Annotated in this window: 49 protein-coding genes (1 of these 49 running past the window's edge); 26 read left to right on the top strand and 23 right to left on the bottom strand. The window is 70.1% G+C overall.

Annotation, left to right across the window (positions count from 1 at the left end; genetic code table 11):
• The 3 genes in view from allB to NS283_RS08750 are tightly spaced (at most 51 nt apart) and all read right to left on the bottom strand, a layout consistent with a single transcriptional unit that may run on beyond the window.
• Positions 1-622, bottom strand: partial view of an allantoinase AllB gene (gene allB / locus NS283_RS08760; RefSeq protein ID WP_058596481.1) — the 5' end (the start) only. Its footprint begins 713 nt before the window's first position; 622 of the gene's 1,335 nt are visible here — the first part of the coding sequence; the start codon lies at positions 620-622; its stop codon lies off the left edge, out of view.
• 51 nt (positions 623-673) lie between these two features.
• Positions 674-1,426 (bottom strand): aspartate/glutamate racemase family protein, encoded by a 753-nt coding sequence (locus NS283_RS08755; RefSeq protein WP_058596480.1) that lies wholly within the window; start codon positions 1,424-1,426, stop codon positions 674-676.
• Positions 1,423-3,189, bottom strand: a complete 1,767-nt coding sequence (locus tag NS283_RS08750) for an NCS1 family nucleobase:cation symporter-1 (protein ID WP_058596479.1) — start codon at positions 3,187-3,189, stop codon at positions 1,423-1,425. Before NS283_RS08750 ends, NS283_RS08755 begins: the two co-directional genes overlap by 4 nt.
• A gap of 160 nt (positions 3,190-3,349) precedes the next feature.
• Here NS283_RS08750 and NS283_RS08745 point away from each other — a divergent pair, with 160 nt between their 5' ends.
• Complete coding sequence (locus NS283_RS08745) at positions 3,350-3,955, top strand: helix-turn-helix domain-containing protein (RefSeq protein WP_058596478.1); 606 nt, start codon at positions 3,350-3,352, stop codon at positions 3,953-3,955.
• An 88-nt stretch (positions 3,956-4,043) separates the two neighbouring features.
• Here the strand turns inward: NS283_RS08745 and NS283_RS08740 are convergent, their stop codons facing one another.
• Positions 4,044-7,379, bottom strand: a complete 3,336-nt coding sequence (locus NS283_RS08740; protein WP_058596477.1) for a metallophosphoesterase — start codon at positions 7,377-7,379, stop codon at positions 4,044-4,046.
• Positions 7,380-7,417: 38 nt separating this feature from the next.
• Positions 7,418-8,992: an RICIN domain-containing protein gene (locus tag NS283_RS08735; RefSeq protein WP_058596476.1), complete on the bottom strand. Its 1,575-nt coding sequence runs from the start codon at positions 8,990-8,992 to the stop codon at positions 7,418-7,420.
• A gap of 241 nt (positions 8,993-9,233) precedes the next feature.
• Between NS283_RS08735 and uraD the strand changes: the two genes are divergently transcribed.
• From uraD to hpxO, 3 genes are read left to right on the top strand one after another with little or no spacing between them, the layout of a single operon-like run.
• The gene (gene uraD, locus NS283_RS08730) at positions 9,234-9,761 is read left to right on the top strand and encodes a 2-oxo-4-hydroxy-4-carboxy-5-ureidoimidazoline decarboxylase (protein WP_058596475.1); all 528 of its coding nucleotides are present in this window, start codon (positions 9,234-9,236) and stop codon (positions 9,759-9,761) included.
• Positions 9,758-10,078 carry a hydroxyisourate hydrolase gene (gene uraH, locus NS283_RS08725; protein ID WP_058596474.1) on the top strand — a complete coding sequence of 107 codons (321 nt, stop codon included), beginning with the start codon at positions 9,758-9,760 and terminating at the stop codon, positions 10,076-10,078. Before uraD ends, uraH begins: the two co-directional genes overlap by 4 nt.
• A gap of 8 nt (positions 10,079-10,086) precedes the next feature.
• Complete coding sequence (hpxO, locus tag NS283_RS08720; RefSeq protein ID WP_058596473.1) at positions 10,087-11,271, top strand: FAD-dependent urate hydroxylase HpxO; 1,185 nt, start codon at positions 10,087-10,089, stop codon at positions 11,269-11,271.
• A gap of 143 nt (positions 11,272-11,414) precedes the next feature.
• On the opposite strand, the gene NS283_RS08715 is transcribed toward hpxO, so the two are convergent.
• On the bottom strand, positions 11,415-13,043 hold the full coding sequence (locus NS283_RS08715; RefSeq protein WP_058596472.1) for an amidohydrolase: 1,629 nt from the start codon (positions 13,041-13,043) through the stop codon (positions 11,415-11,417).
• Positions 13,044-13,093: 50 nt separating this feature from the next.
• Positions 13,094-14,509, bottom strand: coding sequence for an APC family permease (locus tag NS283_RS08710; RefSeq protein ID WP_058596471.1), 1,416 nt, complete (start codon positions 14,507-14,509; stop codon positions 13,094-13,096).
• A gap of 123 nt (positions 14,510-14,632) precedes the next feature.
• On the opposite strand from NS283_RS08710, the gene NS283_RS08705 reads away from it, so the two are divergent.
• Positions 14,633-15,322 (top strand): TetR/AcrR family transcriptional regulator C-terminal domain-containing protein, encoded by a 690-nt coding sequence (locus NS283_RS08705; RefSeq protein WP_241492217.1) that lies wholly within the window; start codon positions 14,633-14,635, stop codon positions 15,320-15,322.
• Positions 15,323-15,479: 157 nt separating this feature from the next.
• Here NS283_RS08705 and NS283_RS08700 read toward each other — a convergent pair whose 3' ends face one another.
• Positions 15,480-16,004, bottom strand: coding sequence for an adenine phosphoribosyltransferase (locus NS283_RS08700; protein ID WP_058596469.1), 525 nt, complete (start codon positions 16,002-16,004; stop codon positions 15,480-15,482).
• 188 nt (positions 16,005-16,192) lie between these two features.
• On the opposite strand from NS283_RS08700, the gene NS283_RS08695 reads away from it, so the two are divergent.
• Both NS283_RS08695 and NS283_RS08690 read left to right on the top strand, forming a co-directional pair.
• On the top strand, positions 16,193-17,872 hold the full coding sequence (locus NS283_RS08695; protein WP_058596468.1) for a glycoside hydrolase family 13 protein: 1,680 nt from the start codon (positions 16,193-16,195) through the stop codon (positions 17,870-17,872).
• 26 nt (positions 17,873-17,898) lie between these two features.
• Entirely contained in the window at positions 17,899-18,906 is a 1,008-nt protein-coding gene (locus tag NS283_RS08690) for a LacI family DNA-binding transcriptional regulator (RefSeq protein WP_058596467.1), read from the top strand.
• 82 nt (positions 18,907-18,988) lie between these two features.
• Here the strand turns inward: NS283_RS08690 and NS283_RS08685 are convergent, their stop codons facing one another.
• From NS283_RS08685 to NS283_RS08675, 3 genes are all read right to left on the bottom strand, one after another.
• On the bottom strand, positions 18,989-19,381 hold the full coding sequence (locus NS283_RS08685) for a hypothetical protein (RefSeq protein WP_058596466.1): 393 nt from the start codon (positions 19,379-19,381) through the stop codon (positions 18,989-18,991).
• Positions 19,382-19,470: 89 nt separating this feature from the next.
• Entirely contained in the window at positions 19,471-20,658 is a 1,188-nt protein-coding gene (locus tag NS283_RS08680) for a DUF4190 domain-containing protein (RefSeq protein ID WP_153003316.1), read from the bottom strand.
• A 112-nt stretch (positions 20,659-20,770) separates the two neighbouring features.
• Positions 20,771-21,964, bottom strand: coding sequence for an NAD(P)/FAD-dependent oxidoreductase (locus tag NS283_RS08675; protein ID WP_058596464.1), 1,194 nt, complete (start codon positions 21,962-21,964; stop codon positions 20,771-20,773).
• A 225-nt stretch (positions 21,965-22,189) separates the two neighbouring features.
• Between NS283_RS08675 and NS283_RS08670 the strand changes: the two genes are divergently transcribed.
• Entirely contained in the window at positions 22,190-23,404 is a 1,215-nt protein-coding gene (locus NS283_RS08670; RefSeq protein ID WP_058596463.1) for an amidohydrolase, read from the top strand.
• Positions 23,405-23,468: 64 nt separating this feature from the next.
• Here the strand turns inward: NS283_RS08670 and NS283_RS08665 are convergent, their stop codons facing one another.
• Positions 23,469-26,180: a hypothetical protein gene (locus NS283_RS08665; RefSeq protein ID WP_058596462.1), complete on the bottom strand. Its 2,712-nt coding sequence runs from the start codon at positions 26,178-26,180 to the stop codon at positions 23,469-23,471.
• Between the two features lie 143 nt (positions 26,181-26,323).
• Here NS283_RS08665 and NS283_RS08660 point away from each other — a divergent pair, with 143 nt between their 5' ends.
• The 7 genes from NS283_RS08660 to ypfJ all read left to right on the top strand — a co-directional run bounded on the left by NS283_RS08660 (position 26,324) and on the right by ypfJ (position 34,256).
• Complete coding sequence (locus NS283_RS08660) at positions 26,324-28,480, top strand: glycoside hydrolase family 36 protein (RefSeq protein ID WP_058596461.1); 2,157 nt, start codon at positions 26,324-26,326, stop codon at positions 28,478-28,480.
• A 23-nt stretch (positions 28,481-28,503) separates the two neighbouring features.
• Positions 28,504-29,820 carry an ABC transporter substrate-binding protein gene (locus NS283_RS08655; protein WP_058596460.1) on the top strand — a complete coding sequence of 439 codons (1,317 nt, stop codon included), beginning with the start codon at positions 28,504-28,506 and terminating at the stop codon, positions 29,818-29,820.
• 56 nt (positions 29,821-29,876) lie between these two features.
• Positions 29,877-30,815, top strand: a complete 939-nt coding sequence (locus NS283_RS08650; RefSeq protein WP_241490333.1) for a carbohydrate ABC transporter permease — start codon at positions 29,877-29,879, stop codon at positions 30,813-30,815.
• A complete protein-coding gene (locus NS283_RS08645) occupies positions 30,812-31,687 on the top strand; it encodes a carbohydrate ABC transporter permease (protein WP_241490334.1) in 876 nt (291 codons plus the stop codon). The genes NS283_RS08650 and NS283_RS08645 overlap by 4 nt, the downstream gene beginning before the upstream one ends.
• A gap of 29 nt (positions 31,688-31,716) precedes the next feature.
• Complete coding sequence (locus NS283_RS08640; protein ID WP_058596459.1) at positions 31,717-32,751, top strand: LacI family DNA-binding transcriptional regulator; 1,035 nt, start codon at positions 31,717-31,719, stop codon at positions 32,749-32,751.
• Between the two features lie 46 nt (positions 32,752-32,797).
• Positions 32,798-33,319: a hypothetical protein gene (locus tag NS283_RS08635; RefSeq protein WP_058596458.1), complete on the top strand. Its 522-nt coding sequence runs from the start codon at positions 32,798-32,800 to the stop codon at positions 33,317-33,319.
• Positions 33,320-33,383: 64 nt separating this feature from the next.
• Positions 33,384-34,256 (top strand): KPN_02809 family neutral zinc metallopeptidase, encoded by an 873-nt coding sequence (gene ypfJ, locus NS283_RS08630; protein ID WP_058596484.1) that lies wholly within the window; start codon positions 33,384-33,386, stop codon positions 34,254-34,256.
• Between the two features lie 435 nt (positions 34,257-34,691).
• On the opposite strand, the gene NS283_RS08625 is transcribed toward ypfJ, so the two are convergent.
• The 5 genes from NS283_RS08625 to NS283_RS08605 form a co-directional block, all read right to left on the bottom strand.
• Positions 34,692-35,264, bottom strand: coding sequence for a copper resistance CopC family protein (locus tag NS283_RS08625; protein ID WP_193751254.1), 573 nt, complete (start codon positions 35,262-35,264; stop codon positions 34,692-34,694).
• Positions 35,265-35,272: 8 nt separating this feature from the next.
• Complete coding sequence (locus tag NS283_RS08620) at positions 35,273-36,016, bottom strand: YcnI family copper-binding membrane protein (protein ID WP_058596483.1); 744 nt, start codon at positions 36,014-36,016, stop codon at positions 35,273-35,275.
• Positions 36,017-36,081: 65 nt separating this feature from the next.
• On the bottom strand, positions 36,082-36,684 hold the full coding sequence (locus NS283_RS08615; RefSeq protein WP_058596456.1) for a hypothetical protein: 603 nt from the start codon (positions 36,682-36,684) through the stop codon (positions 36,082-36,084).
• Positions 36,685-36,922: 238 nt separating this feature from the next.
• Positions 36,923-38,167: a wax ester/triacylglycerol synthase domain-containing protein gene (locus tag NS283_RS08610; RefSeq protein ID WP_058596455.1), complete on the bottom strand. Its 1,245-nt coding sequence runs from the start codon at positions 38,165-38,167 to the stop codon at positions 36,923-36,925.
• Between the two features lie 75 nt (positions 38,168-38,242).
• A complete protein-coding gene (locus NS283_RS08605) occupies positions 38,243-39,844 on the bottom strand; it encodes an OmpL47-type beta-barrel domain-containing protein (RefSeq protein WP_058596454.1) in 1,602 nt (533 codons plus the stop codon).
• A gap of 208 nt (positions 39,845-40,052) precedes the next feature.
• Between NS283_RS08605 and NS283_RS08600 the strand changes: the two genes are divergently transcribed.
• Entirely contained in the window at positions 40,053-40,898 is an 846-nt protein-coding gene (locus tag NS283_RS08600) for a serine hydrolase domain-containing protein (protein ID WP_058596453.1), read from the top strand.
• Positions 40,899-40,958: 60 nt separating this feature from the next.
• Here the strand turns inward: NS283_RS08600 and NS283_RS08595 are convergent, their stop codons facing one another.
• Genes NS283_RS08595 through NS283_RS08580 form a run of 4 tightly spaced genes read right to left on the bottom strand, consistent with a single transcriptional unit; the run spans position 40,959 to position 45,163 of the window.
• Positions 40,959-41,582 (bottom strand): KpsF/GutQ family sugar-phosphate isomerase, encoded by a 624-nt coding sequence (locus tag NS283_RS08595; protein WP_058596452.1) that lies wholly within the window; start codon positions 41,580-41,582, stop codon positions 40,959-40,961.
• Positions 41,583-41,594: 12 nt separating this feature from the next.
• Positions 41,595-43,121 carry a sugar ABC transporter ATP-binding protein gene (locus NS283_RS08590; protein WP_058596451.1) on the bottom strand — a complete coding sequence of 509 codons (1,527 nt, stop codon included), beginning with the start codon at positions 43,119-43,121 and terminating at the stop codon, positions 41,595-41,597.
• A gap of 1 nt (position 43,122) precedes the next feature.
• Positions 43,123-44,124: a substrate-binding domain-containing protein gene (locus tag NS283_RS08585; RefSeq protein ID WP_058596450.1), complete on the bottom strand. Its 1,002-nt coding sequence runs from the start codon at positions 44,122-44,124 to the stop codon at positions 43,123-43,125.
• 43 nt (positions 44,125-44,167) lie between these two features.
• A complete protein-coding gene (locus tag NS283_RS08580; protein ID WP_058596449.1) occupies positions 44,168-45,163 on the bottom strand; it encodes an ABC transporter permease in 996 nt (331 codons plus the stop codon).
• A 102-nt stretch (positions 45,164-45,265) separates the two neighbouring features.
• On the opposite strand from NS283_RS08580, the gene NS283_RS08575 reads away from it, so the two are divergent.
• The gene (locus NS283_RS08575; RefSeq protein ID WP_058596448.1) at positions 45,266-46,240 is read left to right on the top strand and encodes a sugar-binding transcriptional regulator; all 975 of its coding nucleotides are present in this window, start codon (positions 45,266-45,268) and stop codon (positions 46,238-46,240) included.
• On the opposite strand, the gene NS283_RS08570 is transcribed toward NS283_RS08575, so the two are convergent.
• Positions 46,223-46,840, bottom strand: a complete 618-nt coding sequence (locus NS283_RS08570; RefSeq protein WP_058596447.1) for a hypothetical protein — start codon at positions 46,838-46,840, stop codon at positions 46,223-46,225. The two genes, NS283_RS08575 and NS283_RS08570, sit on opposite strands and share 18 nt — an antisense overlap.
• 125 nt (positions 46,841-46,965) lie before the next feature.
• Between NS283_RS08570 and xylB the strand changes: the two genes are divergently transcribed.
• From xylB to NS283_RS08550, 4 genes are all read left to right on the top strand, one after another.
• Positions 46,966-48,426 (top strand): xylulokinase, encoded by a 1,461-nt coding sequence (gene xylB, locus NS283_RS08565; protein ID WP_058596446.1) that lies wholly within the window; start codon positions 46,966-46,968, stop codon positions 48,424-48,426.
• A gap of 12 nt (positions 48,427-48,438) precedes the next feature.
• Positions 48,439-49,065, top strand: coding sequence for a transaldolase family protein (locus NS283_RS08560; protein ID WP_058596445.1), 627 nt, complete (start codon positions 48,439-48,441; stop codon positions 49,063-49,065).
• Between the two features lie 212 nt (positions 49,066-49,277).
• The gene (locus NS283_RS08555) at positions 49,278-51,371 is read left to right on the top strand and encodes an APC family permease (RefSeq protein WP_058596444.1); all 2,094 of its coding nucleotides are present in this window, start codon (positions 49,278-49,280) and stop codon (positions 51,369-51,371) included.
• Between the two features lie 206 nt (positions 51,372-51,577).
• Positions 51,578-51,964 carry a PLD nuclease N-terminal domain-containing protein gene (locus NS283_RS08550; RefSeq protein WP_058596443.1) on the top strand — a complete coding sequence of 129 codons (387 nt, stop codon included), beginning with the start codon at positions 51,578-51,580 and terminating at the stop codon, positions 51,962-51,964.
• A 181-nt stretch (positions 51,965-52,145) separates the two neighbouring features.
• On the opposite strand, the gene arfB is transcribed toward NS283_RS08550, so the two are convergent.
• The gene (gene arfB / locus NS283_RS08545) at positions 52,146-52,583 is read right to left on the bottom strand and encodes an alternative ribosome rescue aminoacyl-tRNA hydrolase ArfB (protein ID WP_058596442.1); all 438 of its coding nucleotides are present in this window, start codon (positions 52,581-52,583) and stop codon (positions 52,146-52,148) included.
• A 192-nt stretch (positions 52,584-52,775) separates the two neighbouring features.
• Here arfB and NS283_RS18390 point away from each other — a divergent pair, with 192 nt between their 5' ends.
• The 5 genes from NS283_RS18390 to kdpC are packed head-to-tail and all read left to right on the top strand — an operon-like array spanning position 52,776 to position 57,447.
• Positions 52,776-52,955, top strand: a complete 180-nt coding sequence (locus NS283_RS18390) for a hypothetical protein (RefSeq protein ID WP_058596441.1) — start codon at positions 52,776-52,778, stop codon at positions 52,953-52,955.
• Positions 52,952-53,041, top strand: a complete 90-nt coding sequence (kdpF, locus tag NS283_RS18640) for a K(+)-transporting ATPase subunit F (RefSeq protein ID WP_074696280.1) — start codon at positions 52,952-52,954, stop codon at positions 53,039-53,041. The genes NS283_RS18390 and kdpF overlap by 4 nt, the downstream gene beginning before the upstream one ends.
• A gap of 1 nt (position 53,042) precedes the next feature.
• Positions 53,043-54,710 carry a potassium-transporting ATPase subunit KdpA gene (gene kdpA / locus NS283_RS08535; RefSeq protein ID WP_058596440.1) on the top strand — a complete coding sequence of 556 codons (1,668 nt, stop codon included), beginning with the start codon at positions 53,043-53,045 and terminating at the stop codon, positions 54,708-54,710.
• On the top strand, positions 54,710-56,851 hold the full coding sequence (gene kdpB / locus NS283_RS08530; protein ID WP_058596439.1) for a potassium-transporting ATPase subunit KdpB: 2,142 nt from the start codon (positions 54,710-54,712) through the stop codon (positions 56,849-56,851). Before kdpA ends, kdpB begins: the two co-directional genes overlap by 1 nt.
• 11 nt (positions 56,852-56,862) lie before the next feature.
• A complete protein-coding gene (gene kdpC / locus NS283_RS08525; RefSeq protein WP_058596438.1) occupies positions 56,863-57,447 on the top strand; it encodes a potassium-transporting ATPase subunit KdpC in 585 nt (194 codons plus the stop codon).
• Positions 57,448-57,671 lie beyond the last annotated feature (224 nt).

Here is a 57,671-nt window from a genome sequence, read left to right as displayed (position 1 = left end):
CGCTCAGGGGCGGACGGCTGGCCTCGAAATCGCGGTAGCGCGGACCGAGCGCGCCGTCGGCGTGCAGGTGCGCGGGGTCTTCGGCGTGGACGATCAGCAGTCCGTCGAAGGTGGCGAGCTCGGCGAGGCAGCGCTCGAGCTGCTCGGCATCGAGATGTCCGAACTCGTCGATGCCGCTCGGCGACAGGAAGCACTTGAAACCCACGACCCCGGCGTCGGCGAGCTCGCGCAAGGATCCGAGATTCTCGGGCACCGCGCCACCCCAGTAGGCGACGTCGACCGCGAGCTTTCCCGCGGCGGCCGCGCGCTTGGCATCCAGAGCATCCGTCGTGGTTGTGACAGGGAGGCTGTTCAGCGGCATGTCGACGATGGTCGTCACGCCGCCGGCGGCGGCTGCGGCGGTGCCGGTCGCGAAGCCCTCCCACTCGGTGCGGCCCGGTTCGTCGAGGTGCACGTGCGAGTCGACGAGGCCCGGCAGGAGCACGGAATCGCCCGGCAGCACCGTCTCGGCCGCGGCGTCGAACGGCTCGACCGCGGTGATGACCCCGCCCTCGCTCACGACTGTCGCGGGGCGGAACTCCCCGTCGAGATAGACCCGTCGTGCGGCGATCCGTGTGCTCATACCGGCCACGCTAAGCGCCCCGCGTTTCGCAGATGTAACCGTGATCAACATTCATGCAAACACCTCGAGATTCGCCGCCTGGGGAGGAAGGGTGGGCGCAGCTGCCCCACGAGCCGGAAGCGCGTACTCGTCGCGCTTGCTCGTCCCGAGTCCCATGCGGACCATCCCGGATGCCATCCCCACCGCCGCCGCGACCCCGTCCACGACCGGGACACCGACGCGTGCCGTCAGCTCGGCGCAGAGGTCGGCCATGCCGGCGCAGCCGAGCACGATGACGTCGGCTCCGCCCGCGGCGGCGTCGGCGCTGTGACTCGCGATGGTCTCGACCGCGAGCGACCCGGTCTCCTCGAGGTCGAGCACGGGGATCCCGGTCGCGGCGAGCGACACGCACGCCCGTTCCATGCCGTACCGCGCGACGAGGTCGTGGGCACGGCCGAGAGTGCGGCTGAGTGTCGTGACGACCCCGAAGTGCCGACCCGACACCGCGGCCAGGTGCATCGCGGCCTCGGCGATCCCGACGACGGGAGCGTCGACCAGCTCGCGCGCCGCGTCGAGTCCAGGGTCGCCGAAGCACGCGATCACGTAGGCATCGGCGGGGCTCGCGCCGTCGCGGTCGGCCGCGACCAGCTCGACGACCGCGGCCGCCGCGGCGACCTCGTCGACGTGGCTCTCGATCGCGGACGCCCCGACCGCGGGACAGACCGCGTCGACGACCACGTCGGGTCCCGCCACCCCCCGGGCGGCGTCCGCGATCTTCGCGGTCATCGCCCGGGAGGTGTTGGGGTTGATGAGCAGGATCCTCACGCGAGCGCCTCGCGCGGGCCGGCGGCGGTCGGGCGCCCGGGCGCTGCTGTCCCGCGCTCCGGAACGACGGCATCCTGAACCGTCTGCGCGAGCACCGCGGGCGCAGCGGGCGCCGCGGCTCCGGAGCCCGGCACCGGGGTCCCGGCATCCGCGGCCGTCTGCGCCAGCACCAGCGCCTCGGCCCCGGCCTCGGCGGGGGTCTCCACGGCATCCGCGGTGCCGTCCGAGATGCCCTCGGTCTCGCCCTCGAACGTCGGCACCCGCGGGTCGAGACGCTCGAAGAGCAGGAAGAGCACGTAGCCGAGGCCGCAGCCGATGAACCAGCTGTAGTCGCTGATCCACGAGACGTTGAAGAGTCCCAGATCGGCGAACAGCTTCGGGAAGACGGCGATCGCCACGGTCGGAACACCCGCCACGATGACGGCCTTGACCGCGTTCGGGTTGAAGCCGTTGCGGTACCAGTAGGGCCCCTTGGCATCCATCGTGAACATCGCGTCGACCTTCACGCGCTGGCGGGCGGCGATGTAGTAGCCGGCGATCAGGATGCCGAAGAGGGGCCCGATCAGCGCGCCGAGGACGCCGAGCGAGTAGTGGATCGCGTCGCTGTTGGAGTACCAGTTCCACGGCATGAGGAAGGTCGAGCCGACCGCGGCGATCATTCCGCCCGCGCGCCACGAGATCTTCTTCGGGGCGACGTTGGAGAAGTCGAAGGCGGGCGAGATGAAGTTCGCGACGATGTTGATGCCGACCGTGGCGGTCACGAACGTGAGGCCGCCGAGAAGGATCGCGAAGGGCGTGTCGATCTGCTCGACCGTCTTGATCGGGTCGGTGATGAGCGAGCCGAACACCGGCACGGTCGCCGACGCCGTGATGACCGTCAGCAGCGAGAAGAACACGAAGTTGACGGGCAGGCCCCAGAAGTTGCCCTTCTTCACGGCGGCGAAGCTCTTGCCGTACCGGGCGAAGTCGCCGAAGTTCAGCATCGGACCCGAGAAGTACGAGACGACCAGCGCGATCGCACCGAACATCACGGGGATCGAGGCCCAGAAGTCGAGCTGGTTCGTCGACAGGGTGAACGAGATGTTCTGGATGCCGGCCTGCGACACGAGGTACACCGCGAGCACGATCATCACGACGTAGACGGCGGGGCCCGCCCAGTCGATGAAGCGGCGGATGACCTCCATCCCGTTCCAGAACAGCAGGAACTGCGCGGTCCACAGGATCGCGTACGAGATCCACCCGAGCGCCGACAGACCCGCGAACGAGACGTCGAGCAGCGCCGCGGATCCCGGCACGAACTTCAGGAAGATGATGTTCAGCGACTCCGCGGCGAGGAACGTCTGCACGCCGTACCAGGCGATCGCGATGAGCCCGCGGATGATCGCGGGGATGTTCGCACCCCGGATGCCGAACACCACACGGTTGATCACCGGGTACGGGACACCCGTCTTCTGGCTGGGCTTGGCGACCATGTTCGCGAAGACCTGCACGATGACGATGCCGGCGATGAGGGCGACGAGCACCTGCCACGACTGCAGACCGAGGGCGAACAGCGAACCGGCGGTGACGTAGCCGCCGACCGAGTGCACGTCGCTCATCCAGAAGGCGAAGATGTTGTAGCTCGACCACTTCTGCTTGCGCAGCGGCGCGAGGTCTTCGTTGGCGAGACGGTCGTCGTAGTGGGGCTTCATGTTGCCGCCCCCGTGGGGGTGGCCGGCGGCCTCCACGAGATCGTGGGGGCCGGTGAGCGGTGTGGAAGTCATGTCATTCCTCTCAGGACGATGGATGCCACGACGTGGAGTCCGCGGCCGGAGTGGAGCTCTGATGTGAAGTTATGGGTTCACACAACCCCGCTGGTTTCGCTCATGTAACGAGCGTGTGAAGTCGCTCCTTCACACGCCCCGGCTCCCTAGACTCAGGGGCATGACGCAGCCCGCCACCGTTGAGGAGACCGCCGTCCCCGCCGGCGGCGTCGGCGAGCGCATCCGCGCGCTGCGCACCGCGCGGGGGATCTCCGCCCGCGCGCTCGCCGCGAAGCTCGGCATCTCCCCCAGCGCCGTCTCGCAGATCGAGCGCGGGGTCATGCAGCCGAGCGTCTCGCGGCTCATCGCGATCACCGACGCTCTCGGCGTCCCGCTCGTCGCGGCCTTCGATCCGGCATCCGACCGTCCCGTCGAACCCGCCGGCCCCTCGGGCTTCACCCTTCAGCGCGCGGGGCAGTCGCCCGACATCGTGCTCGACAGCGGCGTCTCGTTCCGCCGACTGACCCCCGGGTCGTCGCCCGGCGTCGACTACTTCGAGTCGATCTACCCGCCCGGGGCGTCCGCCCACGGCGCCGACGGCCTCTTCCATCACGAGGGCTACGAGGTCGGCACGGTCGTCGCGGGTGAGCTCACGATCGACTTCGAAGCGGAGCGCGTGATCCTGCGAGCGGGGGATGCCATCAGCTACCCCTGCTCGGTCCCCCACCGCCTGCACAACACCGGTGAGACGGATGCCGTCGCGCACTGGTTGATCGTGCACGCCTGACCGGGGCGCGACCGCGCGGACCTGCGAAGACCTCACGGCACGGCAGAGCCCCCGCCGACCCGAAGGTCGACGGGGGCTCCTCCGTGCTCTACTTCGCGACGAGCGTCAGCGTCAGCGTCGAGTGGTAGACACCGACGGGCGCATCCTTGGGCGGTGTGAAGTCCAGGCCGGCGTCGAAGCGCGCGCCGCCGACCCCCGTGGACACGCCGGCCGCGCCCGTGGCGATGACCCCTCCGCCCGTGCCGACGGCGAGACCCGGCAGCAGGACCTCGCCCGCGAACGACATGGGTCGGATGCCGAGCGCGTCCGCCGGGGCGGAGTAGCTGCCGCTGGTGAAAGGCGTGGCCGTCGCGGTGAGCGTCCACCCCGTCAGCGCGGCACGATCATCCACGACGGTGACCTTGCCGAGGTTCGCCGTCGCACGCGTCCCCCGCTCGACCGAGCCGAAGTCCACCGAGGACTTCTGCGCATCGAGAGACCACAGATCGCTCGCGGTCACCGTGGTGCGCAGCTCCGCGTTGTCGCGCAGCGTGGTCGGGTGCACCGGGATCTCGAACGTGCCCCAGGCGAGGACGGTCGGATCGTTCGGCTGCGTGAGCGCGACGGTGTGGCGGCCCGCTTCGAGCGCGGAGACGTCGACGATCGCGTCGCCCGCGGCATCCGTCGTCACCTGTCCGAGGTCCGTCGGCGAGGACCACGCCCACGCCCGCAGAGTCTGACCCTTATGCGCCGCGCCCGCGTGCACCGTAACGGTGGTCCCCCCGTCGAGAGGACCCGTGACGTCCACGGGAGCCAGGTCCGACGAGGACGGCACCGACGGGGTCGGATCGATGACGGTGAGGGTCGCCGCCGCCGACACGGTCTTGCCGCCCTCGACGTTGGAGGCCACGGCGCGGAACTTCCGGCCGTTCATCGCGGTCGTGGCATCCTTCACCGTCAGGGTCGACGAGGTGGCATCCGCGACATCCGCCCAGGTCGATCCGTCTGCCGACGACTGCCAGGCGACGGTCGGAGCGGGCGATCCCCCCGCGATCACCGAGAACGTCGCCGTTCCCCCCACCAGCACGCGCTGGTCCGACGGGTCGGTGAGCGTCGGTACCGGTGCCGAGATGGTCACCGTCGCCTCGAGCGGCTTCCCGTCGCGGCTGCCCAGCGACTGCACGAAGCTCAGCGGGTGAGCACCGGCGCCCGAGACGGGGGTGTCGAGGGCGATGTGCCAGGTGCCGTCCGCGGCGACCGCTGCCCGACCGATCGTGCGGCCCTGGTCGACGACGCGCACGTCGGCGCCGGCGAGCCCGGTGCCCTCGAACGACGCGAGAGACGTCCCCGCTGGCTGCGCCGACGACACGTCCGCCGCCAGGGCGAACTGCGGTCCGCCGGCATCGATGTTCTGGCGCTGGTACAGGAACTGGTCGGTGGTCAGGGCGTGGTCGACGAGACGCGTCTCACCGACGCAGCCGTACCAGCCGTGCTCCGGCTCGGTGTTCCACATCGAGGCGCCGATGATCCACGGCATGAAGTCCGCGGCCATCATCCCGCCGACCTGCGAGGCATTGCGCAGCACCGGCACGCCGTCGACGTACATGATGACCGTCCCCGCGGCCGGGTTGTTCACGATCGCGACGTGGTGCCACGCCCCGGGCATGATCTCGCCCGACCAGAGGGTGTACGAGTTCTTCGAGCGCGGATCCGCTGCCGAGTACTGGTACTCGCGGAGGTTGGAGATGCCCAGCCAGGCGGCACCGGCACCGGGGTCGGAGGAGTCGTTGATCCCCATCCACTGCCGGGCACCGCCGCGCGTGATGGCTGCTCCCCAGCGGTTGGCGGCCTCGGTCCAGTTGGTGTCCATCTGAAGGAACGTCTCGAGCGTGTAACCGGTGCTCGCGTCGAGGTGCGCGAAGGTGGCCGGGGCTCCGTACTCGGTGGTGATGTAGCCGAGGTTGTCGCGCGCGCCCGCATTACGGTGGACGTCGGTGAAGCACACCGCGCCCTTGTCGGCCGAGTACACCGGCACGTTGGCGTGCGAGATCGAGACGTCGTCGCTCGTGTCGGGCGCGTCGGTGTCGTCCACGGGGTTGCGGTACATCGGGCTCGACCCGGCGATGTCGGGGATCTCGGTCGTGTCCGTCATGTCGCCCCCGGCGACGCCGCCGAACCGCCAGTGCGCGATCGTCCCGTCGACGCGCACGTAGTCGCTGTCGTTCCCGGCGACGGCGAGCTGCTGCTCCTTCCCCTGTCCGGTCCATCCCGCCGACACGATCTGCTTGGCTCGCTCCGACAGATCGACGTTGTCGGCCTGCGCCGCGGTGGGGGCCGACCAACCGAAGCGGGCGCCGAAGTCGATCGGGAGGCTGAACTGCTGCCACTTCCCGTCGAGCACGGGGGTGTCCGTCGACGTGAGTGCATCGGCGTGCTTCTTCGACACCCAGGGCGAGACGGTGTCGACGTCGATGCTGTTGTTCGTGAGGTCGAACTCGAACAGCGTCATGATGCCGTTACCGCCGTCCGCGGCCATCTGGTAGTCCGTCAGCACCTCGAACACGGGGTGTCCGAAGTCATTGGTCAGCGTTCGTTGGGTCGCCCCGTGGAAGTGACCGTTCAGGGTCAGGACGATCTGGTCGTTCTTGCGGATGAGCTTGTCCCACAGCAGGTCGCCGTACCACCAGCTCGTGGGCGAGATCTGGTCCTGGTCGATGCCGATGATCGCGTGCGAGTTCAAGATCACGGGGACACCGGGGTGGGCATCGAGGATGCCCTGTGCCCACGCGAACGTGTCGTCGGAGGCGTTCCAGCCGAGCGAGAGGACGATCCAGTCGTGTCCCTCCGCCTGGAAGTCGTACGCCGAGGAGTACCCGTTCTGGAAGGTTCCGAGCAGCGTTCCTCCGGCCTGCCGTTTCAGCGTCGTCGCCCCGAAGTTCGTCAGGTAGTTCGCCGCGTTGGCCTCCGACGAGCGTGCGCCCTGGTCGGCCACGTCGTGGTTGCCTGGGATGATCGAGTACGGCACGCCCCCGTCCTCGAGGATCCGCATGGCCTTCGACGCGGCGGTCCACTGATCGCCCACCCACTGCTGGTCGACGACGTCGCCGAGCTGCACGGCGAACGGGATGTTCAAATCGTTCTTGTGGTCGACGACCCACTGCGTCTGCGCCTCGAACGGGTTCGTTCCGTACTGGGGGTAGAACTGCGACGCGCTGTAGCGCGAGTAGAACTGCGTGTCGGGGAGGACGGGCAGGAGGAAGCTGGATCGGTCCGCGGTGGCGGGCGCGTCGGCCGATGCGGCGGCGGACGGGGCCGACGAGGGGGTGTTCCCGTCAGCCGCGAGCGCGACGGAGGCATTGCCGAGGACGAGGGTGGACAGGGCGAACGCCGTCACGGCGGCGACCACGGAACGTGCGCGCGAGGCGCGACGAGGCTGGATGGACATCTCTCTTCTCATCAGATGCGGGAAAGCGGAACGGCGAGTCAGGAAGCGGGGGTGCGGGGCCCGTAGGCCTCGACCTCCGAGAGGGTCATCCACGTGCCGGACGACTTGTTGCCGACGATCACGCGCAGGCCGGTGGCGAGCACGGGGGTGGAGGTGACCTCGAGGGAGAGGTTGGCGGTCGCGTTGGTGACGGGCCAGCCCGACGCGGTCGGCAGGTTCTTCCACCCGCCGAGCAGGGTGCGGTACTGGACGGTCACGGTGCCGATGTTCTGCTTCCCGCCGATGTCGTAGACGTTCACCCCGGTGATCTGGCGAGGCTGATCGAACGAGAACGACACCCGGTTGGGGTTGACCCGGTTGGCGGCTCCACCGCTGCGCCAGTCGGCGAAACCGACGGCGTTGCGGTTGCCATCGGTGAGGGCGAACGTCGTGCCGTCCTTGAACGTCCAGTCCGGACGCACGCCGTTCTGCCGCAGCAGGTTCACGCGCTCGGGTGCGACGAGCGTGATGATCAGTCGCGCGCTGAAGCCCGATCCGGCGACCGCCTCGACCGTGACGGTTCCGGGCTGCGCGAGCGCGGCATCCGTGAGAGCCGACCAGTCCCACGACACCGGGGAGGTCACGGTCGCCGCCGTTCCACTGACCTTGCGCACGACCGTGCGCGGGGCGAGCATCCGCAGTTCCTTCACGCTCACACCCGCGTAGGACTTCAGCGCCGAATCGTCCGCCTGACCGGGCGAACCGACGGAGAAGTGCGCCGTGACCGCGACCGCCTCACCGAAGAAACCGGATGCCGTTCCGGTCACGTCGACCTCGCCGCTGCTGTTCCAGACCGATCGATCGGGCATGCGCCAGGCGATCGACGTCAGGGGAACCGATCCTCCCCAGCCGTATCGGGCAGCAAGGCTCGTCGGCATCGACGGCGCCGACCCCGCGGGGACCACCGCGCTGGGGACCGCCACGGTGGCCTGCAGCGTGTGCATCCGCCACTTCTGCACGGCGGCACCCGTGTTGAGCGTGTACGTCTGCACCTCCGAGCCGTCGGTGGTCTTCCAGTTGTACAGATCGAGCGCGGCGGATTGCGACGACGGATCCGGCTGCACGTTCACGAGGTTGACGGTGCCGTCGCCGGCGTCGCGCGCCTCCCACTGGGCGTAGGGATCTGACGCGGAGTCCGCGACATCGGCAAGCTGGAGGTAGCGGAAGGCCGTGTCGTTGTTGCGGGAACGAACGAGGACCCGGTCCTGCTGATCGGCGATCAGGTAGGTGTTGGCCGATCCCGTGACGGGATAGAAGCGCAACGCCTGCGCCTTCAGCGACGCTGCGTTGCCGGTCCTCATGGTCTCGATCGCGGCGGCGGCGCGGTCCGTCGCGCCGGGCGCCGATGACACCTGCGCGTTCGTGTCGCCGATCTGCAGGACCTTTCCTGCCGCGTTCACGCTCTCCAGCAGCAGGAGCGTGGGAGCCCCGACCCCCGAGGGGAGGGCGGAGGTGGATGCCTGGACGCGGTCGATCGGCGCGGCTGAAGCCGGTGCGGCGACCATCAGCCCGACGAGTGAGACGGCGACGGCGGCGAGAAGTCGCAGGGACCGTCTCGGAGACGTGGGGGGCATGGGAAACGGGGTCCTCTCGCGGATGGGGCGCCCTTTCCGGGCGTCGGCCCTCGGGCGGGCCGGACAGAAGCTATCCACGCGATCTGCCCGGCAACTCTCACGGGCGGTATCTAGAGATGAACGGCGGGTTCTCGCCGCGTGGACGGGCCCGGCCGGTCGCCGCACACGAATGTTCCCCACAGCAACATCGCCGACACATCCCGCCACAGCCCCGTAACGCGGCGCGCCTAGCCTGACCGGCATGCACTTGCACCACTTCAACGCGGCCTCGACGGCGGATGCCACGGCCGTCGTCCGCGTCTGGGCCGACATCCCGGGCTGGGTCGATGCCGTCGTCGCGGGTCGCCCCTACGCCGACGTCGACGCCCTCGCCGCGTACGCCGGAGACCTCGCCGCCGTCTGGTCGCCGGACGACCTCGAGGCGGCGCTGCACGCGCACCCCCGCATCGGCGCGAAGGTCGCGGGCGACGGCGCCGAGGCCGCGGCATCCCGTCGCGAACAGGGCTCCATGGCCTCCGCCGCCGACGACGACGTCGCCGCGATCGCCGCCGGGAACGCGGCATACGAGGAGCGGTTCGGCCGCGTCTTCCTCATCCGCGCGGCCGGACGCACGCCGAGCGAGATGCGCGCCGAGCTCGAACGTCGCCTCGGCAACGACCCCGATACCGAGACGGTGGAAGCCACCCGCCAGCTCGCCGAGATCGCCCTGCTGCGCCTGCGGACGACGTTCGCCGACGAGGCGCCGGCCGACCCCGAGGACGCCGAATGACCCACCTCACCACCCACATCCTGGATGCCACGGCGGGCACGCCCGCGACCGGCGTCGCCGTCGCGCTGGCCCGACTCGACGGCACCCCCGTCGCCGAGGGCATGACCGACGCCGACGGGCGCCTCGCCCTCGGCCCCGAACGACTCGACGACGGTGACTACGCGCTGACCTTCGCCACCGGTGCGTATTTCCGCGCGCGCGGGGTCGCGTCGTTCCACCCGATCGCGACGGTCGCGTTCACCGTGAGCGGCGAGGCGCATCTGCACGTGCCGCTGCTGCTGAGCCCGTTCGCCTACTCGACCTACCGCGGCAGCTGAGGAGAGGCATGAGAGTCATCGTGATCGGTGCGGGAGTCGGCGGAACCTCCGCCGCCCTCGCCCTGCAGAAGCTCGGCCACGAGGTCGTCGTGTACGACCGCATGCGCGAGAACCGTCCGGTGGGCGCCGCCCTGTCGCTGTGGTCGAACGGCGTGAAGGTGCTCAACTGGCTCGGCCTCGGCCCCGAGGTCGCCGCCCTCGGCGGGCGCATGGACGACATGGCCTACTACGACGGCCACACCGGCGACGAGCTCTGCCGCTTCAGCCTCGCCCCGGTGACCGAACAGACCGGTCAACGCCCGTATCCGGTCGCCCGGGCAGACCTTCAGCAGCTGATGATGGATGCCGTCGGCTCCGCGCATATCCACCTCGGCAAGCAGCTGACCGGTGTCTCCGAGGCCGACGGCGTCGTCACCGCCACCTTCGCCGACGGTTCGACCGACACCGCCGACCTGCTGATCGGCGCCGACGGGGCGCGCTCGCTCGTGCGCGACTACGTCACCGAGCCCGCCGGCATCCGTCCCGAGAGGTCGTACTCGGGCTACGTGAACTACAACGGTCTCGTACGCGCCGACGAGCGGATCGGACCGCTCGATCAGTGGACGACCTACGTCGGCGACGGCAAGCGCTGCGCGGTCATGCCTGTCGCGGGCGACCGGTTCTACTTCTTCGTCGACGTCCCCGGGCCGTCGGGAGTGGTCGAGGATCGCATGGCCGCCCTCGAGCAGGCCTTCGGCGAGTGGGGCGCGCCCGGGGTGCGGGCGCTGCTGGACGGGATCGACCCCGACGAGTCGCTCAACCGCGTCGAGATCTGGGACATCGACCCCTTCGACACGTGGGTGCGCGGGCGCGTCGCGATCCTCGGCGACGCCGCCCACAACACCGCGCCGGACATCGGCCAGGGCGCGTGCTCGGCCCTCGAGGACAGTTTCGCACTCGGCATCGTGTTCGCCACGACGACGCTCGGCGTCGAGGACTCGCTGAAGCGCTACGAGCGCATCCGCACGGAGCGGGCCGGCGACCTCGTGCTGCGTGCCCGCAAGCGCGCGCACGAGACGCACGCCTTCGACATCGCCGCGACGCAGGCTTGGTACGACGGCCTGCGCCGCGAGGACGGGACGGGGGTCATCCGCGGGATCGTGGGCAACATCGAGGGCAGCCCCGTGGAGCTGGGCGCGAGCGTGATGCGCTGAGCCGTCGGGCGCGGCCGGCGCGCGCGCGAAACTCCTGAGAAACGGATGCCGAGCACCCAGAGGGCGCGGGAAAGCACGGCATCCCACCCCGAAAGGTCCGAAAACTCAGGAGTTCGGCGCACCGTCGCCGCGGGACGGACGCGTCACCCCCGCGCGGTCACCGCCGTCCGGTCGACCTCCACGTCACCGCCGACGACCGTCAACAGCACGTCGGCCGTCGCGAAGGCGTCGGGATCCGCGGTCAGCGGGTTGGCGGAGAACGCCGTGAGGTAGGCCGGCATCCCCTCCTCGATGGTCCCGCCGGCCTCGCCGACCGAACGCCACCATCCGCGCGTGTGCGCGTCGAGGGCGACCGGGGCGTCGAGGGCCTGATCGGGCAGGACGGGCGTGACATCCACGCGACCTGCCGGGCGGCGGAGCATCGCCGCGGCGAGGGTGGCCCGTGCGTCGTACGGCGCCACCGGCCAGTCCGACCCGAGAGCCACGACCACGCCCATGTCGTGCAGGTCGCGCGTGCGCCACGCGCGGTCGGCGCGCTCGTCGCCGAGGCGGCGCGACCAGTTGTCGGTGTGGTCCGCGCGCGTGAAGTGCGTGCAGTGCGTGGGCTGCATGCTGACCGAGACTCCGGCTTCGACGATGAGATCCAGCACGTCGTCGGGCAGCGTCTCGATGTGCTCCATGCGGTGCGGGACACCGGTGCGCTCGAGGCCGTTCAACGTCGCGGCCACGAACTCGATGCCGCGATCGCCGATCGCGTGGGTCGTCGTCGGGATGCCGCGGGCGTGGAAGTACTCGACGGCGGCGGCGTATTCCGGCGGGCTGAGCCAGAGCGACTCGGTCGACTCGCCCAGAGTGTCGGGCTCTCGCAACCACGCGGTGCCGTTGTCGATGGTGCCGTCGATCATGAGCTTGATGCCGCGCACTTCCCACCGGCGGCCGTGCCGGCCCTGCAGGTCGGCGAGCTGCGCCCAGTCCGCTTCGGTGGAACCGGGAACGGCCATCGGCGAGACGCGAAGACGGATCGGCAGCTCGCCCTCCGCCTCGATCGCATCGAAGAGGTCGAAGGCGTCGGGGTCCGACGAGTCGAGCATCTGCCCGATCGTCACGCCCGTCTCGGCCATGCCACGCAGGATGGCCACGAGGGCATCACGCCGCTCCTCGAAAGTCAGGGCGGGGACGATGCGTGTGACGCGCCCCATGGCGCGGTGCTCGAGGAGATAGCCCGTCGGCGTGCCCTCGGCGTCGACGGCGATCGACGAGGCGTCGTCGAAGGTCTCGGCACCCGTGACACCCGCGCGAGCCAGCGCCGCCCCGGACGCGACGGCCGAGTGCGCATCGAACAGCTGCACGAACGCGAGGCGGTCCTGCGGCAGCCGGTCGAAGAGTCGCATCGACGGTGCCGCCACACCGAAGACGATGGGATTGAGGCCCCACCCGAACACCCATTCGCCCGCGTCGGCGGACTCCGCGGCCAGCGCCTGCTGGGCGTCCTCGAGGGTCTCCGCCTCGCTCAGATCGACGCCTCTCGTCATCCCGATCCCGGCGACGGGATGGATGTGCGCATCGACGACACCGGCGGTGAGCGTCGCATCACCCAGGTCGACGACGCGCTGAGCGCGCGGTATCCACGAGTCAGCGGCATCCGGAGTCCCCACCCCCACGATCACGCCGTCGCGGATCGCCACGAACCCGGCCTCCGCGGGCGCTCCGGCGAGGGCCGTCGGCGTCAGGATCGCTCCCGCGAGGACCAGCAGGTCGGTGTTCTCGGGCATGGCTGCCTCCCTTCTCAGTGAGCGACGGGTGTCGCTTCGATCGGATGCCGTCACTTCTGCCCCAGGAACGACTCGCGCGGCAGCTGGTCGATCGCCTCGGTGGTGGGTTCGACCTCCGAGAAGTCGAGCTTCGGAACCGGGCGCCGGAACATCCCCGTCTTGATCGCGAGGATCACCACGCCCAGCAGTGCCCAGATGCCGCCGATGACCCACGTCCCGCCCTCGAGCGAGCTCAACAGCCAGAGCGTGAGCGCGAAGCCGATCGCGGGGACGATCCCGTACCGCATGAGGCGTCCCGCGGTGAGCGCGCGACGCTCCGCGCGCGGCGGGAAGAGATAGGTGCGGATGACCGAGAGATTCACCATCGCGAAGGCGACGAGCGCGCCGAAGCTGATCATGAACGCGGCCTGGGCGAGCGTCACGAACAGCCCCGCGAGGGCCACGACCGACACGAGGGCCGTCGCGACCACCGGGGTGCCGTACTTCTTCGACAGGCCGCCGAGCGGACGCGGAAGGATGCCGTCTCGACCCATCGAGAACAGGATGCGAGACACCGCCGCCTGTCCCGCGAGCCCGGCGCCGAGGGTGCCGATGACGGTGATGAAGACGAAGGTGCCGGCGAGGATCGGTCCCCCGACGTGGTCGAAGAGCACCGCACCCGCGGCATCCAGGAGCGCCTGCGGCGCGGTGCTCCAGTCGGACAGGTGGTAGGCGAGAGCGCCCACCCAGGCGACCGCGATGAAGAGGAGTCCGCCGACGATCGTGGTGACCATGATCGCGATCGGGATGTCGCGCCGGGGGCGCTTCGCCTCCTCGGAGAGGGTCGACACGGCGTCGAAGCCCAGGAACGACAGCGAGAGCACCGCGGCACCCGTCAGAACCGGGCTGAACTGTGCGCTGCCCGGCAGGAACGGCTCGAAGACGCCGGGGGCGTCGGGGTCTCCGATCGCGGTCTTGATGGCGAAGAAGGCGAAGACCACGACCGCGGCGAACGAGATCAGGACGACCGCGGTGTTGACCTTGCTCACCAGCGAGATGCCGAGGACGTTCAGGATGAGCGCGACGATGATCGCGCCGAGGGTGAACACCCAGACGGGCACGTCGGGGAACTGGGTGTTGGCGTACAGCCCGAGGATGAGGAAGTTGATCATCGGGATGAACAGGTAGTCCAGCAGCAGGATCCACCCGGTGAGGAAGCCGACGCCCCCGCCGAACGACTGCTGTGCGTAGGTGTACGCCGAACCGGCGACCGGGTAGCGGCGGACCATCGCGGCGTAGCTCGAGGCGGTGAACAGCATGACGATCAGGGCGACGGCGTAGGACGCCACGAGGTGCCCCTCGGTCAGCTGGTTCACGATGCCGTACGTGGTGAAGACCGTGCCGATCGCCATGTACGAGATGCCGAAGAGGGTGAGGCCGACGACGCCCATCGAGCGGGGAAGGGAGGTGCGGGAACGCTGAGACATGAGCGAACTCCTTGGATGAGGTGCGATCACCTGCGATCGCGTAAAACGAACATAGTTCGATTTACGCGCACGTACAATGTTTCTCCGACTCGGATTTCTCCGGCTCGACGGCGAGGAAACAGCGTGAGTGCAGTAGCGAAGACAGCGTCCGAGGCCGCCGGACGACCCCGCCCGGTGGGGCGTCCGCGGGTCGGAGTGCTCTCTCGCCGCCTCATCGGCGAGACCGCCCTACGCCTGCTCGACGACGATCGCGACACCGGGTTCCGCATGAGCGATCTGGCGCGAGCGCTCGGCGTGCGCGTGTCGTCGCTGTACAACCACGTCGAGAACAAGACGGCGGTGTTCGCGGAGATCCGAGAGATCCTCGCCGAACGCATCGACGCCGACGCAGCTCCCGATCCCCGATGGGACCACGCTCTCCGCAACTGGGCGCACGCCTATCGCGCGGCCTTCGCCGCCCACCCCTCGACGGTCGCGTACCTGTCGGCGCTCCCCCTGGACGCGACCTCGACCGTCGGCAGATCGTACGACCACCTGGCATCCCAGCTTCAGGATGCGGGCTGGTCAGCCGCAGAATCGATGAGCGTCATCGTGGCCGTGGAGTCCTTCGTGCTGGGTTCGGCGCTCGACGCCTCCGCCCCGCAGGACATGCTCGATCCGGGGGATCGGGCCGACGTCCCCACGTTCGCCGCGGCCTACCACGCGCGCCGGGAACTCGCCGAGGTTCAGGGCGCCACCCCCGCCGACCTCGCGTTCACCCTCGGCCTCGACGCCCTGCTCGAGGGCCTCCGGCTGCGCCTGGGTCGCGGGTAGCGGGGCGCGCCCGGCGTCGGGCGCGGCGCACCCCTCTCACGTTGAGTGTCCAAGACACGCCGTAATGGGCGACCCCGTTACGGCGTGTCTTGGACACTCAACGCGGGGGCTTGGACGGCGCGGGACGCGGCGGCGCCGCAGGGAGGCGGGAGCCGCGTCAGACGTGGAAGATCGCGTGCACGTCGCCGCCGAGAGCCTCGCGGCCGCCGAGGCCGTCGATCTCGAGCAGCGTCGCGATGCCGATGACCTCGCTGCCCACCGCCTCGAGCAGCTCACGACCGGCGGCGAGCGTGCCGCCCGTCGCCAGCACGTCGTCGAGCAGCAGGACGCGCGCACCGGCGGCGTTGTCGTCGTGCATCTCGATCGTGGCCGAGCCGTACTCGAGGTCGTACTCGACCGCGGCGGCGGGTCGGGGCAGCTTCCCGGCCTTGCGGATCGGCATCAGCCCCACGTTCGCGGCGATGGCCGCGGCTCCCGCGAGGAGGAAGCCGCGCGCTTCGACTCCCGCAACGGCATCGAACCGGCCCGCGAAGGGCTCGACGAGCGCCTCGACGACGGTGCGCAGGGCCGTGGCATCCGTCAGCAGGGGCGTGATGTCGCGGAACATGATCCCGGGCTTGGGGTAGTCGGGGATGCTCGTGATGAGCGATTCGGCACGGGCGAGGGCGGAGGCGTCGGGCACCGCCCCAGCCTAATCGCGCCCTCGCGCCCGCGTCCCCGGCGCCTCGACTCTCACGCCTTTCCCCGTTGAGTGTCCAGAACACCCGGGCGAATCTCGGAACCGTCCGGGTGTTCTGGACACTCAGGTGCGGGAGCCGGGTGCAGGGACGCGCTTGACGCCGATGTAAGCGCTTGCACTAACGTAGCCGCATGACTTTCACGCAGCAGGACTCGCGACCCGAACTCGCGTCCGCACCCGGCTCGGAGTGGTGGCGCACCGCCGTCATCTACCAGATCTACCCGCGCTCCTTCGCCGACGCCTCGGGCGACGGCCTGGGCGACCTGCCCGGCGTCACCGCTCACCTCGACGACCTGAAGCAGCTGGGGGTGGATGCCATCTGGCTCAGCCCCTTCCAGCGGTCGCCGCAGAAGGACGCGGGCTACGACGTCGCCGACTACCGCGACGTCGACCCGATCTTCGGCACCCTGGCCGACTTCGACGCGATGCTCGCGGGCGCGCACGAGCGCGGCATCCGGGTCATCGTCGACCTCGTGCCGAACCACTCGAGCGATCAGCACGTGTGGTTCCAGGAGGCTCTGAAGGCCGCGCCCGGCAGCCCGGAGCGGGCGCGGTACATCTTCCGCGACGGCAAGGGCGAGAACGGCGAGCTGCCCCCGAACAACTGGGAGAGCGTGTTCGGCGGCGGCATGTGGAAGCGCGTGACCGAGGCCGACGGTACGCCCGGCCAGTGGTACCTGCACATCTTCGACGAGAGCCAGCCCGACTTCGACTGGACCAACCCCGAGGTGCGCGCGGAGTTCCGCGACATCCTGCGCTTCTGGCTCGATCGCGGGGTCGACGGCTTCCGCGTCGACGTCGCGCACGGCCTCATCAAGGCCGAGGGCCTGCCCGACTTCACGCCCGACCCGGACGGCGGCTCCATGGGCGGCGACGCCGAAGAGGTGCCGTACTGGGGTCAGCCCGGCGTCCACGAGGTGTGGCGCGAGTGGCACGAGGTGCTCGCGGAGTACGACGGCGACCGGGCTCTGTGCGCCGAGGCGTGGCTCCCCACCGTCGCGCAGACCGCGCTGTGGGTGCGGCCCGACGAGATGCACCAGGCGTTCAACTTCCACTACCTCGAGACGAAGTGGGATGCCGAGGCTCTCCGCGACGTGATCTCGGAGTCGCTCGAGGAGTACGCCGCCGTCGGTGCGCCCAGCACCTGGGTGCTGTCGAACCACGACGTCGTGCGCCACGCCTCGCGCCTCGCGCTGACGGCGGAGAACCCGCAGGGCGCGGGCATCGGCCCGAAGTCGCCCGGCCAGCCCGACCCCGTGAAGGGCCTGCAGCGCGCCCGCGCCGCGACCTCGCTCATGCTCGCGCTCCCCGGTTCGTCGTACCTCTACCAGGGCGAAGAGCTCGGCCTCCCCGAGGTCATCGACCTGCCCGATGACGCCCGCCAGGACCCGACGTGGTTCCGCACGAACGGCGAGCGCTACGGCCGCGACGGCTGCCGCGTCCCGATCCCGTGGACCGCCGACGGCCCCGCCTACGGCTTCAACACCACGGGTGAGTCGTGGCTCCCCCAGCCCGCGGAGTGGGCCGCGCTCGCGCGGGACGTGCAGGTCGACGACCCCGCCTCGACCCTGTCGCTGTACCGCTCGCTGCTCGGCGAGCGTCGCGCGCGCAACCTCGGCGCCGGGGCGCTCGACTGGCTCGACGGGTACGGTGACGACGTCGTGGCCTTCCGCAACGGATCGCTCACCGTCATCGCCAACCTCGGCGACGAGTCGGTCGAGCTCCCCGCGGGTGAGGTCCTCGTGGCGAGCGGCCCCCTCGACGGCGACGCCCTGCCGACCGACACCACCGTCTGGATCGCGGCGGCGTAAGCCGCGGCATCCGGAATCGCGAGACCGTGGCCGGTATCGACGACGTCGCCCGCCGGGCGGGAGTGTCGACGGCCACGGTCTCGCGCGCCTTGAGCGGACGCGGTCCGGTGTCGACCGCGACGCGCGATCGCGTGCTCGCTGCCGCCGAGGAACTCGGGTACGTCGTCTCGGCGGCAGCGTCGAGCCTCGCGACCGGGCGGGCCCGGGCGGTCGGCGTCGTCGTGCCGTTCCTCGACCGGTGGTTCTTCAGCACCGTTCTCGCGGGGATCTCCGACGCACTCGTCCGCGAGGGCTACGACATCACGCTCTACAGCGTGAGCGCCGACCCGGCCGAGCGCCGCCGCGTCTTCGAGGACCACCTGCGCCGGCGTCGCATCGACGCCGTCGTCACGATCGCGATCGAGATGGATGCCGCCGAGTCGGCGCTGCTCCGCAGCCTCGGCGTGCCGGTGGTCTCGATCGGCGGCCCGAACCCGCTGCTGACGACGCTCACGGTCGACGACCGGGCAGTCGGACGCCTCGCGACCGAGCACCTCATCGCGCTCGGGCACCGCCGCGTCACCCACATCGGCGCCGACACGACGACCAACGCGGCATCGTCGGTTCCCGCACTCCGCCGGCTCGGTTTCACCGAGACGATGGATGCCATCGGCGCCGACGCCGTGTTCGAGCCGGCCGACTTCACCATCGAGGGCGGTTCCGCAGCCGCGACCCGCACGCTGAGCGGCGACGTCCCGCCCACCGCGATCTTCGCGGCATCCGACGAGATGGCCATCGGCGCGATCCTCGCCGCGCGCGAGCTCGGCCTGCGGGTTCCCGCCGACGTGTCGATCATCGGCGTCGACGGGCACGAGCTCGGCCGCTGGTTCGGCCTCACGACCGTCGACCAGTTCGCGCGCGGCCAGGGAGAGCGCGCGGCGGAAGCGGCACTCGCCGAGCTCGACGGCGCCGACCCGGCGCCGGGGCTCGGCACCCTCCCCTTCGAGCTGGTCGACCGCGGCTCGACCGGGCCGGTCGACGTCTCGCGACGCTGACGGGCGCGGCTATGGCGCCGGGGCTCGGCATCCCTCCGCTCCTACCAAGCGAGCGACCGGGAGTCCGCGGCCGTGGTTCACATCAGTCTTCGACCGTGACATGTAAGGCGACCCCCGCGCCGGCGAGGAGGACCTCCGCGGGCTGCCAGATCGGCGAGCGATAGACGATCCGCCAGGGATGTTCCGATCCGCCGGCCTCGCTGGTCACACTGTGCCGCGGTGCCATGCCGTCGAGCCCGCGAAGAGTGACGCCCGTCATCATGGCCTCTGCCCCCGTCAGGGGGAATGTCATGCCGAAGTGTTCCCCGCGCTCCGCTGACAGCAGATAGTCGTCGAGGTCAGCGCGGAAGACACGGTCGTAGTCCCGCGTCAGCTCGCTCGGCTCGGCCCAGAGAACCACCCGGATGCCGGAGCCCTCGCGCCTCGCGACCGCCTGCACCTCGAGTCCGTTGACGAGCGTTCCCCGTTCGGTCACGCGCCTCCCCTGATCTACTTCGGGATCCTGCCGTTATGCATGAAGGACCAACGTCCTCCACGTCGTCGCCGAGCCCGCCAGCACCGACGTCAGCGCGCAGCCCCCTGCAGCGTTCCCGTGGTCTCGCCGGAGGGGTCGGTCACCAGGCACGAGATCTCGCGGTCGCCCTGCGCCCACGTGTCGCTCGTCGGGCTGACGTAGCTGTAGTCGAGGGTCGAGTCGTTGTACGAGACGCCGATGTACGCCTCGAAGGCGGCGTTGCACTGCTCCTGCGCGGAGGCCGTGATCGCGTCGTCGCCGGGGAAGGTGCCGTCGGGCACGGTGAAGTCGCCGAAGACCTCGTAGGTGTGCGGCAGGTCGCAGTCGACCAGGTTGTCGGTCGTGAGGACACCCGAAGCGACATCGTCGAGGCACTCCCCGACCGTCAGCGTCATCAGCTGGCTCGAGTCGCCGCCCTGACCCGGGTCGGAGTAGCCACCGTCTCCCGACGACTGAGCCTCCGACGCGGCGGCGCCGATGGTGAGGAACACGAAGAAGAGGACGACGCCGATGATGCCCAGGAGGGTCATCACCGAACCGACGATGATGCCGGCGATCGCGAGACCGCGGCCCTTCTCGCCGGTGCGCTTGACCTGCGAGAGGCCGATCGCTCCGGCGATGATGCCGCCGATCGGCACGACGAAGCCGAGCACGAGCGCGAAGATCGACACGACGTTGGTGCGGTTCGCGTAGTCCACGGGCGGGGGGATGGATGCCGAGCCGGCGTACGCCGGAACCCCGCCCGGCTGCGCCCCGGCGTACGGCGGGGCGGCCGGAGCCGCGCCCTCGGGAGCCGGAGCACCCGCGGAGGCCGGAGCGCCCTCGGGCGCGGGAGCACCCGCCGCCGCGTCGGGGGCCGGAGGGACGGGAACCGCGCCCTGGACGAGTCCCTGCTCGGCGAGCCGGACGCCGGTCCGGTGCGCCGCTTCACGAACGACGTCACCCGCTTTGACCGCGCCGACCGCACCGCCCTTGAAGAAGCCACCGGCCGCGGAGTGGACGAACTCGACCACGGATCCGTCCGGCTCGTCACGCACGTGCACGTCGAATCGCACGTGCATGTCCTGCCCGGCGAAGGCCCCGGCGACGAGCGTCGTGCCGAGGCTCCCGCGCGAGACGTCGAGCGATCCCGTGGCGGTGGGCTGCACCGTGAACCCCTGCTCGGCCAGAGAAGCCCCGACCGCGTCGCGCGCCGGGCCCGCCGGAAGCGTCAGGTGCATCAGAATGGGCTCAGGCATAGGAACTCCCCAGGATTCTCCGCGGCGGCGTCGAGCAACGCACGAGAATCATAGCGACGGCCTCCGCACCCCGCTGTGACGGGCGAGGGCGTGACAAGAGCCGCTCGAGGCGCTAGCGGATAGGACCGGGGAGGTCGTCGCGCGACAGCCGATCGGCCTCGGCCAGCACCTTCCGCGCCGCGTCCCGCGCGTCTTCGACGTTCCACAGCAGCACACCGACGACACGGTCGTCGTCGAGGTAGTAGACGACACCGCGCTCGGGATCGATCCAGTCCTCGACGGTGTCGAGAGCGGCATCCAGGGTCCCGACCGCCTCGTACCGGATGCCGAATACCGCCGAGTAGTAGTACGGCGTGTGCGTGTACGGCTCGGCGGCACCCGCGAGATTGCGGCCCGCGGCCCGACCCTGCTCGTTCGCGTTGTCGACGTGCTCGACACGGCGGCGACCGAGGATCCGGTCGGGGTAGCTCGCGACGTCTCCCGCCGCCCAGACCCCGTCGGTCGAGGTGCGCAGCTGCGCGTCGACGACGATGCCGTCATCGACGGTGAGTCCGGCCCCCTCGGCCAGGTCGGTCGCGACCTCGATCCCGAGACCGCTGACCACCGCATCCGCCCGGACCACGTCGCCGTTCTCGAGCTCGAGGCGCGCGCCCGTGGCATCCGCGTCTCCCCCGGCGACCTTCGACCCGGCGACGATCTCGACACCGGCATCACGGAAGAGCTTCTCGAACCTCTCCGCGAGCGCGGCGGGGAACACGGCGTCGCCGAGGACGGCCCCGGTGTGGATGAGCACGGTGTCGACGCCGTTCTGCACGAGAGCCGCGGCGAGTTCCGAGCCGATGTAGCCGCCCCCGACGACCGCGATCCGGTCGACCTCGTCCGCGAGCGACCGCAGACGGCGGTAGTCCTCAGCGGTACGGAAGGTCAGCGCCCGCTCACCGTTCGACCGATCCTCGATCGGCAGGGCGACGGGCTTCCCACCCGTGGCGAGCAGGAGGGTTCCGTACGAGAACGTCTGGCCGTCGGCATCCACCTCCCGCTCCTCGGGGCGGATCGCCGTGACCCGCGTGCGCAGGCGGATGTCGGCGCCGGTGTCGTCCGCGGTGCCGAGCGGCACCTTGTCCCACGTGAACTCGTCGTCGGTCCACAGCTTCTTGCTGAGCGCGGGGCGCGTGTAGGGCGCGTCGACGTCATCGCTCAGGATGCCGATCGAGCCGTTGGCATCGATCTCACGGATGCCGCGCGCCGCCGTGTCCGCGACCATGCCGCCGCCGACGATGAGGTGATCGAAGTGAGTCGTGGTCATGCGGCCAGCCTCGCCGTCGCGCCGGGGTGCCCGGGACGGGTTGCGGGGCGAGGCGGCATCCGGTAGCGGACGTGGATGACCCCCGCGCGGGGCCGGCCGGCCAGGTTGAGTGTCCAAAACACCCGGACGATTTTTTGAGGGTTCCGGGTGTCTTGGACACTCAATGCCCAGGCCGCGCGGCGGCGGGGAGGGTCGCGGCGCGGCACGGCGAACTAGGCTCGGGGCATGAGCGTCGACCTCGAGAACCTGTACATCGACCTGCACGCCCACCCCGAGCTGTCGTTCCAGGAGACGCGCACGGCGGGCGTGATCGCACGGCACCTGACCGACCTCGGTCTCGAGTTCGAAGAGGGGGTCGGCCGCACGGGCATCGTCACGCGGATCGACAACGGCGACGGTCCGGTCGTGTGGCTGCGCGCCGACACCGACGGACTCCCCGTCGAGGAGCAGACGGGCCTCGCGTACGCCAGCACCGCCCGCGGCACCGACCCGGCGGGCAACGCCGTTCCCGTCATGCACGCGTGCGGGCACGACATGCACATCACCGCCATGATCGGCGCGCTCGAGCGGCTCGTGGCGACGACCGACGAGTGGTCGGGCACCGTCATCGCGGTGTTCCAGCCCGCCGAGGAGTACGGCGCCGGGGCTCGCGCGATGCTCGACGACGGCATCCTGGACCGCTATCCGAAGCCCGACATCGTGCTCGGTCAGCACGTGACGCCTCTCCCCGCGGGCACGATCGGCGTGCGCCCAGGCACCCAGATGGCGGCATCCGACGGACTCACCGTGGTGCTGCACGGTCGCGGCGGACACGGCTCGCGCCCGCACTCCACGATCGACCCGGTCGTCATGGCCGCGGCGACGGTCATGCGGCTGCAGACGATCGTGTCGCGCGAGGTCGACCCGCGCGACGTCGCCGTCGTGACCGTCGGCTCGATCCACGCGGGCCTGAAGAACAACATCATCCCCGCCGAGGCGAAGCTCGAGCTGAGCCTGCGCTACCCCGACGACGCCGCGCGCGACCGCGTGCTCGAGAAGGTCGAACGTATCGTCCGCGCCGAGGCGCAGGCCTCCGGAGCCGAGCAGACCCCGACCATCACGACCGACCACACGCTGCCGCCGACGATCAACGATCCGGATGCCACGGCCCGCCTGACCGCGGCCTTCCGTCGGGCGTTCGGCGAGACGAGCGTCGTCGACCCGGGCATGTTCACCGGCAGCGAAGACGTGTCGTGGTTCGCACGCGACGCGGGCGTGCCGCTCGTCTACTGGTTCTGGGGCGGAGTGGACCCGCAGAAGTTCTCGGATGCCTTGGCCGGCGGCACGATCGAGCGTGACATCCCGACGAACCACTCGCCGTTCTTCGCCCCGGTGATGCAGCCGACGATCGACCGAGGCGTCGAAAACCTCGTGGTGGCGGCGCGGGAGTTCTTGGACTGACATCCGGATCGCACGTGAGAGGTGCCCGCGTCCGTGAGGACGTGGGCACCTCTCGTGTGCGCGATCAGCCGATTTTGACGGTCGACGGCTGCCCGACGCGCACGGGAGCGACGACCACGTAGTCGACATCGGGTGCCCACGGGCCGTCGTTGCCCAGCACGATCGCCCCGTTCGTCGTCGACAGCGTGACCGGGATCGTGCGCTCCCAGAAGCTGTTCCACGCATAGGTGTAGCGGAAGTAGCCCTCGCCCACGCGCCCCACGCCCGCCTCGGTCACCTGCAGGCGACGGTCGACGACCTGGGGGTTGTAGTCGTGTCGACCCGAGACCTCCGCGTTGGCGTACTTCACGACGATGTCGTAGTCACCGGCGGTGGTGAAGCCGACCGCCCTCGGGATCGTGAGCGTGTTGCCCGTCCCGTTACCCAGGTTGCCAACGAACTTCCCGCCCGAGACGTTCGAGCCGGACGCAGCGTCGTACGTCCCCACGCGCGCCCCGCCGTTGCGGGTGCCGGACTCCGCCTCGACCTTGATGGCGGCGGAGTCGGCCGAGGCGACACGCGTGGTGGTCACCGCCGTGAGCGCCACACCCGCCTGCGAGCGCACCTCGATCTCGTTGATGCCCTCCGACAGGTGCAGACGAGCGGTCGTCGACCAGGTGCCCGCCCCGTTGGCGGTCCCCGACGCCACGCGGCGCCCGTTCAGGTCGACGGCGACGTCGGACGCTCCGGTCGTGCGGTAGTCGACCTTGACGTCGTAGTACCCGGACTGGAAGGCCGTGGCGTAGACGTCGGCCCGACCATCGGCCCCGATCTTGGCAGCTCCGCGGCTTCCGGACACGTCGTACGTGAGCGCCGCAGCGCCCGCGAGCCGGATCGTGGATGCCGGATACACGGTCGCCTCTCCGTCGGTGACGTCGGTGAGCACGAACTTGTCGAGAGTGATGTCGGCGTTCGGCAGCACCGTCGACCCGTCGGCGCTCGCGCGCAGCGACAGCGTGTGCGTGCCCTTCTTCAGGGCGATCTGCACCTCGGCACTGCCGCGGTACTTCCACTTGCTGTTGTCGTTCAGCGCAAGGTCGGCGGTGTACTGCACCGTCGTGGGGTTGGCGTTGTCGACAAATAGCGCGTGGCGGCCCGGCGTGCCGGGGGTCGCGCCGATGACCTGGAAGCGGTAGGTGCCGTCCCGCGGAACGGTCACGCTCCAATCGGCCTTCGCCGAGGCGTTGTTGAACGATCCGACATCGCGACCGTGCGAGGCGAGGAACATCCATCCGCCGTTCCCCGTGGGCGACTGGTCGTAGACGCGGGCACCGGTGATCGTCGTGTCCTCCGCTTCCACGGACGTCGACCAGACCTGAGCCGTGGAGGGCACGGCATCCCGCTGCGGGGTGACGACGACCTGGTAGCCGGCGTACCGGTCGTAGTTCGGCACGTTCACCTGAAGGGCGCCGTTAGTCACGGCCACGCCCGAGAGAGAGGTCACGACGCGCGGCGTGGCGGCGAGCCCCTCGGCACCCGAGAGCGGAGCCTCGCGCACCTCGACGTCGACGCGCGAGCCGAACACACTCGAGCTCAGACCGGTGAGCGCGAGCGACACCGTGTCGGCGCCCGACCCTCCGTACAGAACTGTCGCCTTCTTGTCGGCGGTGTCGATCGAGCCGATTCCCTGAAGGGTGTCGGCGACGTTCAGCTTCGGCGGGGTGACCTTCACCGTCTGGCTCCCGGCCAGGTCGCCGTACCACTTGAACATCCACCACCCCGCGTTGGCGCCGTTGGGCCGCGCGGAGTTGTCGGAGAAGTTGCCCGCGTAGTTCCAGTAGGCGGTCTGCGCGTCGACCTTCGTGTCCTCGAACATCGAGAACCACTGGATCAGCTGCCCCGGGACCCCCATGTCACGCAGGAGGCCGTACTCGGTGATGTTGATCTGGCGCGGGCTGATGCCACGGTCGGCCTCCAGCTTGCGGTACTCGGCGTAGTGCGAGCGGTAGGTCGCGAGATTGTCGATGCCGAGCTCGTGCCAGATCATGAACTGCGGCAGAGTGTTCGTCTGCTTCGCGTAGTCGAGCCAGGTGGCCGTGCGGTCGGCATGCCAGGAGGCATCACCCGGGCCGCCGATGACCGGGTCGCCCAGGCCGTGCCGGGCGTACACCGCGCGGATCTTCTCGACCGCCGCCTTCCAGTCCGGCAGGAACTGCTGCGCGAAGAACGTGTTGTCGGCGTACCAGTTTCCCCCGTCCGGCTCGTTGAACGGGATGAAGACGTAATCCTTCGGGTGCGCCGACTTCGTGGCGACCGCTTCGGTGACGAACTCCACGACCTCGAGGTAGTCCCAGATGCCGTTGGACTGGTTCGTGTACGTGCCGTCCGCCTGGTTGTAGGTCCGGTCGTCGCCCGGACGCTTCCCTCCGTTGTAGGCCCAGTCGGGGTAGTAGTCCTGGATGTAGATGTCGAGCTGCGTGCCGTTCTTGGCGAAGAATCCCTTCTCGACCTTCAGCGCGTCGCCGCTGGGGTGCTGCGTGCCGAACGGCGCCTTCTGCGAGGTGTTGGTGACGTGGGCGCCGTTGATCAGCGCCTGGGTCGGCGCACCGTCGTCGCCGAGGCCGTACAGGGTGCCCGACGCCCCGCCGCGGAAGTCGCCGGTGGTGGCGGCGAAGTCAACGGACAGGGTGTCGGTGGTGGCGGCTGTCGCGGGGGTCGCGGCGGGAACGAAAGTGGCGAGCGTACCGAGCACGACGGCTCCGATCGCGCTCGCGGCGATCCATCGGGGGTGTCTCATCGGGGGTGTCTCCATCGATCAGAGGACGCGGCGTTGCGCCCGAAGGAAATGTAACCAGATTTGATAGCGGTTTCAAGATCGTGCTTGATAACGCTTTCAACGTCGGCTAGCGTCCTCTTCAGTTCGACACGACGGAGAGACGAATGACGACGACGCAACCCGCAGCCACCGGCGCGAAGCCCACCCTGGCGTGGGGCAACGACCGGGTGACGCTGACGTTCGACTGGGATGCCGAGTCGCCCGTCACGTGCTCCGCCGTCGCCGTCGCCGGCCGCACCTTGCCCGTCCACCGCGTCCCCGCGGTCGAGATCCTCACCGCCGACGCCGGGCATCGCCCCGCCTCCGGTCGCCTCGCCCACACGGAGCACGGCGCACGACTGCGGTACGTCGACCACCACGAGATCGACGAAGGCGGCGTCCGCCGACTCGTGATCCGGGAACGCTCGGGCGATCTCGAGGTGCGCCTCGAACTGACCGCGCGCGACGGAGTCGCCGCCGTCACCAGCCGCGTGATCGCCAGCAACGTCGGCGACGGTCGCATCGTGCTGCGCGCCGTCGCGTCGTGGGTGGCCGGATTCACCGCTCGGGACCACTCCGGAGACGCGCTCGCCGGATGGGAGCGCCTCACGGGCACCAATGACTGGCTCGGCGAGGGTCGGTGGACGCGCACTCCCCTGCGCGGCCCCGACTTCGTTCCCCTCGCCGAGCACCTCACCGGTCACAATCCGCGCGGCTCGCTGTCAGCCGTCTCCACGGGAACCTGGTCGACCGCGCACCAGCTGCCGACCGGCATCCTGGAATCCCGCGAGGCATCCCTCGCGCTCGCCTGGCAGATCGAGCACAACGGGGCGTGGCGATGGGAGATCGGCGAGGACACCGCCGGCGCCTACCTCGCGCTCTCCGGACCCACGGACGCCGACTCCGGGTGGAGTCGCGTCCTCACCCCGGCAGAGAGCTTCGAGAGCGTGCCGGTGACGCTCGCTCTCGGTGTCGACGCCGTGTCCGCGATCGGAGCCCTGACCGACCACCGCCGGGCCACACGCCGCACGCACCCGGACAACACCGCGATGCCGGTGATCTTCAACGACTACATGAACACCCTCGACGGCGACCCCACCACCGAGAAGCTCCTTCCCCTCATCCGCGCCGCGGCCGAGGTGGGTGCCGAGGTGTTCTGCATCGACGCCGGCTGGTACGACGACTCGGGCTACTGGTGGGACTCCGTGGGCACCTGGATGCCGTCGACCACCCGGTTCCCGGGCGGACTCGGCGAAGTGGTCGACGCGATCCACGCCGAGGGGATGATCGCCGGGCTCTGGCTCGAGCCCGAGGTGGTCGGCATCCAGAGTCCGATCGCCGATGCACTCCCCGTTGAAGCGTTCCTCCAGCGGAACGGCGAACGCGTCGTGGAGCACGACCGGTTCCATCTCGATCTGCGCCACCCCACCGCTCGCGCACACCTCGACGCCGTCGTCGACCGCCTCGTCGCGGACTTCGGCATCGGGTTCTTCAAGATCGACTACAACATCAACCCCGGACCCGGGACCGACCGCGACGCCGACAGCGTCGGCGACGGACTCCTCCGTCACAATCGCGCGCACCTGGACTGGATCGACGGCGTGCTGGATCGGCATCCGGATCTCATCGTCGAGAACTGCAGCTCCGGCGCGATGCGCATGGACTACGCGATGCTCTCGCGCCTGGCGATGCAGTCGACCTCGGACCAGCAGGACTTCCGCAAGTACCCGCCGATCGCCGCGAGCGCGCCGATCTCGATCCTCCCCGAGCAGGCCGCGAGCTGGGCCTATCCCCAGCCCGAGATGGATGCCGAGGAGTCCTCGTTCTGCCTCGTCACGGGGCTGCTGGGTCGGTTCTACGTCTCGGGTCACCTCAACCGCATGAACGACGAGCAGCGCTCGCGCGTCGCGACCGCGATCGCCGTCGCGAAGGACCTGCGCGGCGAGATCGCGACCGCGCACCCGCACTGGCCGCTCGGACTCCCCCGCTGGGACGACGCGTGGCTCGCGCTCGGTCTGCGCGGCGCGAAGAGCGACCTCGTCTCGATCTGGCGGCGAGGTGGCGCGAACGCGACCACCCTGTCGTTCCCCCACCTCGTCGGTCACGACGTCGAGGTGACCCCGGTCTTCCCCCTGGACCTCCCCGCCTGGCACACCGACTGGGATGCCACGACGGGAACCCTCCACGTGCGTGGCACCGATACCCGTCTCGCCGCGCGCACCCTGCGTCTGTCACATCGACCCACCGAGGTCGACGACGACGCCCGCACCGGATCACACTGATCACACCAACAAGGAGCAATTCAATGAAGAAGCGGTTCTTCGCTGCGACGGTCGTCGCCGCTGTCGCAGCACTCGCCCTGGCCGGCTGCTCGGACCCGGGCGCCGGTGGCGGCAACGCGGCCCCCGCGGACTGGCCCGCACAGGACACCAAGCTCGACGGCACGACCCTCACCATCTGGGCCGCGCAGAACTCGAACAAGGTCCCCGACAGCGTGATCAAGGGCTTCGAGGCGGCCACCGGCGCGACGGTGAACGTCGTGACGATCCCCGACCCGTACGAGCAGAGCGTGCAGACCAAGGTGGCGACGGGCGACAAGCCCGACCTCGCGTTCTGGCAGCCCACGGCCTCGCAGCTGACGGCGCTCAACGCCTCGACGAACCTGCAGTCGCTCGACGGAGCGCCGTTCATCGACAAGTACACGCCGGAGCTGAAGGACATCACCGGCATCCTGAACGGCACGCGCTACGCGGCCCTCATCACGACCCCGGCCGTCGAGGGCGTGTACTACAACAAGGACGTCTTCGCGAAGGCCGGCATCACCAAGACCCCCGGCAACTGGGACGAGTTCCTCGCCGACGCGCGCCAGCTCAAGGCCGCCGGCGTGACCCCGTTCTTCGACTTCGGCGGCGGTACACCGTGGGCCACGCAGTGGTGGGTCTCGGTCCAGTTGGCGGACGCCGCCAAGGACGGCCTGTGGGAGCGCGTGAACGAGAACAAGGAGAAGTTCACCGACCCGACCATCCAGGGTGCGATCGACACCTATCAGGGCCTGATCCAGGAGGGTCTGTTCAACGCCAACCTGAAGACCGCGACCTTCGACGACCAGGGCCCGGCGCTGCTGTCGGGCGAGGCCGCCATGGCCGTGCAGGTGAACTCGTTCTTCGGGCAGCTGCAGTCCCTCGCCGACACCGCCGAGCTGAACGAGAAGATCGGCTTCTTCCCGATCTCGCCCTCGGGCAACGTCGGCACTTTCATCCCCGACCAGTCGAACGCCCTCGTGGCCTTCAAGACCGGGGATGCCAAGCGCGAGGCCGCCGCGCGTCAGCTGCTGTCGTACTGGCTCGGCGACGGCTACAGCGACTTCGTCCAGGCGCAGAAGACGGTCTCGCTGCAGTCGGATGTCGAGTCGTCTTCGGACGTGCCGCAGGCGCTGCTGGACGTCAGCAAGTCCCTGGGCGACTCGGTCGGCTCGATGCAGGCGCTCGCCGTGGCCAACCCCGACCTGTACCTCAACCTCGGCGACATGATCCAGGGCACCAAGACCCCGGAACAGGTCGCGGAGGCCACGCAGTCGCAGTTCGCCGAACTGGCCAAGGCCATCGGCGCCTCCGGCTTCTGAACCGCACGGGGCGCCGGACTCCGGTCCGGCGCCCCCTTTCCGGGAGGAACACCCCCATGACTTCGACCCTTGAGCGGCCTCGAACGGTCACGCCGCCGCCGCGGTCGGCGCGACCCACCCCGCGCGGTCGGCACGCGAAGGACCACCCCCTGTGGTTCCTCATCCCCGCGCTGGCGGTGCTGGTGGTGTTCTTCGCCGTCCCCACCGTCTTCAACTTCGTCTACGCGTTCACGAACTGGTCGAGCTTCAAGAGCTCGATCGACTTCATCGGCACCGACAACTTCGTCTCGCTGTTCTCGAACGGCTCGCTCGTGAACGCGCTCACTGTGACGCTCGTCTACGCCGTGCTCGTGGCGATCTTCCAGAACCTCTTCGGCCTCGCGCTCGCGCTCCTGCTCGAGCGCGACACCCGCACGAACCGCGCGTTGCGGGTGGCGTTCTTCGTCCCGGTGATCATGTCAGCCCTCGCCGTCGGCTACATCTTCCAGGCGATGCTCAAGCCCGACGGCGCGCTCAACGGCATCCTGAGCGCCGTGACCGGGCAGAACATCGACATCGCCTGGCTCGGCAGCACCACCTGGACGATCGTGGTGGTCGCCCTCATCCACGCGTGGAAGTGGATGGGCCTGTCGATGCTCATCTACCTCGCCGGCCTCAAGACCATCAACGACGACGTACTCGAAGCTGCCCGCCTCGACGGCGCCGGATGGTGGACGACGTTCCGCTCCATCCGGTTCCCCCTGCTCGCCCCGGCGGTCACGTTCAACGTCGCCACCGCCCTGCTCGGGTCGATGAACGGTTTCGACATCGTGCAGGCCACGACGGCCGGTGGCCCGGGCGGCACGACCGAGCTGCTCAACATCTTCATCTTCCGGACATTCGGCCAGGGCCTGTTCGCCCAGGCCACGACGATGAGCCTCGTGCTGTTCCTCGTGGTCGCGATCCTGGCATTCCCCGTCATCCGGATTCTGCGCAAGCGGGAGGACGTGCTGTGACCGAGACCATGACCCTGACCACCGGCCGCGCCCAGCGGATCCCCCGGCGGCGTTCGCCGCTCGGCCGCTTCGTGCAACCGGTGGCGGCGATCCTCGTCGCGGTGGTGCTCCTCGGCATCCCGTTCCTGCTCACCGTGCTCACCGCGTCGAAGACGCAGGCGGAGGCATTCGTCCCCTCGCTCGCCCTCCCGTCGGAGTGGCACCTGCTCGACAACTTCGCGACCGTGATCGGAGACGGGCGTATGCTCGCCGCCTTCGGAGGAAGCGTCCTGGTGATGGTGCCGGCGGTGCTGGGCGTGCTGGTCCTTGGATCCATGGCCGCCTGGATCCTCGGACGCCGTCGCTCGAAGGGTCTGGCCTTCGTCTACGCCGTCGCGATCAGCGGCATCGTCTTGCCCCCGGCCGTCGTCACGATCGTGCTGCTGCTGCGTCAGCTGGGGCTGGCGGGCACCCCCGTCGGCATGATCGGGGTGTACATGGGCATGTACATGTCGACCGTGATCTTCTTCGTCACGGGCTTCGTCCGCACGATCCCCGTCGAGCTGGAGGAAGCGGCGCGCGTGGACGGCGCCTCGCCGGTGCGGGTCTTCGTGAAGATCATCCTGCCGCTGCTCATGCCGGTGCTCGCGACCGCGACAATCCTCATCTGCCTGTACATCTGGAACGACGTCTTCTACGCGCTGTTCGTCGTCGGCGGTCGCCTCGACACCCTCCCGCTGAACCTGTACCAGGTGGCGAGTGCCGGACTGTACCTTCAGAATTGGCATCTGATCTTCGCGTACATCATTCTGATGAGCCTGCCCCTGCTCATCACGTTCATGGTGGCGCAGCGCAAGATCATCTCGGGCATCACCAGCGGCGCCGTCAAATGAGGGCGGGTGCCGCGCACAGACGGAGCGCAATGGACCCCTCCCGCACCAAACCGGCCACGATCGCCGACGTGGCGGCGCGCGCCGGGGTGTCGGTGCCGACGGTGTCGCGCGTGCTGACCGGTGCGGCGAAGGTTAGCCCCGCCAAGCGCGAGGCCGTCGAGGCGGCCATCGCGGCGCTCGGCTTCCGGCCGAGCGCCGCGGCCCGTGTGCTGGCGTCCCGCAAGGCACAGGTGATCGCCGTGATCGCGGGGGACACGTCGCAGTACGGCTACGCCGAGACGATCCGCGGGATCGAGGAGGCCGCGCGGGCCGGGGACTACACGGTGATGATCACCGTGGTCGAGAGCACAGACGACGACGAGATCGACCGCGCGATCGCGGCGACGCTGTCGCAGCCGCTGGCCGGGGTCTGCGTCCTGAAGTTCGACCCTCCCGGGGTCGCCGCTCTCCACCGCATCCCACCCTCACTGCCGGTGGTCGCCCTCTCGGGGGTCCGTGAGCCCGGGCTTCGCCAGGCGGTGCTCGATGAGTCCCGCGCCGCGGAGGAGCTCACCGACCACCTGCTGGATCTCGGTCACGCGACCGTGCACCACGTACGGGTTCCGCCGTCGCGCCGGGAGGACGGCCGAACGACCGGATGGCGCCGGGCGCTGAAGCGTCGCGGAGCCGTCGTTCCCCCGCTGAGCGACGCATCCTGGGACCCCCGTTCCGGGATCGAGATCGGTCGCCGTCTCGCCGATGACCCGACCGTCACCGCGGTGTTCTGCGGAAACGACGAGATCGCGATGGGCGTGATCCGCGGGATCGTGGCATCCGGTCGCCGTGTTCCCGATGACATCTCCGTCGCCGGGTTCGACGACCACCCGCTCGCCTCGCTCTGGACGCCCCCGCTCACCACGGTCGATCAGGACTTCGCCGGCCTCGGCCGTCGCGGACTCCAGCTCCTGCTGAACGAGATCGCCGGGGAGACGGGGCGCCGCTTCTCGTCCGAGCGCCCGCAGTTGGTCGTGCGCGAGAGCACCGCCCCGCCGCCCGCGGACGCCGCGGTCCGTCGGATCGTCTGAGGCGCCCCCTCTCGACGCCTCGCGTCCCGCCTGCAGGGGTGGAGGGATGAGCGCGACGCAGAGGGACGCCCAGATCACCGCCGACGATGACCGCGACGGGCTCCTGCCCGGAGCCCCGATCATCGCCGGCATCCGCTCTCTCGTCATCTGGGGCGTCGTCGCTGCGGCGATCCTCGGGATGTTCGTGCGCGGGACGCACGGCAGCTGCTCCGGGGGCCTGGCGAGCGACGGCAAGGGGTACATCGGCGCGGACGGGAAGCCGACCGACATCGAGCCGATCTGCGGCACGGTGACGATGAGCCCGAGCCCGCTCGTCTTCGCGATCCTCGCGATCATCGTGGTGACGGCCCTGACGCGCGTGCTCGGGCGCGCGACCGACGTCGATCACGCGCTGCGGATCCTGAACAACGCCCGCATGGTCATCGTCGTCGTGGCTCTGACCGGCTTGGTGGTCGGATGGTGGGCGATCATGACGCTCCGGATCGACGACTGGAGCGCGTTCTCGGTGTGGTCGCCGCTGCCGTTCGGGCAGTTCGAGGTCGAGACGCACCCGATCTCGCAGCGCTGAACCGCTCCGAGGCCCGCGCGCAAGGCCAATGTCCGAACGCGCCCGCGCGCGTACCGTGACGGTCGTGACGTTCAACGACAACGCCCGCGTCGGCGGGAACTCGGCCAAGCGCCGGGGCGGCACCGTCGCCGCGGTGGGTGGCGGGGCGGTAGGCCTCGGCGGAATCGTCGTGCTGCTGTTCTCTCTGTTCACCGGCACGGATCTCACCGGCCTGATCGGCGGGGGAACAGCCGCCGGCCCGGAGACCGGCGGAGAGGCGATCGCCAACTGCGAGACCGGAGCCGACGCGAACAGCGACGACTCGTGCCGGTTGGCGGCGGCATCCCTCAACATCGATCAGTTCTGGCAGGAACGACTCGACGGCTACCGCGAACCGCAGCTGATCATCGTCGACCAGTCCACGGGGACCTCGTGCGGCACGGCCTCGAACGCCACCGGCCCCTTCTACTGCCCGCCCGACGAGACGGTGTACGTCGACCCGACGTTCTTCGCGATCCTGCGCGAGCAGTACGACACGACCGCCGGTCCGCTCGCGCAGCTGTACGTGCTCGCCCACGAGTACGGCCACCACGTGCAGAACCTCACCGGGGTCATGGAGCAGTACCCGAACAACGGCACCGGCCCCGACAGCAACGGCGTGCGCACGGAGCTGCAGGCCGATTGCTTCGCCGGCGCCTGGGTTGCCGCGGCCGGCGAGCAGGTCGACGAGAACGGCACGCCGTACCTCGAGCCGCCGACGCCGCAGCAGATCAGTGACGCCCTCGCGGCGGCCGCTGCGGTGGGCGACGACCACATCCAGGCGGAGTCCGGTCGCGGCATCAACCCCGAGAGCTGGACGCACGGATCGAGCGAGCAGCGCCAGCGCTGGTTCGACGCCGGACGCGAGGGCGGCGTGAACGCCTGCGACACGTTCGCGGTGGCGGGGCAGGACCTGTAGGTCGCGGCATCCGGCCCGCCCGTTCGTCCGGCCGCGCGTGCACCGGGCCGTCGTGCGGGGCGCGCACGCGCCGGGCCGTCCGGCGGAGTTCACGTGCGACACGCCGGTTCAGGATGCCGCGCCCCGGCGTGTCCACCACCGACTCCGCCTAACGGCACACACCACCCGCGGCCAACTCCGCCTGACGGCACAGCGCCCGAGACCGTCCCGCGGAGTTCACGTGCGACACGCCGGTTCAGGATGCCGCGCCCCGGCGTGTCCACCACCGACTCCGCCTAACGGTACGGGCCACCCGCGGCCGACTCCGCCTAACGGCACACACCACCCGCGCCCGACGCCCACGGCACCGCACCGCCACCCAAGCCGCCCCACGACGCCCGCCACCCGCGGCACCACCACCCCGCTTCCGCGAGACGGTGGCACCGCGGCGCCGCGTCACTCCTCGCGCGAACGCGTCCGGAGGATGATCACGACCAGCACACCCACGAGCACGACGACCACGCCGCCGATCACGAGACCCAGGGTCAGTCCCGACGGTGCTCCGCTCGCGGGCGTCTCGGTCGCGGGAGCCGTGGCCTGCCCCGCGCCGGCCGCGTCGGCGCAGGGCGACTGCGCGAGGCCCGTCGACGAACCCGCCTCCGTGGAGGTGAACGAGTACGACCCCGAGATGGGGTGGCCGTCGGACGAGACCGCGCGCCACTCCACCTGGTACTCCCCGGCAGCGCCCAGAGCCACCGGAACCGTGAGGGTCGGCCCCGACAGGGTCACGCAGTCGGTCTCGTAGTGCTGCCCGTCCGGTCCGAGCACGATGACGATGTTGCCGCCGTCGTACCCGAGCAGATTGGCGCTGAAGTCGAGCGACACCTCCGACAGCGACGAGACCGTCGCGCCCGCGGCGGGCGACGTCGACTCGAGGCTGTCGTGCGCCGAGGCGGCCTGGGCCCCGCCGAGCACGGCGCCCAGCGCGATCGCCGCAACCGCGACGGTCCGCGCGAGGGCCTTCGACACGCGCACGCTCAGCCGCGCTTCGGGCGACGGGCGAAGGCGAGAGCGCCCAGCACCGCACCGATCGCCGCGACGACGAGGGCGGCGATGCTCAGACCGAGCGCCGTGCCCGAGTCCGACGACGAACCGGATGCCGTGGCATCCATGTCGTGGTCCGCCGACGACGGGGCGGCCGAGGCGGTGCTGTGGCTGTGCTCACCGGTCGGCGGGGTGTCGTTGACGTAGAGCACCGGCGCGGGCTCGAGCGAGGAGTCGGCCGCGACCTGGTCGGGGGTCGCCGCCCAGTCGACGACGGACCCGTCAGAGTAGGTCTGCACCGCCGGCAGGACGAGGTGTCCGACGTCGGGCACGGGTCCGAGGACGGCCGAGAAGATCTGGAACTGGTCCTGACCGATCCCGACGCCCGGGTCGGCCTGCCAGACGATCTTCAACGGCGCGTCGGTGACGGTGTTGCCGTTCGCCTCGACGGGCGCGGGGAGTGCGCCCTTCTCGACGGTGGCGGTCCAACCCGGGACGGGCTGGACGAGCACCGCGCTCAGCGGCGTGTCGGTCGGCAGGCTCACCTCGAGCTTGACGGTGGAGGCCGTCTCCGACTCGGTCGGAACGCGGAAGTTGACCGTGGCGTAGCTGCCGGGGGTCGCGGTGTTCGGGTTGACGGTGACGTGAGCGGATGCCGCGAGCGGTACGCCGATCGCGAGGACGGCGCCCGCCGCGAGGCCCACGAGGGCACGGCGAAGGAAGGGAGAACGAGACATGGTGCTGCTTTCTGCGAAGGCGCGCGCGATCGACTCGCGTCGCGCGAGGATGAGGGGTCGAGGTGTCACGCCGCGAGCGGCGGACCTCGATGCCTCATCGCCGACAGCACGGTCATCGCCGTCGTCAGCAGGAGCGGCTCGGGCGCTGCGCGTACGTCGTCCGCCAGCGGGGGGAGCCCGCGGAAGGGCCGCAGCACGGCGAGCGCGGCGTGGAAGAACCGCGCGATGACCTGCACGGCGCGCTCGCCTCGACCGATCGCGAGGATCGTGACGGCCGCGGCGAAAGCGTGGGCCACCCACATCCACGGCGAGTGCGACCCGTGCGCGACGACCGCGTGGCTCGATCCGGTGGCATCGAGGAGCACCACCGGCATCCCGTGATGCCCGCCCGTTGCGACGACACCGTCTCCGCGCAGGTCGAGGGCCAGGATGCCGTGGAACAACGCCTGGCTCAGCACCACCGCGAGCGACAGACGCCACCACGACGCCGTGCGCCCGGCCAGCAGGACGCACACCGGGGCCGCGAGGGAGAGAGCGAGGGCGACGTTCAGCGCGGGAGGGAGTTCGGCGCCGACCGAGGAGTGCGAGACGGTCGCGATGAACGTCGCGACGGCGGCCGCGGCGATCCCCCGACCGACGCGCTGCGCGCGCCCCGCTCTCGACGACATGCGACTCCTCCCGCGCCCAGCCTAGGCGGGGCGGGCGACCCCGGTGCGGGAAGTGCCACGGCGTCGAGAGACGTCCGGGGTCGATCGGTCATTCCGAGGCGGCCGTGGACCGTACCGTCACGCGGAGTTCGAACACGACACACCGACACCGGATGCCGCCACTCGGCGTTTCGCGCATGGACTCCGCACGACGACCCACCCCACGACGACCCACCCCACGCGGCGCGCGCGCCGCGGCTCACGCGCGCAGCGCCTCCCAGGCATCGTGCGCGGCGTCGGCGAGCAGCTCGACGTCGGGGACCGCCTCGGGGTCCACGCAGAACCCGATGCCGAGCCAGCGATCGTTCGAGATCGCGGCCACCCGCAACGCGTGCCGCGGGCCGGGCTCCGACGAGGTGTACACATGCGCGACGCGGCGGCCGCCGACCGAGACCGCCACTCGCGGACCCGGGACGTTCGACACCGCGAGCGCGAACTCGCGCGGATCGTCCGCGAGACCGCGGAGCGCCGCCCCCACGGGGCCCGCTGCGGCGAGCGCGTGGAACAGCTCGTCGAGGGCGCGGGCGTCGTGACCGTGCTTGCGGGCGCGGGTGTCGGCGCTGATGAGGTCGAGCCGCCGTGCGTCGTCGCCCTCGTGCAGGTGGAGGCCGACGTCGACGAACGAATCACGATTTCCGGATGCCGCGGCGTCCTCGCCGCGTTCGTGGAGGCTCACCGGCACCTGGGCGTTCAAGCGCGGGACGTGGCCGTGATGCAGCAGACGGCGCCGGAGCGCGCCCGCGATCACGGCGAGAAGGACGTCGTTCACCGTGGCGTGCTCCGGCCGCGCGGCGCCGACGGCGCGCGCCTCGGCCAGCGGTACGTCGACGAACGCGAGAGCGCGGTGCGCCGTGATCGGGCGGTCGAACGGCGAGTGGGACCCCGGGTGACCGAGTTCGCGGGCGAGGGTCAGTGGCATCCGTTCCCACTCGCTCCACCTCGAGGGCCGGGCCTCGGGATCGCGGATGCCGACCTCGTGCGCCGGGGCATCGTGCGGTTCGAGCACGACCGACTCGAGGAAGCGGACGGCGGTGAGCCCGTCGGCGACGGCGTGGTGAAGGCGGATCGCGAGGGCTTCGCGTCCGTCGGCGAGGGGGCCGATGAGGTCGATCGTCCAGAGCGGTCGGGCGCGGTCGAGGGGCTCCGACATGAGCTGCCCCACGGTGGCGCGCAGCGCGGCGGGGTCGGCGGCGGGACGCCGGCGGACGTGGTGCGCGAGATCCACCTCGCCGGCATCGACCCACGCGGGGCCCCCGTCCTCGTCGACCACGACGTGTCGGCCGCGGGGAAAGGCCGGAAGGCGGGCGGCGACGCTTGCGCGCACCGCGTCGAGGTCGAGCGCCTCGCCCGGGTCGAGCACGAGCAGCTTGAGCGCGTGCCCGCGCACGACATCGGACTCGAGCGCGAGGATGCGCGCATCCGCGGCCGACAGTGGCTCCCCCATGCGCCCAACGGTAGCGGCCCGGAACGCCTCCGCGCCCGGCCCCCTTTCGAGAGACCGGGCGCGGAGACGAGCGGGTTACTTCGTCTTGATCGTCACCGGCACCGAACGCACCGACGAGACGTTGCCCGCGACGTCGGTCACGCGGTACTGGACCGTGTACGAACCGACCTTGTCGAACACGACGGGCCCGGATGCCGTGACCCACGCCCCGGAGTTCACGCGGTATTCGACCTTGCTGACGCCCGAGTGGAGGTCCTTCGCGACGAACGAGACCGAGATCGGCTTGCTCGGCGTGCCGATGCCGCTCGCGGCGTTGCGCGTGGCCGTGGCCGCGGGCACGACTTTGTCGACCTTGACCGTGAGGCTCGCCTCCGAGCCGGCGACGGGCTTGCCCGACGCGACCAGGCGGTAGTCGAGCGTCGAAATGCCGTTACGGGCGACCTTGACCGGCGTCGTGTAGTTCTTCCAGTCGCTGCCGTACAGGCGGTACTGGATCTTCTGCCCGGCCTGCGGCGCGACGAGGGTGACGTACACGTCCTTCTGGTACCAGTCGCCGAGCGGGGTCGTGTCGGCCGAGGTGATCGACGGCGTCGCCTTCTGCGCGACGACGGGCGCCTGCACGGTGAGCGAAACAGACTTCGTCGCGCCGACGTTTCCGGCCGCGTCGACCGCGCGGTAGGTCACGTCGTGCGTGCCGGCATCCGTAGACGAGACGTTCGACCCACGCACCCAGGTGGCTCCGCCGTCGGTGGAGTACTCGATGTGCTCGACGCCCGAGGTGGCGTCGGTGGCCGTGAAGGTCGCCGTCGCCGTGCCACCCGCAGCGACCGTGCCCGACGCCGGGCTCGTCGTCGCCGACGCCACCGGGCCGACGGTGTCGATCTTGACCGTCGTGGTGCCCCGCGAACCCGCCGCGACAGAGCCGTTGCGCACGGCGCGGTACTCGATGACGGTGGTTCCTTCAGCGCTCACCCGAACGGGCTGCGTCGAAGACCAGGTGTCGGTGCCCTGCACGCGCGTCTGCACGGTCACGCCGTTGCTCGACGAGGGGAAGGTCAGCGAGACGGGAGCCGTGAACCAGCCGGAACCGTTGGCCGCGACCGCCGGGGTGGGGGTGACCGAGACCCGGTCGAGGGCGGTGAAACGCCACCGCTGCGTCGGCTTCGACTCGTCGGTGCCCGCGGTGACCCCGGCCGCCTCGTCGGCGTTGGCGCCGACCTCGAGCACCTGTCCGGTGTCTTTGACGCGGATCTCGTATGTGTCGTCGCCGACGGCCTCGAAGGTCCACTGCTGATTGGTCTGACCGTTGGCGGTCCACTGGCCGACGGCGGTTCCGCGCTTGTCGTCGAGGAAGCGGTCGAGCACGAGTCCGCTGTTGACGTTGACCACGGTGAACAGGTCGCCGCCCGCGGGACGCAGGTACCACTGCTGGTTGGCTGTGCCCTTGTCGGCGGTCTGCTTCAGCAGAGCGCCCTCGTGCTTCGTGTTCCCGGGAATGCCGGCGACGAGACCGGTGGCGACATTCGTGAGGACGTAGGCAGTGCCCTGGTCGAATTCGACGACGTCGTCGGTCGACGAGGCAGGAACGGCGAAAGCGGGCGGAGCGATCAACGCCCCCGCCGCGATCACCGAGAAAGCGGCCGCGCTCGCGAGCGCGGCCCAGGATGTACGTTTCATGGTTTCCTTCGGGCTGCCGACCGGCGCGACGCGCAGACCGGCGAATGCGGGTAATAGCCGAAAGCTATCGGCGGCCTGTGCGATCTTGCGTTTGTTGCGCAGCTCTTGTCGCTTTCTTGAGGTGCGCTCGGCACCATCGGGGGCGCCGTGCAGCCGGCTCGGGCACCGCACGCACGACGGTGCGGGAGCGAGCGCCTAGCCTGAGACCGTGCCCGCAGCCGAACCTCTTCGTGACGCGATCGTGAGCCGGATCGATGACACCGGGTTCCGCGCCCACGGGCTCCACGTCCGTGTGGGTGACGACATCGCCGAGCACCGCTGGACACCCGACGAACGCGAAGAGATCCACTCCGTCGCCAAAGCGGTGAGCGTCCTGGCCGCCGGGATCGCCGCCGACGAGGGGCTGGTGTCGCTGGACGAGCCGATCGATTCCACGCGGGAACGGGATCTCACGCTTCGCCGCCTCCTCACGATGACGAGCGGCATCGACTTCCCGTGGTCGCCGACGCTGATGACCGACTGGCCCGACCTCGCGGCGGAGTTCCTCTCGCGCCCTTCCCGCGGGCGCGTCTTCCAGTACTCCAACGCCAGCACCTACACCGCGATGGCCCTGCTCGCTCGGCGCGTGGGCGACATCGAGGAGTTTCTCCGGCCGCGCCTCTTCTCTCCCCTCGGCATCGGGGACGTCTCGTGGGATCGGAGCCCGAACGGTCGAGTGCTCGGCGGCGAGGGCCTGTCGCTTCGCACGGAGGAGATGGCACGCTTGGGCCTCCTGATCCGCGACCGGGGCGTCTGGGACGGGCGGCGTCTGGTCTCGACGGGGATCGTGGATGCCATGCACGCGGGCTGGGTCGATACGGGGAGCACCGGCGAGGGGTACCGCCGGTACGCGCTGGCGGGCTGGGATGGCCCCGGCGACGCGTGGCGACTGCACGGCGCCTACGGGCAGCTCGTGATCTTCCTCGAGGACGCGGTCGTCACGGTCAGTGCGGACGACCACGAGGGCGCCGATGCGATGGCGGCGTTCATCGCGCGGACGATCGCCCGGGTCTGACGACGGCGCGTCGGACAGGGGCGAAAGGCGCTCCCCGGGAACCTGCACGCACCCTGCGAGTCAGCGGAGCGGTTCCAGCGCCTCCGGCACCGTCTGGGTGGTTCCGACCGCGCCGGCGGGATGGATGTCGAGGACCTGGTCGAAGCCGTACCCCCGCAGGCGCATGAGCACCGTGGCCACGGCGTCACCCCACACCGCGGTGACGAGCGTGCTGCCCATCGCGATCATCCCTCCCGGGTCGGCCTCCGGCTCGGTGTCGAGCACGACTGTGACCTGGGCGAGACGTCCGAGCGTCGAGGCGGGAGCGGCCGTGAGGGCGATGACCGACAATCCCCGGTCGATGGCACGCGCGGAGAGATCGTTGATCTCCGCCGACTCGCCTCCTCGTGAGATCGAGATGAGCACGTCGCCCCGGGTGAGCACACCCATCGTTCCGTGCAGAGCGTCCATCGCGTGGATGAAGGCGGCGGGCGTTCCGCAGACGGCGAGGAGGTGCGCCATTCGACGGGCGACGGCACCCGACGTGCCGGATCCCGTCACGAAGACCTTGCCCGACGTGCCCAGCAGCAGCTCGACGACCTCGGTGAACGAGTCGTCGAGCTGGTCGGCGACGGCCGCGACGGCCGAGGCCTCGGCGCGGACGATGCGACGGGCGGCGTCGAGGATGGCAGCGGAATTGCTCATGGGGATCCTTCGTTACGCGGCGGCCCACGCCGCGTGGCGCAGGGATGCCGGAGTCAATGTGTGGGGGTCGAGGAGGCTGCCGTCCGTGGCGCCGTTGCTCATCACGATCACGTCGTCGGACACGTCGCAGATCTCCTCCTCCTCGCTCGAGACGAGGACGACCGTCAGACCTTCACGATGGGCGAGTTGGCGGATCATCTCGTGGATGTCGGCCTTGACGCCGAGGTCGACGCCCTTCGTCGGCTCGTCCAGGAGGAGGACATGGGGTTCCTGGGCGAGCACGCGGGCGAGGAGAACCTTCTGCTGATTGCCGCCGGAGAGGCTGGCGATCGGGCCGGATCGATCTCCGCGCACCTTCAGCCGGTCCATGTAGACGGCGGCCTGCGTGCGCAGCGCGCGTCGGCTCAGCAAGCCCCGCACGTAGGCACGGCGCAGCACGGGGAGCATCGCGTTGACGCTGGAGTCCAGCTGGGGGACGATGCCGTCCACCTTGCGCTCCTCGGTGAGGTACACCACTCCGGATCGGCGGGCGGCGTCGGGCGACCGAGGGGAGTAGAGAGAACCGAACAGTCGCACGGAGCCCGCGCGCACGGGATCGAGACCCACGAGCGTGCGGAGCAGCTCCGTCCGTCCCGACCCGACGAGCCCGTATATGCCGAGGACGCGTCCGGCGCGTGCCCGCAGATCCACGCTCGTCAGGGCGTCGGTTCGCAAGCCCGTGATCTCGATCGTGACGGCGGCATCCGGGTCGGAGGCACGAGGCACGCGATCGCGTCGCCGGAGGAGTTCGACCGCCTCGTCGCCGGCGATCGCCGCGACGACCTCGTCGCGGCCGATGTCGGCGACCTTCGCGTCGATGCGGACTTCGCCGTCGACGAGGGCGACGATGCGGGATGCCACGGCGTAGAGCTCTTCGAGTTTGTGATCGACCAGGATGATCCCGATCCCGTCGGCCGCGAGGGAGCGCACGATGTCGAGCAGCTGGTCCACCTGCTTGCCCTCGAGACTCGTGGTCGGCTCGTCGAGCATCAGGTACCTCGCGTCGCGATGGGTGGCGACGGCGATCTCGAGCAACTGCCGGGTGGCGACCGGCAGGATGCCGACGTTCTCGTCGGGGTCGAGATCGAGGCCGAACCGGCCCAGCAGCGCGCGCGTCTCCCGGCGCATGGTCTCTCGCGACAGGAAGCCGCCCCGTGTCTTCTCTGATCCGAGGAAGACGTTCTGCATCACCGTCAGGTTGGGAAGCAGCGACAGTTCTTGGTAGACCGTGGCGATGCCGGCATCCAGGGCCTCGATCGGCGACGCGAACGTCGCGCCCGCGCCGTCCACCGTGACCGTGCCCGAGTCGGGGCGTATCGCGCCGGCGATCACCCGCATCAGGGTCGATTTGCCGGCACCGTTGTGCCCGACGAGCCCCACGACCTCACCGGGCTCGACGGCGATGGACACGCCCTTCAGCACGGTGACGCCGGAGTAGCTCATCACCACGTTCCGGGCTTCCAGCCCCCGAGCCCGGGGCATGTCCATCGCCGAGGTCATGTCAGCCCACCTCGCCCGCGGCCGGCGTCTCACCGGCGACGAACATCTTCAGCGGCAGGAGGATCTCCTTCTCGGGCGTGGCCCCGTCGAGCCACCCCTTGATCTGGTCGACCACCTGGCGGCCGTACGACTCCGGCTCCTGAGCGACGCATCCGGCGTAGGGACCGGTGAGGGGCTCCTCCGCGGCGCAGAAGCCGTACAGCTTCACGTTGGACTTGCCGTTCAGGGCCTGCAGCGCGCCGAACGTTCCCGGGCCCGTGCTGGCGAAGATCAGGTTGATGTCGGGGTTGCCCGAGAGCATCTCCGTCGTCACGGCGAGGCTGTCGTCCGGCTTGACGTTCCCGTCGACCTTCGCGACGATCTCAGCGTTGGCATCGGTCGCGATGCCCTTCTCGAAGCCCTCGTCGCGCTGCACCGTCGGCACCTCGTCGGGTTCGGTGACGAAACCGATCTTCAGCTGTGCATCGGCGCCCAGGTCCTTGAGCACCTGCTCGGCCATCTGCGTGCCGCCCGCGGCGTTGTCGGCTCCGAGGTACTGCACGATGCTCGCACCCTGCGAGGTGAGCGCATCTTCCGAGACGATGACGTTCACGGTGAAGACCGGAACGCCGGCATCGTTGGCCGCTTTCACGATCGCCGCCGCGGGCTCGGACTTGACCGCGTTCAGCGCAAGCGCGCACGGCTTCTTCTGCAGCATGGTCTGAACCTGCGAGAGCTGCGCCGCGTCGTCGTCGTTGGCGACCTGGACTTCGACCGTGAAGCCGTTCTCCTTGCCCTGCTCCTCGAAGCCGGACTTCATCGCGACGTAGTACGGGTTCGTGAGGTTGGGCAGCGCCACCGCGACGTAGGGGTTCGCTTCGTCGCAGGCGGCCGGGCGGGGGATCGAGCCGTCGCCCGCCGCCGAGGGCGCGGTACCGGTGCCGGTATCGAGGGCGCCGGAACATCCGGACAGCAGCAGGGCGAGGGCGGCCCCCGCGCTCATCAGTGCGATGCGTCGTTGCATGGTGTTCTCCTGGTGTGTGGGTGGTGGGTCGAGGTGAAGGCGACTACGAGGTGGGCGCGGCAGCCGCGGCTTCGCGAGGACCGCGGAAGCGGCTGAGCAGGGTCGCGAGCGAGATGCGACGGCGGTGGGTGTCGAGGACGACGCCGACGAGGATGATGACGCCGATGACGAGCGGCTGCCAGTAGCTCTCGACGCCGATGACGTTCATCCCGTTCGAGACCGTGGCGATGAGCATGGCCCCCAGCAGCGCACCGCCGATCGAGCCGATTCCCCCGAACAGGCTGACCCCGCCGACGACGGCTGCGGCGATCGAGTAGAACAACTCGTTGCCCGATCCGGCGCTGGGGTAGCCGACCATGAGGCGACTCGTGACGATGAGACCGCCCATCGCGGCGCACAGCCCGCTCAGGGCGTACGCGAGCACGATGACCCGCGCGCTGCGGACACCCGCGAGACGGCTCGTCTCGGCGTTGCCGCCGACGGCGTAGATGTGCACGCCCGTCGAGGTGAACCGCAGGACCACGCTGAACACGATCGCGGCGACGGCGACGAGCACGACGGGCATCGGGATGCCGAAGAGCGCGCCGCGACCGATGATCGCGAAGAACGGGTCGCGAACGTTGACGGAGCTCGCTCCGGTGAGGATGAGGGGGATGCTCGCAGCGACCCCGAACGTCGCGAACGTGACGATGAACGGGGGCAGCTTCAGGTAGGCGATCAGGCTCCCGTTCAGCGACCCGACGACCAGGCCGATGGCGATGGCCGCGATCACCGCGACGTACCAGGGCAGTCCCGCCGAGGTGGCGAGCGCGGCGATCATGCCGGTGAGCGCGATGTTCGATCCGGTGGACAGATCGATGCCGCCGGTCAGCAGCACGAACGTCTGACCGAGTGCGAGGAACGCGATCACCGCTCCGTTCAAGAGCAGGACCTGGGCGTTCTCGATCGTCCGGAAGTTCGGCGACAGCACGCTCAGGACGATGGCCACCAGCACGACGACCGCCGCGATGCCCACCTCGTTCGGTACTCGTCTCCGCATGGCGCCGCTCCTTCGCTATCGCTCATATGAGCGCTTGATGCGCCCGTATGATCAGATACTAGATTGGGCAGCAGTCGTCCGCAACTCACGAAGGAGGTCGGCGTGGAATCAGAGGCCGCACGTTCGGATCTCCGGCTGCCCGTCGAAGAAAGGGGCCGCCTCCTGCTCGCGGCACGCCGCTTCTATCTCGAAGACCGCAGCAAGGTGGAGATCGCCGCCGAGCTCGGCGTCTCGCGCTTCAAGGTGGCTCGCATGCTCGAGCAAGCGCGCACGAGCGGACTGGTGACCATCACCTTCGACGACGAAGGCGCCGTCGACCACGACCTCTCCGCTCGATTGGCCGAACGACTCGGCCTCTCCGAGGCCGTCGTCGTCCACGCTCACGGCGACCTCGACCGCGTTCGCTCCGTCGTCGCCCAGGCCGGCGCGGAGCACCTGGCCAGTTCGCTCGCCGAGGGCTCCATCATCGGCATGGCGTGGGGCAAGACACTCGCCGACCTCACGGCATCCCTCCCCCGCCTGTCGAAGATGTCGGTCGTCCAACTGACGGGGGCGGTCGGCGCCGACCTCAGCCAGTCGCCCGTCGAACTCGTGCGGCGAATGGCGCAGAGCTCGGGCGGGGCGGCGTTCCCGATCTTCGCGCCACTCCTGCTGGACACGGCGGAGACCGCAGCCGCCCTGCGCACGCAGCCCGAGATCGCCCGAGCGATGGCGATGTACTCCGACGTCACCACCGCCCTGCTCTCGGTCGGCTCCTGGAACCCGCCGGACTCGCAGCTCTACCTCGCCGTGCCGCCCGCCGAACGCGAAGCGCTGGTGGCTCAGGGCGTCGTGGCCGAAGTCTCGTCGATCCTCATCACCGACGACGGCTCCGTGGTGGCCGAGAGCTTCACCGAGCGCGCGATCGCGATCACGCCGGCCCAGCTGCGCGCGATCCCGCGCGTCCTGGCCGTGGCCGCCGGGGTTCGGAAGGCGCGAGCGGTCCGAGCGGTGGCGCGCGCCGGGCTCATCACCGGACTCGTGACCGACGCGGCGCTGGCCGAGGCGATCCTGTCTGACTCAGTGGATGGGACGTAACACGTCGCCCCACCGCTGCGCCCCGTCGGCGGCGACGAGGTCCGTGCCCACGACGATACTCTCCACCCCCGCCTCGGCGAGGTCGGCGACGAGCGAACGGGTGACTCCCCCGTCGACGGACAGCGATCGATCCGGCGACAGCTCGCGCAGTCGACGCACACGTGGGAGCACGCGCCGATCGAACACGCTCCCCGCCTGCCCCGGGGTGATCGACATACAGAGCATCGGCATGTCCCGAGGGAGCGACTCCACCGACGACTCCAACCGCACGGCGAGTCCCGGCCGGGACCCCCTCCGCGAGATGCGGTCCGCCGCCCTCGGCCACTCGTCGACTTCGGCGTGCAGATAGATCACGTCGCAGAAGTCCGTCCACGCGTCGACCTCCGCGAAGGGGTCTGACACCATGAGGTGGGCTTCGGCATCGAGCCCACCGAGGAGGGTGAGCTCGCGGGCGTGTTCGGCAGAGAAGCCCCCCGCCGCCGCGAAGAGGCCGTCGCTGGCATCCCAATGCAGGCGCGAGAGCCCGCGCGAGGCGAGGTGAGCGACGGTGTCGAGCTGCTCGCCCGGCGGCACCGACCACAGCGAACCCGCGACGCGCATGAATGGCCTCTCTCGCGCGACCTTCGCGCTATGCTCAAATGTACACACGCGTTGCACAAGTGAGCGAATGGCGAGCGAGAGCCGTACCATCACCGCTCGGCGAACAACCGGAAGGCGAGTGACACATGACCACCGACGTCGTCGTCGGCGTGGACAGCTCCACGCAGTCCTGCACCGTAGAACTGCGCGCGCTCGACAGCGGGGCGCTCGTGTCGACGGCACGCGTCTCGCACCCGGCGACCACTCCGCCGGTCAGCGAACAGGATCCAGAGGCGTGGTGGGATGCCATGGTCCGCGCGGTACGCGAAGCGGTCAGCGGGCACGACGTCCACGTCGTCGCCCTCAGTGTCGGCGCCCAGTGCCACGGGCTGGTCGCGTCGGACGCGAGCGGCGTCGTTCTGCGTCCGGCCAAACTGTGGAACGACACCACCTCGGCCGCTCAGGCTCAGGCACTGCTCGAAGCCCGAGGCCTGTCGTGGTGGACGCAGCAGATGGGCATCGCCCCGTCCGCCGCCCTGACGATCGCGAAGCTGGCGTGGCTGCGCGACAACGAGCCCGATGTCTTCGCCCGCGTCCAGCACCTGGCCGTCCCGCACGACTGGCTGACCTTCCGCCTCACGGGCGCACACGTGACGGATCGATCGGATGCCAGCGGCACCGGGTACTACTCCGCCCCGACGAACCGGTGGCGCCCCGACGTCCTGGGCGACCTCGTCGCCGCCCGGGAGTGGGAGTCGACCCTTCCTCGGGTGCTGGGCCCCGACGAGGCCGCGGGCCGCCTCACGTCAACCGCCGCGACAGCGCTGGGTATCGGCGATGACGTCCTCGTCGCCGCGGGCGGCGGCGACCAGCACCTGGCCGCCCAGGGAATCGGACTCATCGAGGGTGACATCGCGTACAGCCTCGGCACCTCCGGTGTCGTCTTCGCCACCAACTCGCAGCCCGTCCTCGATCCGAGCGGGGCCATCGACGGCGTCGCGAACGTCACCGGCGGATATCTCCCTCTGGTGTGCACGCTGAACTGCACGAAGGTCACCGACACGATGGGTCGGCTGCTCGGGGTCGACCACGCCGCCCTCGGCGAGCTCGCCCTGGCCGCCCCGCTCGACCCCGACCGCCCGGTGCTCGCCGCCTATCTCGACGGCGAACGGTCGCCGCGTCTGCCGGACGCCCGAGGCATGCTCGCCGGTCTCACCACCGCGACGACGCGCGAACAGCTCGCCCTGGCCGCCTTCGAGGGGGTCGCGCTCGGTCTCGTGCGCGGCGAGCGGCAGCTCACCGCGCACGGCGTCCCTACCGGCGGCCGCACGATCGCAGTGGGCGGCGGCGCGCGAGCGCGCGCGTACCGGCAGATCATCGCCGACCTCACGGGGCGGTCGGTCGTGACGGTGGACGCTCCCGAGGGCACCGCTCGCGGCGCCGCGATCCAAGCCGCGGCGGTGGCGCGCGGTCAGACGGTGGCCGAAGTGACGGCGGAGTGGTCACCACAGGTGACGTCGTCCATCGATCCTTCTCACGACCGCACCGACGTCTGGGAGCGGTATCTCCACCTCACGGCCGTACAGGAACCCGCACCCCACCACTGAACGGAGAATCCCGTGCTCTACCTCGACGGCGCCGAGCGCTCCGAACTCGAACCTCTCCTGGCGACCGGCCTGTTCGCCGGGGTCACGACCAACCCGACCATCCTCGATCGGGCCGGCCTCACCGGCGACGACGTCGAGAGCCTTCTCGCGTGGTCACGCGATCGCGGCGTCGGCACGTTCTTCGCCCAGGCCACGGGCGAAGACCTGCCCGAACTCCGCCGGTCCGCGACGCGTCTCGCGACGCTCGGCTCCGACGTCGTCGTCAAGCTCTGCGCCACGGTCGAGGGGCTCACGGTCGGCCGCGAGCTGACCCGGAGCGGATCGCGCATCCTCATCACCGCCGTCTACCACCCCATGCAGATGGCCTTGGCCGACGCCGCGGGCGCCGAATTCATCGCACCCTATGTCGGGCGCGCCACCGACCGAGGTCGGGACGGCATCGAGCTCGTCCGCCGCATGGCCGCGATCACCAGGACGCCGCGGATCCTGGCCGCGAGCCTGCGCTCGCCCGAGCAGGTCGCCGAGGCGCTGGCGGCCGGCGCGCAGGACGTCACCCTGTCGCCCGCCGTGGCTCGTGCGGCTCTGCGCGATGAACTGACGATGGCCGCTGCGGCAGAGTTCGAGGCCATCGGGCGCTGACCCGTGCCCGCGGGCATCGAGCTCCTCCGATCCGGTCCTCGCCGCCGACGCGGCCGTGGGCATCCGGCGCGAAGAAGCACCGTGCACACGCGTCGAAGTCGCACCGGACGACGGGAACAGCGCACGTGATCGAGAACATCCCATCATCACGGTCTGGCGACCATGCCGTGAACGGGTGCGCGTCAGATTGCGCACAGCCCCCAGTGCGCGTAATGTCGCGCGCCGTGACTGAAGAAAGTCGCGAGCCCGGCGTGGAGACGCCGATGGCCAAGCGCATCCTCATCGGCGAGCCTCTGACGTCGGAAAAACTCGACGAGCAGCTCCTGCCCAAGAAGATGGCGCTGCCAATCTTCGCCTCCGACGCCCTCTCCTCCGTGGCCTACGCCCCGCAGGAGCTGCTGATGATCCTGCTCATCGGTGGAACTGCGCTCCTGACGCTCAGCCCGTGGGTCGCCGTGGCCGTCGTGGTACTGCTCGTCGTGGTGGTGCTGAGCTACCGGCAGCTCATCAAGGCGTACCCCTCCGGTGGCGGTGACTACGAGGTCGCGAGCAAGAACCTCGGCGAGATCCCCGGGGTCGTGGTCGCCGCCGCGCTCCTCGTGGACTACGTGCTCACGGTCGCCGTGTCGGTGGCATCCGGGGTCGACAACATCATCTCGGCGTTGCCGGAACTGAACCCGTTCCGCGTCGAGATCGCGGTCGGCTTCGTGATCCTCATCGTGATCGTGAACCTGCGCGGCGTGCGCGAAGCGTCGAGCGTCTTCGCGATCCCGACGTACCTGTTCATCGGCTCGGTCGGAATCATGATCGTCGTCGGCATCGGCCGGACCCTGCTGGGCAACGCCCCGGTGGCGGAGAGCTCGCAGTACGCCGTCCAGGCGGAATCGCTCACGCAAGCGGCGCTGATCCTGCTCATCCTGCGCGCCTTCTCGAGCGGATGTTCCGCCCTGACGGGTGTCGAGGCCGTGTCGAACGGCGTGCCCGCCTTCCGCATGCCGAAGATCCGCAACGCACAGACGACGCTCACGATGATGGGTGGCATCGCCATCGTCCTGTTCACGGGACTGACGCTGCTCGCCCTCATCTCGGGCGTGCACTACGCCGAGAACCCGTGCCACCTCATCGGCTTCGACTGCGCAAACAACCCGCAGCCGAGCCTCATGGCTCAGGTCGCGGCCGCCACGTTCGGCATGAACAGCATCCCGTTCTTCATCATCCAGGCCGCCACGGCGTGCGTGCTGCTGCTCGCGGCCAACACCGCGTTCAACGGCTTCCCGCTGCTCGGCGCCGTTCTCGCCCGCGACGGATACGCCCCGAAGGCCCTCAACACCCGCGGCGACCGTCTCGTGTACTCGAACGGCATGATCATCCTCGGCATCGTCGCCATCGGCGTGCTGATCGTCTACCAGGCAAACCTCACGACGCTGATCCAGCTGTACATCATCGGCGTCTTCGTGTCGTTCTCGCTCGGCCAGATCGGCATGGTCAAGCACTGGCGCCGGACGCTGCGCGGGCTGAAGAGCCTGCCGCCCGAGGCCGCGAAGCAGCAGTCCGCGGCGATCGAGCGCCGCTCGGCGATCTCGGGCCTGTGGATCAACTCCGTGGGCGCCGGCATGACCGTGCTCGTGCTGCTGATCGTCACGATCACCAAGTTCACGCACGGCGCCTGGCTGGTGTTCATCGCCATCCCGATCCTCGCGGTGCTGATGGTCGGCGTGAACCGGTACTACCGCGACGTCGAGCACGAGATCCAGATGGACGACACGGTGCACTTCGGTGCGTCCGGCGACGTGGCGATCGTGCTCGTCAACCGGCTGCAGAAGCCCGTCATGAAGGCGATCGACTACGCCCTGGCGGCCAAGCACGACAAGACGCTCGCCGTGCACGTCGCGATCACGGACGAGGAAGCGGCGAGCCTTCAGCGCGAATGGGCCGAGCACGACATGCCGATCCCGCTCGTGATCATCGAGTCGCCGTACCGCACGTACACGTCGCCCGTGTCGAGCTTCATCAAGTCGTACCGCGAGAAGCACGGCTCCTCGGTCGTGACGGTGTACCTGCCGCAGTTCATCGTGGGCCACTGGTGGGAGTCGATCCTGCACAACCGCCGCTCGCGGCGCCTCGCGCAGCAGCTCATGCTCGTGCACGGCGTCTCGATCACGCTCGTCCCCTGGCTGCTCGACTCGTCCGAGGTCATCTACGGCCGCCGCTCGCGACCCCTCCCGGGACAGCAGCGCGGTGGACAGCCGGTCGCCGAGGTGCCGGCGCCCCGCGTGCGGAAGGGGCCCGGCGGCTCGGCATCCTGAGCCCGTCCGCCGGGGCCTGCTCTCGAGGAGCCGGGCGCGGCCCCGTGCGCGTGTGCGTGGGAGCGAAACTCCTGAGAGATCAAGGTCGAATCGACCCGCGGCCCCCTCTACGAGGCCGCGAACGCAGAGTCTCAGGAGTTTCGGCACACCACGTCGCGCTGCCGGGGCGGTAGACGTGGCGGCGGCCCTCGGGCAGGGTGGGGGGCATGCCCCTCCTCGCCCTGCTGACCCTCGCCGTCATGGTCATCGCCCTGATCGACGCCATCACGCGCCGCGACGACCAGGTCAAGCACATGCCGAAGTTCGTGTGGGTGTTCTTCATCGTGCTGCTGCCGCTGATCGGGTCGATCCTGTGGTTCACGATCGGTCGCGAGTACGAGCAGCGGCAGGCGCCGATGTCGTTCGGAGACCCGCGGCGCTGGCAGAAGGATGCCGAGCCGGCACCCGCCCCGCGCACGTACGACGCGCGGAGCACCGAGCAGCAGATCGCCGACCTCGAGCGCGAGATGCACCTCGCCGACCTCGAGGAGCAGGTGCGTCGGCGGCGCGCGGAGGGCGGCTCGCCCGGGTCGGGTGCGGGCGCGGGGAGCTGACGCACCAGGGCGGTGACCCTGTCCCGGCGTCAGGACGGCGCCGGGCGCCTGCTGCGGGTCCCAGGCGTGCTGAGTGTCCGAAACACCCGGACGCCTCAGAAAAATGTCCGGGTGTTTTGGACACTCAACCGGGCGAGCGGGAGCGCGGGCGGGCGAGCGGGCGAGCGGGCGGGCGCCGGCGTCAGTCGGTCGGGCGACGACGCATCCGCTTGATGTCGGTGCGCCGCTGCTTCGCCCGCAGCCGGCGCTCGGTCGATCCGCGCGTCGGCTTGGTCGCACGCCGTGGCGGCGCCGGAGCGCGCACGGCGTCGGCGACGAGCGCGGCGAGACGCTCGCGCGCGGCCTCGCGGTTCCGCAGCTGATGGCGGTGCTCCGACGCGGCGATCGTCAGCACCCCGTCGACGAGCCGGTTCCCGAGGCGCTCGACGAGCCGCTCGCGCTGCACGCGCGACAGCACCGTGGAGGCTCCGGCATCCCACATCAGCTCCACGCGCGAATCGGTGGTGTTCACGCCCTGCCCGCCCGGGCCGGACGACCGTGAGAAACGCCACGACAGCTCGGACGCCGGGATCACGAGCGACCCCGTGACCCGGATGCCGGAATCGTCGGAGGCGCTCATGCCTCCATCTTGCGCCCGCCGCGTCGTGGAAGCCCACCGCCCGCCCGCGTAAGCACGGCGTATGCGTCCGTGGGCGGCCCGTAGGGAAAGCGTTAGGGAAGCGGGATGCCAGGCCCCCGGCGCGTTGGATCGACAGACGTGCCGCCCCCGCGGCATCCGCGAATCCGCGGCCCCCTCGATCCTGGAGTCGTCGTGCTCGATGCCGTCTTCCTCGTCGCGACCGTCGCGCTGTTCGCGCTGGTCGCCCTCGTCGCCAAGGGGGTCGAGAAGCTCGGCCCACCGGCGAGCATTCTCGCGCCCCGCGGCACCTCCGCCGCGCGTTCCGACGCGAACGCGGCCGGCACCTCCCGCGAGGACGGGGACCGCTCGTGATCTTCTTCTCGATCCTCGCCGCGGTTCTCGCGGTCGCCGCCGTCGTGTACCTCGTGGTCGCGCTCGTCCGTCCGGAGAAGTTCTGAGATGGCGATTCTCCTGACCAGCCTCACCCTCGTCGTCGCCCTGGGCCTCGCGTACCGCCCGCTCGGCGACTACATCGCCCGCATCTACACCGGGCAGCGCGACCTCGCGATCGAGCGCGGCACCTACCGTCTGATCGGCGTCGACCCGCGCAGCGCGCAGACCTGGCAGGCGTACCTGCGCTCGGTGCTGTTGTTCTCATTCGTCGGCGTCGTGTTCGTGTACGCGCTCCTGCGCCTGCAGGCCGTCCTGCCCTACTCTCTGGGCCTCGATGCCCCGAGTGAGGCCCTGTCGTTCAACACGGCCGTCTCCTTCGTCACCAACACCAACTGGCAGTCGTACGGGGGCGAGTCGACGCTCGGCTACACCGCGCAGTTCGCCGCCCTGACCGTGCAGAACTTCGTGTCGGCCGCCGTCGGCATCGCGGTCGCGGTCGCGCTCGTGCGCGGCTTCGCGTATCGCCGCAGCGGCGTGATCGGCAACTTCTGGGTCGACCTCGTGCGCGGCACCTACCGCCTGCTGCTGCCCTTCTCGATCATCGCGGCGGTCGTCCTGCTCGCGGGCGGCGTCATCCAGAACCTCAACGGATTCACGGATGCCACGACCCTCACGGGCGCGGCCCAGTCGATCCCGGGCGGGCCGGTGGCATCCCAGGAGGCCATCAAGCTGCTCGGCACCAACGGCGGCGGCATCTTCAACGTCAACTCGGCGCACCCGTTCGAGAACCCCACGCCGTGGACGAACCTCCTCGAGATCTTCCTCATGCTGGTGATCCCGTTCTCGCTCCCCCGCGCCTTCGGCCGCATCGTCGGCGACGACCGCCAGGGGTACACGATCCTCGGGGTGATGGGCGCGATCTTCGTGGCATCCGCGGCTCTGCTCACGTGGGCCGAGCTCACCGCCGCGGGCACGGCACCGACCCTCGCGGGCGGCGCGATGGAGGGCAAGGAGGTGCGGTTCGGCATCTTCGGCTCGACGCTGTTCGGCACGACGAGCACGCTCACGTCGACCGGCGCCGTGAACTCGATGCACGACAGCTACACCGCTCTCGGCGGCATGATGCCGATGATCAACATGATGCTCGGCGAGATCGCGCCCGGCGGGGTCGGGTCGGGCCTGTACGGCATGCTGATCCTCGCCGTGATCGCGGTGTTCGTCGGCGGCCTGCTGATCGGCCGGACGCCCGAGTACCTCGGCAAGAAGATCGGGCCCCGCGAGATCAAGCTCGCGAGCCTGTACATCCTCGTCACTCCGACGCTCGTGCTCGCCGGGACGGCGCTGAGCTTCGCTCTGCCGGGCATCCGCGAGGACGTCGAGAACACCTCGATCCTCAACCCGGGCGTGCACGGCTTCAGCGAGGTGCTCTACGCCTTCACCTCGGCGGCCAACAACAACGGCTCGGCGTTCGCGGGCCTCACCGCGAACACCGCGTGGTTCAACACCGCTCTCGCGGTGGCGATGCTGCTCGGGCGCTTCCTGCCGATCGTGTTCGTGCTGGCTCTCGCCGGGTCGCTGGCGGCTCAGGATGCCGTGCCCTCCACGGCCGGGACCCTGCCGACGCATCGACCGCAGTTCGCGGGCCTGCTGGCCGGCGTCGCGGTGATCGTCACCGCTCTCACCTACTTCCCGGTCCTCACCCTGGGGCCCCTCGCCGAAGGACTTGTCCGCTGATGTCCACGCTCACCCACGCCCCGGCTCCCGCCGAGACCCCGACCCCTGCCGCCCCGCGCCGCGCCTTCAGCGCCGCCCAGATCGTCGCCGCCCTCCCGGGTGCCGCGAGAAAGCTCAACCCCGCCGCCCAGTGGCGCAACCCCGTCATGTTCCTCGTGTGGGTCGGCGCGGCCCTGACGACCCTCATCGCGATCGCCGAGCCGTTCCTCGGGGGCGCCGACGGGTCGCTGCCCTTCGGGTTCACGTGGGCCATCGCGATCTGGCTGTGGCTCACGGTGTTCTTCGCGAACATCGCCGAGTCGGTGGCCGAGGGACGCGGCAAGGCGCAGGCGGCGACGCTGCGCAAGACACGCACGACGACCTCGGCCCGCCGCGTCGTCTCGTACGACGGGAAAGCCGACCCCGCGGCATCCGGGGCCGCCACCGAGGACGTCCCCTCGGGCGACCTCCGCGTCGGCGACATCGTGCTCGTCGAGACCGGGGAGCTCATCCCCGGCGACGGCGACATCGTCAACGGCATCGCGACCGTCGACGAATCGGCGATCACCGGAGAGTCCGCCCCGGTCGTGCGCGAGTCGGGCGGTGACCGCAGCGCGGTGACCGGCGGCACGCGCGTGCTGAGCGACCGGATCGTCGTGAGAATCACGTCGAAGCCCGGCGAGACCTTCGTCGACCGCATGATCGCGCTCGTCGAGGGCGCCTCGCGCCAGCGCACGCCGAACGAGATCGCGCTGAACATCCTGCTCGCGAGCCTGTCGATCGTGTTCGTCGTCGTGGTGCTCGTGCTGAACCCGATCGCGTCGTACGCCGCGTCGCCGGTGTCGATCCCCGTGCTCGTGGCGCTGCTCGTGTGCCTCATCCCCACGACCATCGGTGCGCTGCTGAGCGCGATCGGCATCGCCGGCATGGACCGTCTCGTTCAGCGCAACGTCCTGGCCATGTCGGGCCGCGCCGTCGAGGCCGCGGGCGACGTCACGACGCTGCTGCTCGACAAGACCGGAACGATCACCTACGGCAACCGTCGCGCGTCGGCGTTCGTGCCGCTCGACGGTGTCGGCGGCCCGCTGCTCGCGGAGTACGCCTCGCTGTCGTCGCAGGCCGACCCGACGCCCGAGGGCGTGTCGGTCGTCGAACTGGCCGCGGCCCAGGGCATCGTCGCCGAGATGCCCCGCGGCGCGGAACCCGTCCCGTTCACGGCCCAGACCCGCATGTCGGGACTCGACCTCGCCGACGGCACCCAGGTGCGCAAGGGCGCCGCATCCGCCGTGGTGGCCTGGCTCGCGGCATCCGGATCCCCCGTTCCCGAGGCGCTGCGCGTGCAGCTCCAGAGCGAGACGGATGCCATCGCCCAGTCGGGCGGTACGCCGCTGGTCGTCGCGACCCTCACGCCCACAGGCGAGGGGCGCGTGCTCGGCGTCATCCACCTCAAGGACGTCGTCAAGGACGGCCTCCGCGAGCGCTTCGGAGAGCTGCGGGCGATGGGCATCCGGACCGTCATGATCACGGGCGACAACCCCCTCACCGCGAAGGCGATCGCGGCCGAGGCGGGGGTCGACGACTTCCTCGCCGAGGCGACGCCCGAGGACAAGCTCGCCCTCATCCAGCGCGAGCAGGAGGGCGGCAACCTCGTCGCCATGACCGGCGACGGCACGAACGACGCCCCCGCCCTGGCGCAGGCCGACGTGGGCGTGGCGATGAACACCGGCACCTCGGCCGCGAAGGAGGCCGGCAACATGGTCGACCTCGACAGCGACCCGACGAAGCTCATCGACATCGTCCGCATCGGCAAGCAGCTGCTCATCACCCGCGGGGCGCTCACGACGTTCTCGCTCGCCAACGACATCGCGAAGTACTTCGCGATCATCCCGGCGATGTTCATGGGGGTGTTCCCGGGCCTCGCGGTGCTGAACATCATGCAGCTGTCGTCTCCGGCATCCGCGGTGCTCAGCGCGATCATCTTCAACGCGATCGTCATCATCGTGCTCATCCCCCTCGCCCTGCGCGGAGTGAAATACCGCGCGGCGAGCGCGTCGAGCATCCTCAGCCGCAACCTGCTCGTCTACGGGCTCGGCGGCGTCATCGTCCCCTTCATCGGCATCAAGCTCATCGACCTCGTCGTGAGCCTGCTCCCCGGCTTCTGAAAGGCCCCCTCATGCGCACCACCCTGCGTACCGCCGGCGTCGCCGTCCGCGCGATGCTCGTCTTCACCGCCGTACTCGGCGTCGGCTACATGCTGCTCATCACCGCGATCGGCCAGGTCGCGCTCCCGTTCCAGGCGAACGGCTCGCTCGTCCGCTCGGCCGACGGCGCCGTGGTCGGCTCGACCCTCATCGGACAGTCGTTCCAGGATGCCGACGGCCAGGCGCTCCCGCAGTACTTCCAGTCGCGTCCCTCCGCCGCGAAGTACGACGGGGCCGCCTCGACCGGCTCGAACCTCGGGCCCGAGAACCCCGACCTCATCGCCTCGATCCAGCAGGGGCAGTCGGACTTCCGGGACCTCAACGGTGCGGGCTCGGTCCCCGCCGACGCCGTCACCGCCTCGGGCTCGGGGCTCGATCCCGACATCTCGGTCGAGAACGCCGAGCGTCAGGTCGCGCGCGTGGCGGAGGCTCGCGGCATCCCGTCGTCGGAGGTCGAGGCGCTGGTGGCGCAGCACACCCTGCCGCGCGATCTCGGCTACCTCGGCGACCCGCGCGTGAACGTGTTCGAGCTCAATCGCGCGCTCGACGCCCGGTGAGCGACGAGAATCGCTGACATGACCTCCGTCGCGTCCTTCGCCGCCGCCCCGCCCCGCGCGGGGCGGCGGCGCGCGTGCGCCCGGGCAGCGGTATCGACTCGGGAAACGACCTCGAGTGTCCAAGACACGCCGTATTCCGCGGTGCCGTTACGGCGTGTTCTGGACACTCAACGTGAGGAGCGCGGGCGCGGGCGGGGGCGCGGGCGCGCTCCTCACGTTGAGTG

Origin of the sequence: Microbacterium testaceum (assembly GCF_001476285.1) — a bacterium.
In the GTDB taxonomy this organism is placed as follows: domain Bacteria; phylum Actinomycetota; class Actinomycetes; order Actinomycetales; family Microbacteriaceae; genus Microbacterium; species Microbacterium testaceum_B.
The sequence above is the reverse complement of the archived record's forward strand: the minus strand, read 5'-3'. Positions and strand labels throughout refer to the sequence as shown.

What these genes read in the sequence shown, in the direction of transcription:
- NS283_RS08750 (WP_058596479.1), bottom strand. Translation starts at nt 3,189, where the DNA reads ATGACTTCCACACCGCTCACCGGCCCCCACGATCTCGTGGAGGCCGCC.
- NS283_RS08745 (WP_058596478.1), top strand. Translation starts at nt 3,350, where the DNA reads ATGACGCAGCCCGCCACCGTTGAGGAGACCGCCGTCCCCGCCGGCGGC.
- NS283_RS08740 (WP_058596477.1), bottom strand. Translation starts at nt 7,379, where the DNA reads ATGTCCATCCAGCCTCGTCGCGCCTCGCGCGCACGTTCCGTGGTCGCC.
- NS283_RS08735 (WP_058596476.1), bottom strand. Translation starts at nt 8,992, where the DNA reads ATGCCCCCCACGTCTCCGAGACGGTCCCTGCGACTTCTCGCCGCCGTC.
- uraD (WP_058596475.1), top strand. Translation starts at nt 9,234, where the DNA reads ATGCACTTGCACCACTTCAACGCGGCCTCGACGGCGGATGCCACGGCC.
- uraH (WP_058596474.1), top strand. Translation starts at nt 9,758, where the DNA reads ATGACCCACCTCACCACCCACATCCTGGATGCCACGGCGGGCACGCCC.
- hpxO (WP_058596473.1), top strand. Translation starts at nt 10,087, where the DNA reads ATGAGAGTCATCGTGATCGGTGCGGGAGTCGGCGGAACCTCCGCCGCC.
- NS283_RS08715 (WP_058596472.1), bottom strand. Translation starts at nt 13,043, where the DNA reads ATGCCCGAGAACACCGACCTGCTGGTCCTCGCGGGAGCGATCCTGACG.
- NS283_RS08710 (WP_058596471.1), bottom strand. Translation starts at nt 14,509, where the DNA reads ATGTCTCAGCGTTCCCGCACCTCCCTTCCCCGCTCGATGGGCGTCGTC.
- NS283_RS08695 (WP_058596468.1), top strand. Translation starts at nt 16,193, where the DNA reads ATGACTTTCACGCAGCAGGACTCGCGACCCGAACTCGCGTCCGCACCC.
- NS283_RS08680 (WP_153003316.1), bottom strand. Translation starts at nt 20,658, where the DNA reads ATGCCTGAGCCCATTCTGATGCACCTGACGCTTCCGGCGGGCCCGGCG.
- NS283_RS08675 (WP_058596464.1), bottom strand. Translation starts at nt 21,964, where the DNA reads ATGACCACGACTCACTTCGATCACCTCATCGTCGGCGGCGGCATGGTC.
- NS283_RS08670 (WP_058596463.1), top strand. Translation starts at nt 22,190, where the DNA reads ATGAGCGTCGACCTCGAGAACCTGTACATCGACCTGCACGCCCACCCC.
- NS283_RS08665 (WP_058596462.1), bottom strand. Translation starts at nt 26,180, where the DNA reads ATGAGACACCCCCGATGGATCGCCGCGAGCGCGATCGGAGCCGTCGTG.
- NS283_RS08660 (WP_058596461.1), top strand. Translation starts at nt 26,324, where the DNA reads ATGACGACGACGCAACCCGCAGCCACCGGCGCGAAGCCCACCCTGGCG.
- NS283_RS08655 (WP_058596460.1), top strand. Translation starts at nt 28,504, where the DNA reads ATGAAGAAGCGGTTCTTCGCTGCGACGGTCGTCGCCGCTGTCGCAGCA.
- NS283_RS08650 (WP_241490333.1), top strand. Translation starts at nt 29,877, where the DNA reads ATGACTTCGACCCTTGAGCGGCCTCGAACGGTCACGCCGCCGCCGCGG.
- NS283_RS08640 (WP_058596459.1), top strand. Translation starts at nt 31,717, where the DNA reads ATGGACCCCTCCCGCACCAAACCGGCCACGATCGCCGACGTGGCGGCG.
- NS283_RS08635 (WP_058596458.1), top strand. Translation starts at nt 32,798, where the DNA reads ATGAGCGCGACGCAGAGGGACGCCCAGATCACCGCCGACGATGACCGC.
- NS283_RS08620 (WP_058596483.1), bottom strand. Translation starts at nt 36,016, where the DNA reads ATGTCTCGTTCTCCCTTCCTTCGCCGTGCCCTCGTGGGCCTCGCGGCG.
- NS283_RS08615 (WP_058596456.1), bottom strand. Translation starts at nt 36,684, where the DNA reads ATGTCGTCGAGAGCGGGGCGCGCGCAGCGCGTCGGTCGGGGGATCGCC.
- NS283_RS08610 (WP_058596455.1), bottom strand. Translation starts at nt 38,167, where the DNA reads ATGGGGGAGCCACTGTCGGCCGCGGATGCGCGCATCCTCGCGCTCGAG.
- NS283_RS08605 (WP_058596454.1), bottom strand. Translation starts at nt 39,844, where the DNA reads ATGAAACGTACATCCTGGGCCGCGCTCGCGAGCGCGGCCGCTTTCTCG.
- NS283_RS08595 (WP_058596452.1), bottom strand. Translation starts at nt 41,582, where the DNA reads ATGAGCAATTCCGCTGCCATCCTCGACGCCGCCCGTCGCATCGTCCGC.
- NS283_RS08590 (WP_058596451.1), bottom strand. Translation starts at nt 43,121, where the DNA reads ATGACCTCGGCGATGGACATGCCCCGGGCTCGGGGGCTGGAAGCCCGG.
- NS283_RS08585 (WP_058596450.1), bottom strand. Translation starts at nt 44,124, where the DNA reads ATGCAACGACGCATCGCACTGATGAGCGCGGGGGCCGCCCTCGCCCTG.
- NS283_RS08580 (WP_058596449.1), bottom strand. Translation starts at nt 45,163, where the DNA reads ATGCGGAGACGAGTACCGAACGAGGTGGGCATCGCGGCGGTCGTCGTG.
- NS283_RS08570 (WP_058596447.1), bottom strand. Translation starts at nt 46,840, where the DNA reads ATGCGCGTCGCGGGTTCGCTGTGGTCGGTGCCGCCGGGCGAGCAGCTC.
- xylB (WP_058596446.1), top strand. Translation starts at nt 46,966, where the DNA reads ATGACCACCGACGTCGTCGTCGGCGTGGACAGCTCCACGCAGTCCTGC.
- NS283_RS08555 (WP_058596444.1), top strand. Translation starts at nt 49,278, where the DNA reads ATGTCGCGCGCCGTGACTGAAGAAAGTCGCGAGCCCGGCGTGGAGACG.
- NS283_RS08550 (WP_058596443.1), top strand. Translation starts at nt 51,578, where the DNA reads ATGCCCCTCCTCGCCCTGCTGACCCTCGCCGTCATGGTCATCGCCCTG.
- arfB (WP_058596442.1), bottom strand. Translation starts at nt 52,583, where the DNA reads ATGAGCGCCTCCGACGATTCCGGCATCCGGGTCACGGGGTCGCTCGTG.
- kdpA (WP_058596440.1), top strand. Translation starts at nt 53,043, where the DNA reads ATGGCGATTCTCCTGACCAGCCTCACCCTCGTCGTCGCCCTGGGCCTC.
- kdpB (WP_058596439.1), top strand. Translation starts at nt 54,710, where the DNA reads ATGTCCACGCTCACCCACGCCCCGGCTCCCGCCGAGACCCCGACCCCT.
- kdpC (WP_058596438.1), top strand. Translation starts at nt 56,863, where the DNA reads ATGCGCACCACCCTGCGTACCGCCGGCGTCGCCGTCCGCGCGATGCTC.